The organism is Bradyrhizobium sp. UFLA05-153, from assembly GCF_054185185.1.
In genome coordinates, this window is the sequence record NZ_JBBIAM010000077.1 from 1 (window position 1) to 47113 (window position 47113).

The 47113-nt window shown below is 61.4% G+C and carries 52 protein-coding genes, 1 tRNA gene and 4 pseudogenes; 33 read left to right on the top strand and 24 right to left on the bottom strand.

Translation table 11 applies throughout. The annotated features are described in order from the left end of the window. From Q2941_RS33680 to Q2941_RS33720, 9 genes and pseudogenes are all read left to right on the top strand, one after another. Positions 1-1085 (top strand): NAD(P)-binding domain-containing protein (locus Q2941_RS33680; RefSeq protein ID WP_458195127.1); only part of this gene is annotated, 1085 nt, incomplete at its 5' end. 143 nt (positions 1086-1228) lie between these two features. Continuing rightward, the gene (locus Q2941_RS33685; protein WP_458195128.1) at positions 1229-2200 is read left to right on the top strand and encodes a peptidyl-alpha-hydroxyglycine alpha-amidating lyase family protein; all 972 of its coding nucleotides are present in this window, start codon (positions 1229-1231) and stop codon (positions 2198-2200) included. 328 nt (positions 2201-2528) lie between these two features. Further along, positions 2529-3086 (top strand): HNH endonuclease, encoded by a 558-nt coding sequence (locus Q2941_RS33690; protein WP_027522133.1) that lies wholly within the window; start codon positions 2529-2531, stop codon positions 3084-3086. A 31-nt stretch (positions 3087-3117) separates the two neighbouring features. Next, positions 3118-3672 carry a hypothetical protein gene (locus Q2941_RS33695; protein WP_458195129.1) on the top strand — a complete coding sequence of 185 codons (555 nt, stop codon included), beginning with the start codon at positions 3118-3120 and terminating at the stop codon, positions 3670-3672. Positions 3673-3727: 55 nt separating this feature from the next. Beyond that, positions 3728-3922: a hypothetical protein gene (locus tag Q2941_RS33700; protein WP_458195130.1), complete on the top strand. Its 195-nt coding sequence runs from the start codon at positions 3728-3730 to the stop codon at positions 3920-3922. Positions 3923-4011: 89 nt separating this feature from the next. Beyond that, positions 4012-5304, top strand: a complete 1293-nt coding sequence (locus Q2941_RS33705) for a glycosyltransferase family 87 protein (protein ID WP_458195131.1) — start codon at positions 4012-4014, stop codon at positions 5302-5304. A gap of 120 nt (positions 5305-5424) precedes the next feature. Continuing rightward, positions 5425-5646: a dodecin gene (locus Q2941_RS33710; RefSeq protein ID WP_027522131.1), complete on the top strand. Its 222-nt coding sequence runs from the start codon at positions 5425-5427 to the stop codon at positions 5644-5646. 98 nt (positions 5647-5744) lie between these two features. Then, positions 5745-6272 (top strand): annotated as a pseudogene (locus Q2941_RS33715) (diguanylate cyclase); the annotation flags it as partial. Beyond that, positions 6256-6456, top strand: a pseudogene (locus Q2941_RS33720) (HAD-IA family hydrolase); the annotation flags it as partial. The pseudogenes Q2941_RS33715 and Q2941_RS33720, both read left to right, overlap by 17 nt. 193 nt (positions 6457-6649) lie before the next feature. Here Q2941_RS33720 and Q2941_RS33725 read toward each other — a convergent pair. From Q2941_RS33725 to Q2941_RS33755, 7 genes are all read right to left on the bottom strand, one after another. Next, positions 6650-7555, bottom strand: coding sequence for a type VI immunity family protein (locus Q2941_RS33725; protein WP_458195132.1), 906 nt, complete (start codon positions 7553-7555; stop codon positions 6650-6652). 66 nt (positions 7556-7621) lie between these two features. Continuing rightward, the gene (locus tag Q2941_RS33730) at positions 7622-8590 is read right to left on the bottom strand and encodes an ABC transporter ATP-binding protein (protein ID WP_458195133.1); all 969 of its coding nucleotides are present in this window, start codon (positions 8588-8590) and stop codon (positions 7622-7624) included. Beyond that, the gene (locus Q2941_RS33735; RefSeq protein ID WP_027522129.1) at positions 8587-9567 is read right to left on the bottom strand and encodes an ABC transporter ATP-binding protein; all 981 of its coding nucleotides are present in this window, start codon (positions 9565-9567) and stop codon (positions 8587-8589) included. Before Q2941_RS33735 ends, Q2941_RS33730 begins: the two co-directional genes overlap by 4 nt. Further along, positions 9567-10496: an ABC transporter permease gene (locus Q2941_RS33740; RefSeq protein ID WP_458195134.1), complete on the bottom strand. Its 930-nt coding sequence runs from the start codon at positions 10494-10496 to the stop codon at positions 9567-9569. The genes Q2941_RS33735 and Q2941_RS33740 overlap by 1 nt, the downstream gene beginning before the upstream one ends. Further along, on the bottom strand, positions 10462-11421 hold the full coding sequence (locus Q2941_RS33745) for an ABC transporter permease (RefSeq protein ID WP_027522127.1): 960 nt from the start codon (positions 11419-11421) through the stop codon (positions 10462-10464). Before Q2941_RS33745 ends, Q2941_RS33740 begins: the two co-directional genes overlap by 35 nt. A 28-nt stretch (positions 11422-11449) precedes the next feature. Continuing rightward, positions 11450-13243: a peptide ABC transporter substrate-binding protein gene (locus Q2941_RS33750; RefSeq protein ID WP_458195136.1), complete on the bottom strand. Its 1794-nt coding sequence runs from the start codon at positions 13241-13243 to the stop codon at positions 11450-11452. A gap of 260 nt (positions 13244-13503) precedes the next feature. Further along, complete coding sequence (locus Q2941_RS33755) at positions 13504-14922, bottom strand: M20 family metallopeptidase (protein WP_027522125.1); 1419 nt, start codon at positions 14920-14922, stop codon at positions 13504-13506. Positions 14923-15190: 268 nt separating this feature from the next. Here Q2941_RS33755 and Q2941_RS33760 point away from each other — a divergent pair, with 268 nt between their 5' ends. The 3 genes from Q2941_RS33760 to Q2941_RS33770 all read left to right on the top strand — a co-directional run bounded on the left by Q2941_RS33760 (position 15191) and on the right by Q2941_RS33770 (position 17553). After that, positions 15191-16162, top strand: a complete 972-nt coding sequence (locus tag Q2941_RS33760; RefSeq protein ID WP_027522124.1) for a S1C family serine protease — start codon at positions 15191-15193, stop codon at positions 16160-16162. Positions 16163-16199: 37 nt separating this feature from the next. Then, a complete protein-coding gene (locus Q2941_RS33765) occupies positions 16200-17270 on the top strand; it encodes a carboxylesterase family protein (protein WP_458195137.1) in 1071 nt (356 codons plus the stop codon). An 82-nt stretch (positions 17271-17352) separates the two neighbouring features. Further along, entirely contained in the window at positions 17353-17553 is a 201-nt protein-coding gene (locus tag Q2941_RS33770) for a hypothetical protein (protein WP_254110654.1), read from the top strand. A 75-nt stretch (positions 17554-17628) separates the two neighbouring features. Here Q2941_RS33770 and Q2941_RS33775 read toward each other — a convergent pair whose 3' ends face one another. From Q2941_RS33775 to Q2941_RS33785, 3 genes are all read right to left on the bottom strand, one after another. After that, the gene (locus Q2941_RS33775) at positions 17629-18291 is read right to left on the bottom strand and encodes a DsbA family protein (RefSeq protein ID WP_254110653.1); all 663 of its coding nucleotides are present in this window, start codon (positions 18289-18291) and stop codon (positions 17629-17631) included. Between the two features lie 133 nt (positions 18292-18424). Then, positions 18425-18892 carry a PaaI family thioesterase gene (locus Q2941_RS33780; protein ID WP_254110652.1) on the bottom strand — a complete coding sequence of 156 codons (468 nt, stop codon included), beginning with the start codon at positions 18890-18892 and terminating at the stop codon, positions 18425-18427. 4 nt (positions 18893-18896) lie between these two features. Further along, the gene (locus Q2941_RS33785) at positions 18897-19322 is read right to left on the bottom strand and encodes an acyl-CoA thioesterase (protein WP_027522119.1); all 426 of its coding nucleotides are present in this window, start codon (positions 19320-19322) and stop codon (positions 18897-18899) included. A gap of 109 nt (positions 19323-19431) precedes the next feature. On the opposite strand from Q2941_RS33785, the gene Q2941_RS33790 reads away from it, so the two are divergent. Beyond that, positions 19432-19986 (top strand): TetR/AcrR family transcriptional regulator, encoded by a 555-nt coding sequence (locus Q2941_RS33790; protein ID WP_458195138.1) that lies wholly within the window; start codon positions 19432-19434, stop codon positions 19984-19986. A 42-nt stretch (positions 19987-20028) separates the two neighbouring features. On the opposite strand, the gene Q2941_RS33795 is transcribed toward Q2941_RS33790, so the two are convergent. Beyond that, a complete protein-coding gene (locus Q2941_RS33795) occupies positions 20029-20523 on the bottom strand; it encodes a hypothetical protein (protein WP_027522117.1) in 495 nt (164 codons plus the stop codon). 197 nt (positions 20524-20720) lie between these two features. Here Q2941_RS33795 and Q2941_RS33800 point away from each other — a divergent pair, with 197 nt between their 5' ends. After that, positions 20721-20990 carry a PsiF family protein gene (locus Q2941_RS33800; RefSeq protein ID WP_027522116.1) on the top strand — a complete coding sequence of 90 codons (270 nt, stop codon included), beginning with the start codon at positions 20721-20723 and terminating at the stop codon, positions 20988-20990. An 86-nt stretch (positions 20991-21076) separates the two neighbouring features. Beyond that, a complete protein-coding gene (locus Q2941_RS33805; protein ID WP_458195139.1) occupies positions 21077-22162 on the top strand; it encodes an AbrB family transcriptional regulator in 1086 nt (361 codons plus the stop codon). Between the two features lie 44 nt (positions 22163-22206). Here Q2941_RS33805 and Q2941_RS33810 read toward each other — a convergent pair whose 3' ends face one another. Then, positions 22207-22746 (bottom strand): disulfide bond formation protein B, encoded by a 540-nt coding sequence (locus Q2941_RS33810; protein WP_254110650.1) that lies wholly within the window; start codon positions 22744-22746, stop codon positions 22207-22209. Positions 22747-22900: 154 nt separating this feature from the next. On the opposite strand from Q2941_RS33810, the gene Q2941_RS33815 reads away from it, so the two are divergent. Both Q2941_RS33815 and Q2941_RS33820 read left to right on the top strand, forming a co-directional pair. Beyond that, positions 22901-22985: transfer RNA gene (locus Q2941_RS33815), tRNA-Leu, on the top strand. A gap of 222 nt (positions 22986-23207) precedes the next feature. After that, entirely contained in the window at positions 23208-24578 is a 1371-nt protein-coding gene (locus Q2941_RS33820; RefSeq protein WP_458195140.1) for a tyrosine-type recombinase/integrase, read from the top strand. A gap of 413 nt (positions 24579-24991) precedes the next feature. On the opposite strand, the pseudogene Q2941_RS33825 reads toward Q2941_RS33820, so the two are convergent. From Q2941_RS33825 to Q2941_RS33855, 7 genes and pseudogenes are all read right to left on the bottom strand, one after another. Beyond that, positions 24992-25160 (bottom strand): annotated as a pseudogene (locus Q2941_RS33825) (SDR family NAD(P)-dependent oxidoreductase); the annotation flags it as partial. A gap of 44 nt (positions 25161-25204) precedes the next feature. Continuing rightward, positions 25205-25459 carry a ComEC/Rec2 family competence protein gene (locus tag Q2941_RS33830; RefSeq protein WP_458195141.1) on the bottom strand — a complete coding sequence of 85 codons (255 nt, stop codon included), beginning with the start codon at positions 25457-25459 and terminating at the stop codon, positions 25205-25207. Between the two features lie 575 nt (positions 25460-26034). Next, the gene (locus Q2941_RS33835) at positions 26035-26316 is read right to left on the bottom strand and encodes a hypothetical protein (RefSeq protein ID WP_458195142.1); all 282 of its coding nucleotides are present in this window, start codon (positions 26314-26316) and stop codon (positions 26035-26037) included. Between the two features lie 186 nt (positions 26317-26502). Beyond that, positions 26503-26733, bottom strand: a complete 231-nt coding sequence (locus tag Q2941_RS33840; protein WP_458195143.1) for a hypothetical protein — start codon at positions 26731-26733, stop codon at positions 26503-26505. Between the two features lie 529 nt (positions 26734-27262). Beyond that, positions 27263-27445, bottom strand: a complete 183-nt coding sequence (locus tag Q2941_RS33845; protein ID WP_458195144.1) for a hypothetical protein — start codon at positions 27443-27445, stop codon at positions 27263-27265. 1416 nt (positions 27446-28861) lie between these two features. Beyond that, complete coding sequence (locus Q2941_RS33850; protein ID WP_458195145.1) at positions 28862-29035, bottom strand: hypothetical protein; 174 nt, start codon at positions 29033-29035, stop codon at positions 28862-28864. A 1257-nt stretch (positions 29036-30292) separates the two neighbouring features. After that, on the bottom strand, positions 30293-30544 hold the full coding sequence (locus tag Q2941_RS33855; RefSeq protein ID WP_458195146.1) for a hypothetical protein: 252 nt from the start codon (positions 30542-30544) through the stop codon (positions 30293-30295). 663 nt (positions 30545-31207) lie between these two features. Between Q2941_RS33855 and Q2941_RS33860 the strand changes: the two genes are divergently transcribed. Further along, positions 31208-31972 (top strand): SDR family NAD(P)-dependent oxidoreductase, encoded by a 765-nt coding sequence (locus Q2941_RS33860; RefSeq protein ID WP_458195147.1) that lies wholly within the window; start codon positions 31208-31210, stop codon positions 31970-31972. Positions 31973-32093: 121 nt separating this feature from the next. Here the strand turns inward: Q2941_RS33860 and Q2941_RS33865 are convergent, their stop codons facing one another. After that, positions 32094-32495, bottom strand: coding sequence for a hypothetical protein (locus Q2941_RS33865; RefSeq protein WP_458195148.1), 402 nt, complete (start codon positions 32493-32495; stop codon positions 32094-32096). Between the two features lie 1070 nt (positions 32496-33565). Between Q2941_RS33865 and Q2941_RS33870 the strand changes: the two genes are divergently transcribed. After that, complete coding sequence (locus Q2941_RS33870) at positions 33566-33958, top strand: response regulator (protein WP_458195149.1); 393 nt, start codon at positions 33566-33568, stop codon at positions 33956-33958. 698 nt (positions 33959-34656) lie between these two features. Here Q2941_RS33870 and Q2941_RS33875 read toward each other — a convergent pair. Beyond that, on the bottom strand, positions 34657-35619 hold the full coding sequence (locus Q2941_RS33875; protein ID WP_458195150.1) for an ABC transporter substrate-binding protein: 963 nt from the start codon (positions 35617-35619) through the stop codon (positions 34657-34659). Positions 35620-35915: 296 nt separating this feature from the next. Between Q2941_RS33875 and Q2941_RS33880 the strand changes: the two genes are divergently transcribed. The 6 genes and pseudogenes from Q2941_RS33880 to Q2941_RS33905 all read left to right on the top strand — a co-directional run bounded on the left by Q2941_RS33880 (position 35916) and on the right by Q2941_RS33905 (position 40222). Then, positions 35916-36329, top strand: coding sequence for a hypothetical protein (locus tag Q2941_RS33880; RefSeq protein WP_458195151.1), 414 nt, complete (start codon positions 35916-35918; stop codon positions 36327-36329). Between the two features lie 53 nt (positions 36330-36382). Beyond that, positions 36383-36778 carry a hypothetical protein gene (locus Q2941_RS33885; protein ID WP_458195152.1) on the top strand — a complete coding sequence of 132 codons (396 nt, stop codon included), beginning with the start codon at positions 36383-36385 and terminating at the stop codon, positions 36776-36778. 132 nt (positions 36779-36910) lie between these two features. Further along, a pseudogene (locus Q2941_RS33890) lies at positions 36911-37665 on the top strand (SOS response-associated peptidase family protein). A gap of 574 nt (positions 37666-38239) precedes the next feature. After that, positions 38240-38530: a hypothetical protein gene (locus tag Q2941_RS33895; protein WP_458195153.1), complete on the top strand. Its 291-nt coding sequence runs from the start codon at positions 38240-38242 to the stop codon at positions 38528-38530. 170 nt (positions 38531-38700) lie between these two features. After that, positions 38701-38973, top strand: a complete 273-nt coding sequence (locus Q2941_RS33900; RefSeq protein ID WP_458195154.1) for a hypothetical protein — start codon at positions 38701-38703, stop codon at positions 38971-38973. Between the two features lie 907 nt (positions 38974-39880). Continuing rightward, entirely contained in the window at positions 39881-40222 is a 342-nt protein-coding gene (locus Q2941_RS33905) for a hypothetical protein (protein ID WP_458195155.1), read from the top strand. Here the strand turns inward: Q2941_RS33905 and Q2941_RS33910 are convergent. Continuing rightward, complete coding sequence (locus tag Q2941_RS33910; protein WP_458195156.1) at positions 40193-40453, bottom strand: hypothetical protein; 261 nt, start codon at positions 40451-40453, stop codon at positions 40193-40195. The two genes, Q2941_RS33905 and Q2941_RS33910, sit on opposite strands and share 30 nt — an antisense overlap. 866 nt (positions 40454-41319) lie before the next feature. On the opposite strand from Q2941_RS33910, the gene Q2941_RS33915 reads away from it, so the two are divergent. From Q2941_RS33915 to Q2941_RS33930, 4 genes are all read left to right on the top strand, one after another. Further along, positions 41320-41556 (top strand): hypothetical protein, encoded by a 237-nt coding sequence (locus tag Q2941_RS33915; RefSeq protein ID WP_458195157.1) that lies wholly within the window; start codon positions 41320-41322, stop codon positions 41554-41556. A gap of 118 nt (positions 41557-41674) precedes the next feature. Continuing rightward, entirely contained in the window at positions 41675-41866 is a 192-nt protein-coding gene (locus Q2941_RS33920) for a hypothetical protein (protein WP_458195158.1), read from the top strand. A 518-nt stretch (positions 41867-42384) separates the two neighbouring features. Next, positions 42385-42570, top strand: a complete 186-nt coding sequence (locus Q2941_RS33925) for a hypothetical protein (RefSeq protein WP_458195159.1) — start codon at positions 42385-42387, stop codon at positions 42568-42570. Positions 42571-42829: 259 nt separating this feature from the next. Then, positions 42830-43093, top strand: a complete 264-nt coding sequence (locus Q2941_RS33930) for a hypothetical protein (protein WP_458195161.1) — start codon at positions 42830-42832, stop codon at positions 43091-43093. A 180-nt stretch (positions 43094-43273) separates the two neighbouring features. Here the strand turns inward: Q2941_RS33930 and Q2941_RS33935 are convergent, their stop codons facing one another. After that, positions 43274-43525: a hypothetical protein gene (locus tag Q2941_RS33935; RefSeq protein ID WP_458195162.1), complete on the bottom strand. Its 252-nt coding sequence runs from the start codon at positions 43523-43525 to the stop codon at positions 43274-43276. Positions 43526-43882: 357 nt separating this feature from the next. Between Q2941_RS33935 and Q2941_RS33940 the strand changes: the two genes are divergently transcribed. Next, positions 43883-44125: a hypothetical protein gene (locus tag Q2941_RS33940; RefSeq protein ID WP_458195163.1), complete on the top strand. Its 243-nt coding sequence runs from the start codon at positions 43883-43885 to the stop codon at positions 44123-44125. Positions 44126-44541: 416 nt separating this feature from the next. Beyond that, entirely contained in the window at positions 44542-44730 is a 189-nt protein-coding gene (locus Q2941_RS33945; protein WP_458195164.1) for a hypothetical protein, read from the top strand. Positions 44731-44862: 132 nt separating this feature from the next. Here the strand turns inward: Q2941_RS33945 and Q2941_RS33950 are convergent, their stop codons facing one another. Next, complete coding sequence (locus Q2941_RS33950) at positions 44863-45654, bottom strand: Crp/Fnr family transcriptional regulator (RefSeq protein ID WP_458195165.1); 792 nt, start codon at positions 45652-45654, stop codon at positions 44863-44865. Positions 45655-46037: 383 nt separating this feature from the next. On the opposite strand from Q2941_RS33950, the gene Q2941_RS33955 reads away from it, so the two are divergent. Both Q2941_RS33955 and Q2941_RS33960 read left to right on the top strand, forming a co-directional pair. Then, positions 46038-46238, top strand: coding sequence for a hypothetical protein (locus Q2941_RS33955; protein WP_254097572.1), 201 nt, complete (start codon positions 46038-46040; stop codon positions 46236-46238). A 331-nt stretch (positions 46239-46569) separates the two neighbouring features. Further along, entirely contained in the window at positions 46570-46752 is a 183-nt protein-coding gene (locus Q2941_RS33960) for a hypothetical protein (protein WP_458195166.1), read from the top strand. The last annotated feature ends 361 nt before the right edge of the window (positions 46753-47113 follow it).

Here is a 47113-nt window from a genome sequence, read left to right on the forward strand (position 1 = left end):
CCTACATGCCGTTCCCGCCGAACTGGCCGGTCTATATCCCCAAGGACAAGCTCGCGAACTGGTTCGAGGCTTACGTCGAGGCGATGGAGCTGAACTACTGGACCGGCACCGAGTTCGAGGGCGGCACCTACGACGATGCGAAGGGATGCTGGACGGTCACGCTACGCCGTGCCGACGGCACCACGCGCACCATGCATCCGCGCCATGTCGTGATGGCAACCGGCGTCAGCGGCATCCCGAGCATGCCCGATATTCCGAGCCTGAAAAATTTCAACGGCCCACTCGTGCATTCCAGCCGCTATGAGGACGGCGAGAGCTGGACCGGCAAGCGCGCGATCGTCATCGGCACCGGCAACAGCGGCCACGACATTGCGCAGGATCTCTACTCCAGCGGTGCGGAGGTGACGCTGGTGCAGCGCTCGCCGACGCTGGTCACCAATATCGAACCCTCGGCACAGCTCGCCTACGCGACCTACAACGAGGGCACGCTCGAGGACAACGACCTGATCGCGACCTCGATGCCGACGCCGCTCACGAAGAAGACCCACGTGATGCTGACGGAGCAGTCGAAAGCGCTCGACAAGGAGCTGCTCGACGGTCTCACTCGCGTCGGCTTCAAGCTCGATTTCGGCGAAGGCGGAACCGGCTGGCAGTTCAAATACCTCACTCGCGGCGGCGGCTATTATTTCAACGTCGGCTGCTCCGATCTCATCGTGAAGGGCGAGGTCGGGCTCAGGCAATTCGAGGACATCGAAAGCTTCGTCGCCGAGGGCGCGCGGACGAAGGACGGCGGGATCATCCCGGCCGACCTCATCGTGCTCTCGACCGGCTACAAGCCGCAAGCCTATCTGGTGCGAAAGCTGTTCGGCGATGCCGTTGCCGATCGCGTCGGCCCGATCTGGGGCTTTGGCGACGGTTTTGAGCTGCGTAACATGTATGCGCGCACGAAGCAGCCCGGCCTGTGGTTCATCGCCGGCAGCCTCGCGCAATGCCGCATCAATTCGAGGTTCCTGGCGCTCCAGATCAAGGCGATCGAACAAGGGATGTTGGGGCGGGACATGGCGACGCCCGCGCGCACGACCTGAGCCCCATCGTCATTGCGAGGAGCACTTGCGACGAAGCAATCCAGAATCGTTTCGCAGAGACAGACTGGATTGCTTCGCTTCGCTCGCAATGACGATATGGGTACAACGGAAGCGCTACGGCGACAAAAAGAGGGAGGACACCAATGCCGGCCATACTCGGCTCGGGCGAGCATCGTTACCGTGTCGTCGAGAACTGGGCGAAGCTGCCGGATGGCTGGCAGCTCACGGATGTCGCTTCCGTCGCGGTCGACAGCAAGGACCGCATCTACGTCTTCAACCGCGGCGCCCATCCGATGGTGGTGCTCGACCGCGAGGGCAATTTCCTGCGCAGCTGGGGCGAAGGACTGTTTGCCCGCGCGCACGGTCTGCATGTCGACGCCGACGACAATCTCTATTGCACCGATGATGGCGACCACACCGTGCGCAAATGCACGACCGACGGCAAGGTGCTGCTGACGATCGGCATCCCCGAGAAGCCTGCGCCGTTCATGAGCGGCGATCCGTTCCACCGCTGCACCCACACCGCGCTGTCGCCGAACGGCGAGATCTACGTCTCCGACGGCTACGGCAATGCGCGCGTCCACAAGTTCACGCCAGACGGCAAGCTGATGATGAGCTGGGGCGAGCCCGGCACCGATCCCGGGCAGTTCAACATCGTTCACAACATCGCCGCCGATGCCGACGGTTATGTCTACGTCGCCGACCGCGAGAACCACCGCGTGCAGGTGTTCGACGGCAACGGACGATACGAGACGCAGTGGAACAACCTGCACCGGCCTTGTGCGCTGTGCTGCTGCGGCGGCAAGCAGCCAACCTTCGTGATCGGCGAACTCGGGCCCGGTATGGCCGTCAACCGCAAGGTGCCCAATCTCGGGCCGCGGCTGTCGATCGTCGATGCCAAGGGAAAGCGCATCGCGCGGCTCGGTGGCGAGGACGGCCCGGGAATCGCGAGCGGCAAGTTCTTGGCACCGCACGGCATCGCACTGGACTCGAAAGGCGACATCTATGTCGGCGAGGTCGGCGTCACCGACTGGAAGACCAGCTTTCCCGACGATGAGATGCCGGCGGTGGTGCGCGCCACGCGGTGCCTGCAGAAGCTGGAGCGGGTGCGCTGACCACGCGTCATTGGGAACGCAGCGGCAGGTCATCGTCCCCCGGGCTGCGGTGCCGCATACCTTCCTGATCACGACTTGTTGTCCCGGAGCGGCGCGCCGGCGACTCGTCCTGGAACAGCGCCATCGGCGGCACGCCGGCGGAGAACGGCAGATCGGGCGGACGACGCGCGCGGCGGTCGCGCTTCCCCGAAAAGCGGCTTTTTTGCAGCGCGTTCCGGCGCGCGGCGGGCCTGAATAAGTCGCTCAGCGGGCTTCACAATCCCGTCACGCTGCATGTAGTATGTCAACACATGCTGCTTCGCAGCGATATGGAGGCCAGGAGCGTTACTTGAACGCACATGTCTCGCAAGGCAGTTGGCCGGTCTTGGTGCTGAATGCGGACTTCCGGCCGCTGAGCTACTACCCGCTGTCTCTCTGGTCGTGGCAGGACGCGATCAAGGCGGTGTTTCTCGATCGCGTCAACATCGTCGCGCATTACGACCAGGCGGTACGAAGTCCGACGCTGGAGATGCAGCTGCCGAGCGTCGTCTCGCTCAAATCCTTCGTCAAGCCGACCACCCATCCTGCCTTTACCCGTTTCAACGTCTTCCTTCGCGACCGCTTCAATTGCCAATATTGCGGCTCGCCCGAGGACCTCACCTTCGATCACATCATCCCGCGCAGCAAAGGCGGCCAGACCACCTGGGAGAACGTGGTCGCGGCCTGCTCGCCCTGCAATTTGCGCAAGGGCAATCTGACGCCGGCGCAGGCAAAGATGTTTCCGAGGCAGACGGCGTTCGCGCCGACCGTCCACCAGCTCCACCGCAACGGCCGCCTCTTCCCGCCGAACTATCTGCACGATAGCTGGCTCGACTATCTCTACTGGGATACGGAGTTGGATCCATAGGATCCGCGCGTCATCTGGCGGAGAACCGGCGTTGACCTCACGCAGCCTCATAAACTGGTTTGCAGTTTCCGCGATCCTGGCCATTACCGCAGCTGGCGTACAGGCGCAGGATCCGTTTCCAGCGCCGTTACCCGGGCAGACGAACGGGCCGGACGGCACGGCCACGAGCGGCACTGGAGCCGCAACCGCGCCTCTGTCCGGCATCAAGCCACCATCGATCGCTGACGAATGCAGGAAAGAATTTCTTCCCCTGCGCGAAGAGGCCGAAAGGCGAGGCAAGCTGATCAAGTCCGCCAGCGATCGGCATGCGCCGCCGGATGAAGCCTGCAAGCTGATCGGGGATTTCAGCCAGGCCGAGAGCGGTCTCATCAAATTTGTGGATTCGCATGCGACGACATGCGGGATTCCGACGGGGATTACCGACCAGCTCAAGAGCGGCCACAAGAATACCGAGACGATGCTGACAAAGGTGTGCAAGGTAGCGGAGCAGATGCGCGAGCGCGGGCCGGCCGGCCCAACCGGCGATTTCTGGCCGGAGAAGCGCGAACCTGCGGATCCGACCGGTGACTTCGGGCGCTGGCGCTAGTTTAAGCGCATGGTGGGCGATGGGAACCCGCCGGCCTGCCGTGCGTTATATTCCCATGACAGTTGATCATTCGGTACGACCGCCCCGCATTCTCACGCCTGACGAGCGCAGGGCGCGCGATGAGGCACGACGGGCTGACGCGGAGCAGGCCATGCGTGAGCATGAGGCTGCGCAGAAGGCGCTCTATTCCAACATGGAGCGGCTGAGGGCGGAACGGCTGGCGCGCGAGGCCCAATCGCAAGGCCGATAGGCCGCGCCTCGCGGTCGCAAAATCCTTTCAGGTTCGTTACTGTCCTTTAAGCCTCGCACGGCAATCTTGGGCCTGATGGGCGATGCAGGGTGCTGCACGCCGCCGCCGGGCCCGAGATCGTCATGCTTGCCGAAGCGCTGGAGCAGATTCAGTCCTCGCCGTCGCGGCGGACGATCTATGTGCGCGTTATCCTCGCAGCGCTGGCGGCGCTCGTTGCCGTCAAGATGTTCTGGTTCGCGCGGGTCGGTCCCTGGCACTTGCGCGAGCTCGCCGATTTCGACGCGTTTCACATCGTGGCGCAGCGGGTCTGGCTCGGCGATGTCGGCGAGGTCTATCGGCTCGCGACCTTCGGCAGGATGCAGGGGGAGGCGGCTGGCGGCACGACCGGGGTGATGCCCTGGACCTATCCGCCGCAATTCGACCTGCTGCTTGCGCCGCTCGCTTTGCTGCCGGTCGGCGCAGCGTATCTGTTGTTCACCGCGGTAACGCTCGCGCTCTATCTCGTCACGCTGCGCGCGATCGCTCGCGAGAATCTCGTGCAAGTCCTGATCATCTCGTTTCCCGCGCTCGCGGTCACGATCGGCTGCGGCCAGAACGGCTTTCTTACCGGTGCGCTGATCGGCCTGTTCTGCCTCACCTTGCAGAAGCGCCCGGTGCTTGCAGGCCTTGCGCTCGGCGCGATGGTGATCAAGCCGCACCTTGCGATTGCCGCCGCCGTCTATCTGCTGGCGACGCGCCGCTGGACTGCGATTACCGCTGCCGGAACAGTGGTCCTGGTGAGCTCGCTTGTTTGCACGCTCATCTTCGGACCGCAAATCTGGAGCGCGCTGATCGGCTCGGTGAAGGAATCGGCGAGCTATCTCGATCAAGGCTACTATCAGCTCTTCCGGATGATCTCGGCCTTTGCGGCGCTGCACACGGCAGGCGTTCCCGCTGCGGGTGCCTTCTGGGCACAGGTCGGCGTCGCGGCCCTCGCACTGCTCGCGGTCGTGCTCGGCGCTTATCGCGCGATCTCCCCTGCCTTCGCGCTCGGCGTCACCGCGATGGCCTCGGTGATGATCAGCCCCTACGCCTACGACTACGACCTGCCGATGCTGGGGATCGGCCTTGCGCTCGCCCTGCCCGACCTTGTCCGCATCGCGGCGCCGCGCGAACGCAGCACCCTGTTCGGGCTGATCCTGCTCGCCGGCGCCTATGGGCTCGTGCTGTCGACGCAGGCGTCGGGTCAGCAAGCCGCGCCCGCCATGGCCGGCTTTGCCTTGATGGCCGTGCTCGCGCTGCAGCTGCGATGGCTGTTGCGCGATGAGGCAGCCGTTCATGACGGCAGCGCGGGTCACCTGCCGCGCAGTGCCCTCGGCGATGCCCTCCATGTGCCCGACTAGAAACCCGCGTGCAGGCTGCGCGTTCACCCGAGTTCACCTCTGGACTTCGTTCAGGCGCAGTTTAGTCTCTACAGACGGAAATCCTGACTTGCGCCCTGCCGCCACTCATGGAGGTTCGTCATGCCCGCTCAAGACAAGGATCACGTCTACAAGATCCTGGAACTGGTCGGATCGTCGGAAAAGTCGATCGAGGACGCGATCCAGAACGCGATCAGCCGCGCTGCAAAAACCATCCGTGAGATGAAATGGTTCGAGGTCGTGCAGACGCGCGGCCATATCGAGAACGGCACCGTCCGACACTACCAGGTCACGCTGCGCGTCGGCTTCACGCTGGAAGCGTGAGCCTGGCACAAAAAGCGCGACCGCTGCGCGAGCGGCGGCACGGTTAACGTCGCCCCACGATAATCCGTCGAAACATCGGGGAATCGTCCGCTCGAGTACGTGCCTCGACGGACCGCAGCACCTTGATCGGCCGGCCGATCAGGAGCCGTTCCGGCGGCCAGTGGATCGTCACGGCATCGCGGCGCTTCAACCATCCTGACGGCAGTTTTGCCGGCGTCGCCCTGATCACGATCGACGTGGCCTATTTCGTCAAGTTCTATGAGCGATTCGACGTCGGAGCGAACGGCTCGGCGTCGCTGCTCAACAATGACGGCATCATGCTGGCGCGCAGCCACGACGAGAGCGGCGCAAGCTATGTCGGACGTGACTTGTCCAATGCACCGTTGTTCAAACAGTGGAGCAGCCGGCCCGCCGCCTCTGTCTACTATTTCAAGTCGCCGCTCGATGGCGTGCAGCGCTTGAGTTACTATCAACGAAGCGACCAACACCCCCTGATGGTGCTCGCGAGCAAGTCGCAGGATGACGTGCTAGCCCCCTGGCGCCGGGCGGCCGCCGTGCGAATGACCTACGTCGTTGGCCTCGTCCTGCTGATCGCTGTGATCGGCTTCTCCCTGGTTCGCCAGCTCCTGCACCTCCGCCCAGTTCAAGGCGGCGAAGCCGGACCCGCGATGCTACCGCCTTTGCCTGTCGGAGCTGCGGGCGAGGCCTGAGGCGGTTCTCTTCGTCGACGACCTCGCGGAGAATGTCGCCGGCGCGCGGGAAGCAGGCCTGTTCGCTCATCACCACACGTCGACAGCGGCTTTCCGGTAGGCACTTGCGGATTACGGCCTGCGCGACAAGCGGTAAGCGCGCCAATCGCGACGGCACGCAGCTCTGACACACCTCTGCGAAGGCCTTCAGGCAGGCACTTTCGGACTACGACCTTCTCTAGGCCTTCATCGGCGTTCTGCTTCGTCAAGCCAGTTGACACGCCGCCGTAAGGATTTTCAGGGCGATGTATCACCTAGTCGAAGCGATTGAACCACGCTCGGGTAGCCTCTTTGTCAAATCCGGGAAAGGCACCATGATCCTGGACACGAACCGGCTTCAGGAGACGAGACATCCGCCGGTATTGCGGAAGGCAGGCGTCCCCGATCTGAGGCATTGCACCAGCCTGAATTAGCACGCCGCCTGCATACTCATGAAGGGTGAGCTCCTCACTTAGGGCGCTCTTGAGATTGGACACCCCTCCCAATTTCGCGATCCAGCGTTCTCCAAGACAAGTTAGCCAATTGACGCCCTTGATGCCGTCTTGGAGGTAAAGCGCATGGCTAGCTGGATAATCGACCTCCACACCTGGAAATCGCTCCGCTAAACCGCGCACATGCGGTGCCATCTGCGCCTCCCTCGTTGTGTCAAGCGGGGACAAGACACAAATGCCGCCGCTACCATGCAACGGCTGAAGACGCGCGCACCAATTTTCAACGAACGTAGCTACCTTGGAAGAAGAGAAGTCTGTAAGCCAGCTGACCGGCCAGGCAGCATTGAAGTAACTCAACTTGTGTCCCGGAGCCGACAATGGATAGCCGAATGCGCAGATTCGCCAAGGCGCACAGTTGTCGTAGGTCTCGCCAGAGTGATAGCAGTACTGCCAGACGTTTCCCTGTAGCTCCAAGTGCCAGCAGCGGGGGTGATAGTCTGGTGCAAAACGCCTCCATCTGTGGCTCTTGGGATCAGTACACCAACGCCACTTGAACGCCTCTCCACCCATTTTGGAGTAATCCTCGAACAAGTCGATACAGGCTTGGCGCTTTTCTTCGAGGTGCCCGTCTTCAAAATAAAGGGTCACATAAAAGGCCGCGCACAGCGTTGGCTTTCCGTCGACGAATGGTAGAGAATCGATCGAAGTGCCTAACTCGAACGCATTCATTCGCTGAAATCCCGTGCCGGTGCACGCATTGCATTTGCGTTGGGCCGCTGTGACTCAGCGCATCCGTCAGACCAGATGACACGCCACGGCGTGACCGCCCGCCCCTTCCTTCAGCTCCGGCGAGCTCTCTGAGCAGCGTGGCTGGGCAATCGGGCAGCGGGTGTGGAAGTGACAGCCCTTTGGCGGATTCATCGGGCTCGGTACGTCGCCCTTGAGGCGGATGCGGTTGCGCTTGAGCTTGGGATCGGGCACCGGCACGGCCGAGAGCAGCGCCTTGGTATAGGGATGCTGCGGGTTGCGGTAGAGATCGCTCGCTTTCGCGAGTTCGACGATGCGGCCGAGATACATCACGGCCACGCGGTCGGAGATGTGCTCGACCACCGAGAGGTCGTGCGCGACGAAGAGATAAGTGAGGTTCAGCTCGGCCTGGAGATCCTCCAAGAGGTTGATCACCTGCGCCTGGATCGAGACGTCGAGCGCGGAGACCGGCTCGTCGCAGACGATCAGTTTCGGCTCGACCGCGAGCGCGCGTGCAATCACGATGCGCTGGCGCTGGCCGCCGGAGAATTCGTGCGGGTAGCGCCGCATGTGCTCGGCCTTCAACCCGACCTTCACCAGGAGGCCTGCTACGCGCTCCTCGCGCTCCTTGGCCGATGACGCAAGGTTATGGATGGTGAAGGCCTCGCCGAGGATCGCGCCCACGGTCATGCGCGGATTGAGCGAGGCGAACGGGTCCTGGAACACGAGCTGCATGTTCCGCCGCATCGCGCGCAGATCATTGCCGCCGAGCTTGCGCACGTCCTGGCCGTCGAACACCACCTCGCCGTCGGTCGGCTCGATCAGGCGCAGCACGCAGCGTCCCGTCGTGGACTTGCCGCAGCCGGATTCGCCGACGAGACCAAGCGTCTCGCCGCGATTGACCGAGAACGACACGCCGTCGACCGCATAGACGCTGCCGACCTGGCGCGACAACAGGCCGCCGAGCACAGGAAAATGCTTCTTGAGGCCCGAGACCCGCAGCAAGGGTTCGCTCATGACGCGTCTCCCAGATGACAGGCCATGCGGTGGCCGGGGGCGATTTCGCGCAAACGCGGCTCCTTCTCGGTGCAGATGCTCATGGCGTGGCGGCAGCGCGGTGCGAAGCGGCAACCGACCGGCGGATTGATCAGGATCGGCACCGAGCCGCCGATCGCCTCGAGGCGCGTCTTGTGCTCGCTGTCGAGATCGATGCGCGGGATCGAACGGATCAGGCCTTGCGTATAGGGGTGTCGGGGATCGCCGAACAGGTCGTCGACGAGCGCCTCCTCGACCACCTTGCCGGCATACATCACGACGACGCGCTGTGCGGTCTCGGCGACGACGCCCATGGCATGGGTGATCAGCATCACCGCCATGCCAAAACGCTCCTTCATGTCCTGGAGCAGATCGAGGATCTGCGCCTGGATGGTGACGTCAAGCGCGGTGGTGGGTTCATCGGCGATAACGAGCTTGGGCTTGCAGGCGAGCGCCATCGCGATCATCACGCGCTGGCGCATGCCGCCGGAGAACTGGTGCGGATAATTGTGCACGCGGCCTTCGGCATTCGGGATCTGCACCAGCTTCAGCATCTCGATGGTGCGCTCGAGCGCCTGCTTCCTGGTCACTGCCTCGTGGCGGCGCAGGCTCTCGGCGATCTGCTCGCCGACGGTCAGCACCGGGTTGAGCGAGGTCATCGGCTCCTGGAAGATGAAGCCGATCTCCTTGGCCCTGATGTCGTCCAGTTGGTTGCTCGTCAGCGGCACGAGATCGCGGCCCTCGAAGATGATCTGGCCGGCCGCAATGCGGCCGGGCGGCATCGCGATCAGCTTCAGGATCGACATCGCGGTCACGGTCTTGCCGCAGCCGGATTCGCCGACGACGCAGAGCGTCTCGCCCCTGTTGATGGAGATGTCGACGCCGTCGACGGCCTGCAAAATGCCGTCGTCGGTCGAAAAGTGGGTCTTGAGCCCTTTGATTTCGAGCAGCGGCGCCATCAGATCACCCGTCGCGCATCGAGCGCGTCACGCAGGCCGTCGCCGATAAAGTTGATGGCGACCACCGCGATGAAGATCGCGCTGCCCGGAAAGAGCGCCCAGTGCGGGCCGATGTCGAGAAAATCCTTGGCATCATAGAGCAGCCGTCCCCAGGTCGGGGTATCCGGCGGAAAGCCGAGGCCGAGGAAGGACAGCGTCGATTCCGCGATGATCGCGGCCGCGACGTCGATGGTGCCAGCAATGATTACCGGCCCCACGGCATTGGGCAGGATGTGGCGCACCACCTGCCGCACCGGGCTCGACCCGAGCGCGCGTGCCGCCTCGACAAATTCCTTCTCGCGGATCGACAGGAACTGCGCGCGCACGAGACGGGCGACCGGCATCCAGCGCAGGCCGCCGATCACGAGCACGATCAGGATGAAGATGCCGCCTTCGGGGCCGAACATCGCCTTCAGCCCGTCGCGGAAGAGATAGATGAGCAGGAGCAAGAGCGGCAATGGCGGCAGCGACAGGAAGAGATCGGTGAGCCACATCAGGCCATGTCCGAGCGCACCGCGCGACATGCCGGCGAGCGCGCCGATCAGCGTGCCGACGAATACCGAGACCAGCATCGCGGCAAGGCCCACCGCAAGCGAGATGCGGCCACCGTAGATCATGCGCGCCAGCAGGTCCTGGCCGAGATCGTCGGTGCCGAAGGGGTGGGCGAGCGAGGGTCCCTGGAGCCCAGCCACGATGTCGATATCGTTGATCTTGACCCGCCAGAGCAACGGGCCGACCAGCACCGCAAGGATCAGGAGCAGCAGCAGGAACGCGCTGAGCACGGCGAGCCGATGGCGGCGAAAACGCCGCCACGTCTCGCGCCAGGGCGAGTAGGCGGCCCGCTCGGTGGCCGTCTCAGCGGAGGGAGATGCGAGGGTCAAGCCAGCCATACAGGACGTCCGCGATGAGATTGAACAGCACAACGAGGCACGCGAAGACGAAGGTGACGGCCATCACCACCGGCGTGTCGTTGGCGAGGATGGAGGAAATGAGCAGCGAGCCGATGCCGGGGATGCGGAAGATCTGCTCGGTGACGATGGCGCCGCCGAACACGGCCGGCATCTGCAACGCAATGAGCGTGACGACCGGGATCATCGCGTTGCGCATCACGTGCTTGACGATCACCTTGGCCTGTCCGAGCCCCTTGGCGCGGGCGGTGGTGACGTAATCGAGCCGGATCACATCGAGCATCGCCGAGCGCACGAAGCGCGTCATGGAAGCCGCCTGGAACAGGCCGAGCACCGCCACAGGCATAATCGCCTGCCGGATCATCTCGAGCACCCAGTGGATCCCGGTCCCCTTGACATCGGTGGTGTAGACCAGGGGCAGCCAGTCCAGCGTGACCGAGAAGATCAGGATGAACAGGATGCCGGTAAAGAAGGTCGGCAGCGAGAAGCCGACGAAGGCGAGCGTGTTGGCGATCTGGTCGAACAGCGAATATGGCTTGGTCGCCGCGTAGACGCCGACGGGTATGGCGATCAGGAGCGCCAGGATCTGCGCCGAGCCGACCACGTAGAGCGTCGCCGGCAGGCGCTGGAGGATGAGCTGGTCGACGTTCATCCGGCTGACGAAGGAGAAGCCCCAGTCGCCATGCGCCATGGCCGAGATCCAGTGCAGGTAGCGAAGATAGATCGGATCATCGAGGCCGAACTTCGCCCGAAGGGAGGCTGCGACTTCGGCCGGCACGTTCGGATTGGTCGCCAGCTCCGAGAACGGATCGCCCGGAGCAAGCGCCAGCACCACGAACAACACGAGCGAGATGCCGAGCAGGCTCGGAATGGCGATCAAGACGCGACGCAGGACATACTGACTCATAGGGAAAGACCCCGTCTACGCCCCGCGCTCATACCTCCCGGTACCAGTCGAACAGGTTGTCGGTTTCGTTGGCCCAGCCGCTGACGATACACACGAGGTTATTGGCGGCGGCTTCCACCTTGAGGCGATGCTGCACCGGGATGAAGACGACCTCCTTGATCAGGAGATCATTGGCCTTGATGTAGAGCTCCGCGCGCTTGATCGGATCCATCTCGCCTTCCGCGGCTTCGATGATCGCGTCGTAGTCCTTGTTGGCCCAACGCGTGAAGTTGGGACCCTGCCACTTGTTCTCCTTGGTGGCGACGTTGCTCGAGATGTAGCGGCGCATGTGTTGGGCCGGGTCGGGCTGGCTCATCGGGATCTGGAACATCTCCATATCCGCATAGAACTTCGGATAGGTGTCGGGATTGCCGACGTCGGAGGAGAAGAACACGGAGGCGACGACCGATTTCAGCTCGACGTCGATACCGGCCTTCTGGCAGGCCTGCTTGACGATGGCCTGGGTCTTCTGGCGCGGGCCGTTGATCGAGGTCTGGTAGAGGAGCTTCAGCTTCTTGCCGTCCTTCTCGCGAATGCCGTCCGCACCGGGCTTCCAGCCGGCGTCGTCGAGGACCTTCGCCGCCTTCTCGATATTGAATTCCCAGGTGTTGTTCTTCGACACGAACTTTTCGGGACCGTTGAGGAAGTTCGCGGTGGTCCGTCCGGCGCGGCCGTAGATCGCCTTTTTGACCGCCTCGCGGTCGACCAGCATCGTCAGTGCCTTGCGCACCGCGGGATCCGAGAACAGCGGATGCTTGGTCTTCATCGAGGAGCGCTCGCCGTCCACCTCGGTGTTGGGATCGGTGGAGTTCAGCACGATGAACTCGGTATCGCCGCCGACAGCGTAGACCGCCTTGCCCTTGCCGCCCTTCTCCAGGCGAAGCAGCACGTCGTCTTCGACCTGGATGTTGTAACCGAAATCATATTCGCCGGTCTGGATGACGGCACGCGCCGCCGAGACGGCATCGCCGCCGCCCTTCATCTCGAGCGTGTCGAAATAGGGACGGTTCGGCATGTGATAGTCGGGATTGAGCTCGCCGCGCACGAGATCGCCCGGCTTGAACTCGATGAACTTGTACGGGCCGGTGCCAACCGGCGAGAGGTTGTTCGGCGCTTCACGGGATTTGGCGCCCTTGTACGCCTCAAACAAATGCTTGGGGATGATCGGTCCGACCGCAGCGCCGACGAAGGCGTCGGCCCAGAACGGGGTCGGCTTGGGAAACAGGATACGGACCGTGAGATCGTCGATCTTCTCGACCGTGATATCGCGATAGACGGCAATGCTGGTCGCTGCGGTCGCGGGGTCCTTGGCATATTCCCAGTTGAACACGACGTCGTCGGCGGTAAACGGCTTGCCGTCATGCCATTTGACACCGGGCTTGAGCTTCCAGGTCACCGACTTGCCATCGGCGGCGAGACCGCCGTTCTGGATCGAGGGGATCTCGGCGGCGAGCACCAGCTTCATGTTGCCGTCGGGATCCCAGCAGGCGAGCGGTTCATAGAACAGGCGCGAGCCGTCCTGGTCCTTGGTGCCGGTCGCGAAATGCGGGTTGAGCAGGGTCGGGCCCTGCCACCACAGCAGCTTCAGTGCGCCGCCGCCACCGCGCTTGGTGGGCTTGTAGGTCGAGGGACCCTCGGCCATGGCGACGCCGCCGAGCGCGAGGATCTGGTTGGCCAGCGGGGCGGTCAGGCCGACAGCGGCCATGCGCTGAATGAAGGCGCGGCGATCCATCCGGCCGTCCGCCACCTTGTCGATCATTGCGCGCAGTTTCTTGTCCAGCATGGTTGTCCCCCGTCTGGTTCCGAAATGGATGCAGGCGGCCGCAAGAGCGGCCGCCGGGTTTGCTGGCGGTAGATGGCACACCGAATGGGGCGTACGTCAACTGCGACCGTGTGTATGCAAACGGTCTTCTGGCTGTCTCTTGGGCAAAACTCTGTTCCGCCGCCCAACCGTTCGGCAATTCGGTAGCAAAACGCCCGCTTATCAACGTTGCACTGCGGAAAATTTGTTCGGCAGATCAGACGAAGTAACGAGACAGAATTCTACGCCACGGACATATCCAGCGGTGGCGCAACATGATCAGGCAGCGGACAGACATAAGGTGTCTTTGCCGTGCGCTTCTTCAGGTCCGCTTTCGCTTCCTTGATCAGCTCGGGCTCCGTCAGCGCCTTGATGCCGAGACCGGCCATCGCCTTGGCGGCCTGCACCATCGCCTTGTGGGCGTGCGGGCTCTTGCCCTGCGCCACCACCTGCCAGGTGTGGAACGGCGTGCCGATTGCAACCGTCGGTGCATGGACCTGCACCGTCGGCACCACCCAGCTTACGTCACCGACGTCGGTCGAGCCGACCAGCGGATTGCGCTTGGCATCGAGCGGCACCAGGAAGTCGGCGAGCGGCCGCTCCGTCGGCTCCATGCCGATCGCGTAATAGACCGACGCGATATCCTTGTCGCTCAGCGTTGCGCGAATCTGGCCGGCGAAATTCTTGTCGGCATCGTCGAAATGCGGCGGTCCGAGCTCTTCCATGACCCGGTGCAGCGCCTGCTCCAGCGGCGCATTGGGCAGGATGTTGGAGACGGCGGAAATGATCTTCATCTCCACCTTGGTCTCGGTCATCAGGGCAGCGCCCTGCGCGATCTTGCTCACGCGCTCGACGAGTTCATTCATGCCGGGCAGATCCCGGGCGCGAATGGAGTAGCGCACGCGGGCATGGGCCTGCACCACGTTCGGCGCGATGCCGCCGGTGTCGAGCAGCGCATAATGAACGCGCGCGTCGCTCGGCATGTGCTCGCGCATGTAGTTGACGCCGACGTTCATCAATTCGACCGCGTCGAGTGCGGAGCGGCCCAGATGCGGCGAAGCCGCCGCATGCGAGGTGCGGCCGGTGAAGATGAAATCGGCACGCGTGTTGGCGAGCGACGGCGTCACCGCCACTTCCCAGAAGCTGTGCGGATGCCAGGTGATCGCGATGTCGGCGTCCTCGAACGCGCCGGAGCGCACCATGAAGGCCTTGGCCGCGCCGCCTTCTTCTGCCGGGCAGCCGTAATAACGCACGCGGCCGGGCACCTTGTGCTCGGCGAGCCAGTCCTTCACCGCCGTCGCCGCTAGCAGCGCGGCAGAGCCGAGCAGATTGTGACCGCAGCCGTGACCATGGCCGCCGGTCTCGACCGGACGGTGCTCCGCGACGCCCGCCTCCTGGCTGAGACCCGGCAACGCGTCATATTCGCCCATGAAAGCGATGACCGGACCGCCCTCGCCCCACTCGCCTATCAGCGCGGTCGGAATATCCGCGACATTCTCGGTGATGCGGAAGCCCTGATGCCGCAGCTCGGCAAGATGCTCGGCGGCCGAGCGCGCCTCGGTGTAGCACACCTCCGGCGTTCCCCAGACCTTGTCGCTCAAGTCGATGAAACGCGCCTTGATCGTATCAATGCCACGCCAGATATCGCTGCGGTTGTCCATGCTTCGGTCCGTGATCCCTTGGTCAAAACGAGAAGCGGCAATGGTTAGCAGCTTCGCTTCAGCCCGCCTAGCACCGGCCGGGACACCTGCCATGCGGCCGAAGCGGCACGCGAGTTGTGACACCAATTTCATCAATTCGCGTTGGCCGTCTGTTCCGACGGTCTTTCAAGACAGCCCTTCGAGGCTTACATTGACCGTACTTCGCGCCTTGCTCGTTGCCGCAAATGCTGGAACGCCCAGGCCAAGAGACTCGCAAGGAGAGAACTCCATGCCCGCTCTGACCGAATGGAGAGTGCCGCCGGCACATCAGCCGCGTGCCGGTGACTACGGATTCGATCTCGACCGTGTGCTCTCCTCCGTCGTCGGCCTGCATTCCATCATCCCGGCGGATGCCTTCAGCGCCGAGACGCTCGGCACCGAGCGCGCCGGCAATGGCATCGTGATCGATGACGGACTGGTGCTGACCATCGGCTACCTCATTACCGAGGCGGAAGCCGTATGGCTGCATCTCGGCGACGGACGCGTGATGGAAGGCCATGTGCTGGGTTTCGACCAGGTCACCGGCTTCGGCCTGGTGCAGGCGCTCGGCAAGCTCGACCTCGCGCCAGTTCCGCTCGGCTCGTCGGCCGCGACCAGAACCGGCGACCGCGTCGTGGTCGGCGGTGCCGGCGGGCGCACGCGATCGGTCGCGAGCCAGATCGTGGCCAAACAGGAATTCGCCGGCTACTGGGAATATCTCCTGGATGAAGCGATCTTCACCTATCCTGCCCATCCGAACTGGGGTGGCACGGGGCTGTTCAACGATCGCGGCGAGCTGATCGGGATCGGCTCGCTGCAACTCGAGCGCGAACGCGATGGCAAGGCCGAGCACGTCAACATGGTCGTGCCGATCGATCTGCTCACGCCGATCCTGGACGATTTGCGTAAATTCGGCCGCGTCAACAAGCCGGCACGGCCGTGGCTCGGGTTGTTTTCGACCGAGATCGATCGCCGCGTGGTGATCATCGGCATCTCCTCGAACGGGCCAGCGGCGCGCGCCGAGCTCAAGACCGGCGACGTCATCCTGGCCGTCGATGGCGAGAAGGTGACCAGCCAGACGGGCTTCTATCGCAAACTGTGGTCGCTCGGCACGGCGGGCGTCGATGTGCCGCTGACGGTGCACCACGAAGGCGTCACCTTCGACGTGACGGTGACCTCGACCGACCGCATGAAGCTGTTGAAGGCACCGAGGCTGCACTGATTAAGGCTGCGCCAAAGCCGGACAGGAACGCGAGCCGATGAGCGAGGCCGTGGTCGATGACATCGTGGCCGTGCTGCCGCCGCTGCTCGATGCGTTGAACGCGCTCGGCTTCGTCGCGCGGCATTTGCACCCGCCAGCCTTCGACTCCGTCATGTCTGCGATCGGCACGCCGGACGAGACCTTGCAGGCCGCGCGGTCGCAGCTTTCCGAATGGCCAGACGCCTTTGCCGACATGCGAAGCTCGCTTTATCGCGCATGCGAGGAAACGCTCGGCGCATTCGTTGGCCTGCGGACGGCTCAAACCGGCAATGGTGATCTCGTCGCCGTCTTCCGCGCGCTGCGGCACGTGCCGCGTGCGCAGGAAGCGCTCTATCCGCTTGCTCAAAAATTTCCGCCGGTGAGCAGCTTCTTTCTCAACGCCGAGATGCGCGCGGACGAGAATCTCCTGGGCCGGCTGGCCGCGGCTCCCACCGGGCAGACCGGCATCTTCCATCGTAACAACGAACCCGGCAGCCGCGGCGGCTACTCGCTCTACGTGCCGGAATATTACACGCCCGAGCGGTCCTGGCCGCTGGTGATGGCGCTGCATGGCGGCAGCGGCAATGGCCGCGGCTTCCTGTGGAGCTGGCTGCGCGATGCGCGCAGCATCGGTGCGATCCTGATCGCGCCGACCGCGACGGGGCCGACCTGGGCGCTGATGGGCGACGACGCCGATACGCCGAATCTCGCGCGCATCCTCGAAACCGTCCGCAGCCTGTGGAATGTCGATCCATCGCGCCTGCTTTTGACCGGCATGAGTGACGGCGGCACGTTCTGCTATGTCAGCGGCCTCGAGGCCGCCTCGCCCTTCACGCATCTTGCGCCGGTCTCGGCGACCTTCCATCCGCTGATGGCGGAGATGGCGGACGCCGCGCGCCTGCAGGGCCTGCCGACTTTCATCACTCACGGCAAGCTCGACTGGATGTTTCCAGTCCAGGTCGCGCGGCAAACCCAGTCTGCCTTGTCAGCCGCCGGCGCAGACGTCACCTATCGCGAGATCGACGATCTCAGCCATTGCTATCCGCGCGAGATCAACGCGGAGCTGCTGCAATGGCTGAATGGCGCGTGAACAGGTCGTCCTTATCCTCGCCGCACTGACCGGGAACTCTTGTCCGGCACTGAACGTTATTGCCGGTCACCGGAGGTTCGCTATGAGAGTTTTGTTCGGAATGATCCTGGGCGCGCTGCTGCTCGGCATCGGCGTCTACATTCACGATTCGATGCAGCCGTCTGCCAACAGCGAGGTCGCTGCAACCAGTCGCACCATCGTCAACTGGGACGTCGCGAAGGCCGATTGGGACGCGCTCGTTGATCGCGCGCACAAGGACTGGGTGAGAATTTCGTCGAAGTAACGGCTTGCACTCAGCAAGCCATCGACAGGGCGCCGTCGCCATCCGCGACGGCGCCCTTGTCTTGCTGCGCGGCGCTCAGTCGCCTTTGCCCGCCTTGGCCTTGCGCGCGTCCGCGATCACCTGCTCGAACTCGGCCATGGTGAGCACGCCGGGCACACGGAATTTGCCGACGATGAAGGACGGCGTGCCGTTGAAGCCGAAGGCCACGGCCTGATCGTGGTTGCGTTTCAGGATCGCGTCGATGTCCTTGGCGCGGCCGGTGAGATCACGCTTGAGGCGATCCATGTCGACCCCGGCGCCCACCAGCAGCTCGTTGATGCGCGGCTCGGTCAGGCGAGAGTTCACGCCCATCATCGCATCATGCGCCTGGTCGTACTTGTCCTGGAATTTGGCCGCGAGCGCCAGCCGCGCCGCAGTCACCGAGACGGGTCCGAGGATCGGCCAGTCCTTCAGCACCAGCCGGACCTTGCCGTCGTCCTGGACGATTTGGCGCAGCTCCGGCTCGACGCGTCGGCAATAGGGACATTGATAGTCGGACCACTCGACGATGGTGATGTCGCCGTCGCGATTGCCGATCACGGGCACGTCGGGATCGCGCAGCACGGCGGCTTCAGTCAGGATCGTATCGTCATCGGCCGTCGCGGCGCGGCCAACCCGGAGACCGCCTGCGAGCACCGCAGCGGCTCCGATCAGCGCAAGCGCCTCGCGACGCGTCCGTTTATCTTTAAGTCCAGTCATAAACCCGTCCCAATTCGGCCCGTCGGTACTTCTACGGCCAGAGGCGCAGAAACGTTACGGACAAGCATATAGAATGCCCCGCTGGCAATGACAGCCGAAAAAACCGACTGCAGGCATCCCGCCTGCTTCTGGCTCAGGCGGGCGAGCCGGCCTGCGCGGCGTCGCCGCGGATCAGCGTCATCAGCGTGGCGGTCATGGTCGCAACCAGCCTCGTCGTACCGTCCTGCGGCGCGAAGGCCTTGGCCTCGCAGAAAGTGAGCGTGCGGCCAGGCTTGACCACCTCGGCCCTGAAGATGAAGCCCTCGCCCCGCGCCGGCGCGAGCAGGTTCGTCTTGAACTCGACGGTGAGGATGTCGGCCTCACCCGGCATCAGCGTGAAGGCGGCCACGCCGCAGGCATTGTCGAGGCCTGCGGTGATGATGCCAGCATGGACAAAGCCGTTCTGCTGGGTGAAGCCGGCTGCATAATCCATCGCCAGCGCCGCCTCGCCCGGCGCAAGGTGCGCGAGCGACATGCCGAGCGTCCGCATCGCCGGCTGTCCGTCGAACAGGCGGGCTGCGGCCGCGCGAAAATCCGGATTCTTCGGCTCGAAAGTGGCCATCGCGTCACGCCATGACCGGCTCGGCGAGATGCCGCATCGCAGTCTCGCGGATCACGGCGTCGAATGGCGTCGACTTGCGGGCCTCGCGGTCCATGTGCACGCCAGTGATCTCGCAGGTTGCTGATATCTCGCCGGTCTCGGCGTTGGTCATGTCGTGCCGGAAGCGGATCAATTTCTCGCGGACCTCGAGCAGGATGCTGCGGACCTCGATGATGTCGCCGGCGAGCAGCTCGCGCTTGTAGGTGATGTTCTGCTGCACTGCGGCCATGCCGCGGCCGGAGGTGCGCAGATAGCTCGGCGTCAACCCGAGGCGCGCGAACAGATTCCAGTTGGCCTCGTCGAACTTGCCGACATACCACATGATGTTCATGTGGCCGACATGGTCGCATTGCCACGGATAGACCGTGCCGCGATAGGTCGCCTCCTGCATCGCCGTTCCCGCCTTTTGCCCGCCTTTTGATTTTTGATACGGTAGCGTATCAGGGCCATGGCGGGTTAGCAATACGGCACCGTATCAAACCTCGGTGAGAGGCGAATTCATGAGTGATGCCAAAGGCGATGTCTGGGTCGAGGCGGCCTTCGCGGAGCTTGCCCGCACTGGGGTCGAGGGCGTGCGGGTCGAGGTGCTCGCGAAAAATCTCGGCGTCACCAAAGGCGGCTTCTATCGCCGCTTCGCCGACCGCGCCGCACTGCTTGGCGCGATGCTGGAACGCTGGCGCGAGGGGCGCACTGAAGCGATCGCGCAGCAGACGAGCCTCGACGGACAAAGCCCGCGCGAGCGGCTGAAGGCGGTGATCCAGCTTTATTCCGAACGCATGAACCCGGCCGCGATGGCGATCGAGCTTGCGATCCGGCAATGGGCGAGAGCCGACGAGACTGCGGCATCAGCGGTGGCGAGCGTCGACGCGGCGCGCCTCAAACATGTCGCGGAACTCTATCGCAAGGCGGGCCGCGGGGCCGATGAGGCCGATGCGCAGGCCTTCCTGTTCTACTGCTTCGTGTTCGGCCAGAGCATGCTCTTCGTCGAGCGTGGCCCGCGCAAGCGGGCACAGATGATTGCAAAGTCGGCCGAGAAGCTGCTGGCGAACGACTGAGCGGCCGGAGGATAGCCCCGGCCGCTCATCTTACTTCAAAGCTTAGGCTGCGCCCTTCAGGCGCTTGGTGCATTCGCTGTAATAGCCACCGCCTTTCTGGATCCACTTCAGGCCGCCATTGCCGTTGGTCGCCTTGTTGGCGTTGTACTGGTCGACGCACGTATGCATGCGGGCCTTGCCGGCGGTCTCCTTGCTGTATTTCGGATCGACCGCGTTCGGGAAGATCGCGGGGCCAGTGGCAGCCGGCGCCGCAGTTGCGGGCGGAGCGGCTTCCTTCTTCGCCTGCTTAGGTTCGGGAGTTACTGCCGGGGCCGCCGGTGCGGCGGCAGCGGGAGCTGCGGCGGGGCTTGCATCCGCACCGCACTGGGCTTTCCGGAAATCATTCCACTTCATGCTACCAAGCGTGCCGTCCTTCTTGGCCGCCTGATACTTGGCGCTGCATTCCTGCGTGGTCAGCGCCTGGGCCGGCGCGGTCGCGAGCAACGCCGCAACGCTCGATGCCGCAATTGCGCAGAACAATTTTGCCTGATTGGTCATCCTCGTCTCCTCCTTAGATCTGCCCCGGGGGAAGCAAATTGGGATCACTATCCTAGCGTGTCGGCGGCACTGGACAAGGAAGCGATGCTTTTCGCGGCCAAAATTAAGTGATCGCCGTGCGCCCTCCATTCATGTGGCGTTCAGCAATGCGGGCCGACGTTCTCCGCCTTCTCAATTTGCAACCAAGAGTGCAACACATGACCCTCGCCTCGCGCCTCGCCGTCGTCGCCCTCGCCTCCCTGTTCGCCACCGGCACCGCCTTCGCGCAGACCGCGGCGCCCGCCGCAAAGAGCGATACTGCAGCCACCACGACCGACAAGAAGGCACCGAAGCAGCACTCGGCCGAATCGCTCGAATGTTCCAAGCAGGCGGATGCGAAGGGCCTGCACGGCAAGGAGCGCAAGAAATTCCGCTCCGAGTGCATGAAGGAAGCGAAGGCCGGCACCGCCGCCCCCGCCGCGAAGTAATTCCGTCACATTCGCCCCTGGAAGCGCGCATTGCGGCATGACATGGCCGCAATTGTGCGCGTCTTTCCGATTTGCCATAAGGCGGTGTGAAACAGATCACCGCCTCCCTGCCCATTGAGCCGCCGTCCCGCGCCAAGATCAGAAGCGCGGTCGAGACGCTCGTCATCGGCGCGGTCGGCGGACTGGTCTTCCAGTTCGCGAACCTGCCGGGGGGATTGATATCCGGCGCCATGATCGCGGTCGGGATCGCCGCGATCGCCGGCCGCCCGCTCGCGGTACCGCCGATCCTGACGCAGACCGTGCTGGTGCTGCTCGGCATCTCCCTGGGGTCCGTCGTTTCACGTCATCTGATTCAGCAGGTCAGCGCCTATCCGCTGACGATCGGGCTGCTCGCGCTGGCGACCTTCTGCTCGACGTTCGGCTCGAGCTACTACCTGCAACGCATCCATGGCTGGGACCGCACCTCGGCTTTTCTCGCCGGAAGCCCAGGCGCGCTGTCGCAGATCACGATCCTGGCGGTCGAACGCGGCGCCGATCTGCCGGGGATCGCGGTGGTGCAGACCATGCGCGTGATCATCCTCACCGCGGCACTGCCGATGGTGCTGGCGATCGGCGGTGTCGCGCCCTCGGCAGCGCCGTCGCTCACGACCACGATCGCCTCGCCGTTCGAGCTCCTGATCCTCGTCGTCGCGTCGCTCGCGCTATCGCTTTTGTTGCGGCTCGCGAAATTTCCCGCGAGCTGGATGTTCGGTGCGATGATCGCCTCCAGCGTGCTGCACGGAGCGGGATGGATCGAAGGCGGCCTGCCGAACTGGGTACGCGGCGTGGCGCTGGTCGGCATCGGCGCGCTGATCGGCAGCCGTTTTGCGCGGATGAAGATCAAGACCCTTGCCGGCCACATCAACGCGGCGCTCGGCTCGTTCGCGATCGCGATCGCGGTCTCCGGTATCTTCGTCGCGATCGTGGCGCTGACGACCCACGTGAAATCTTCCGACGTCATCGTCGCATTCGCGCCGGGTGCGATGGACGCGATGCTGGCGCTGGCGCTGACCCTGCACATCGACCCGATCTTCGTCGGCGCGCATCATCTGTCACGCTTCGTGTTCGTGACCATCGCAACCCCCGGCATCGTGCATCTGTTCGGACGCACGCAGGACGACGTGGATGATTAGCTGCCAATCCTCATCCTGAGGCGCACGTCTCGAACCATGAGGGATTAGCTTTTCGCGGTTTTGACAAATCCCCACGCCGCGATCGCCGCCATCGCAAGCGAGATGAGCACGTTGTAGCCGGCCAGCGAGAGGCCAAGAAAACGCCACTGCACCTCGTCGCAGCGAATCACCTTCACCGTGTCGAGCCGTGACAGCAGATCGGAGGCCGAGCCGAGGTTGACAACGGGACCGGAGCAATCGGTCGGGCCCTTCCAAAACCCCCATTCGACGCCGGCGTGATAGGTGCCGAGGCCGGCATTGGCCAAGCTCGCCAGCGCAAGCACGGCGAGCCCGGCCAGGAGCAGCGGCCGCGGCGCGCCGCCTCTTGCGGCAAGCGCCGTGAGCGCGCCGAGCGGGATCGCCAGATAGTAGGCGTAGCGCTGCTCCAGGCACAGCGGGCAGGGCAGGATCTCCAGCACGAGCTGGAAGAACCAGGCGCCCGCGATGGTAGCGGCCGCAATCAGGGTGACGGCCGCCGAAGCCGTCAGCGCGGGACTTGCGGCAGCCGAGCTGAACGCTGGTATTGCAGCACTTTTCGTCGTCACGGCAGCCTCTGGGCGTCTAGAATCGACCTAGCCTCTAGCCTCCGTCGAAGCCCCTGTCGAGAACACGCGGGATCACTTTGGCGCGGGTTGACCCCGTCTTTTCCATGGCTATAGTCCGCCGGCTTCGCGACGCCCAGCCACGGGCCGACCGAGGGCCCCTGTGGCGGAACTGGTAGACGCGCTCGACTCAAAATCGAGTTCCGCAAGGAGTGCTGGTTCGATTCCGGCCAGGGGCACCAACTAGGCTGTTCAAACCAGTTCGAAAGCGTCCGCAACCGTCCGCGCAGTGCTCGGAAACCCTTGAAAAATAGGCACTTCCGCGTACATCGGTGTTCGACACCGTTTGTTCTCATCCGATCCCAGCCGCCCGATTTGTTGGTATTTTTGTTGGTATCGTGTTGGTATCGGGAGAACAAACGTTCACGGCGACTTTCGCTATTCCGAACGAAGGAATTGAGCAGATGGCCCGCAAGAACGGTGGCGCGTGCGCCAACCCCGAGCAGATCAGAACCGACGTCGACTGCCGCGCTGCGCGACCGAGATTCGACAATGGCGCGTGGAGTCCCGCCAAGATTTCCGACGTGACTGGCGGCGGCCTCTATCTCTTCGTCACGCCGGACCAGAGCGGGCCCGGCAACGCTGCTTCCAAGCTTTGGCGGATGGGCTATCGCTTCCACGGCCGCCAGAAAACCTACTCCATCGGCCCTTACGGCAACGGCAAGGATGGCACGCTCTCGCTCGCCGACGCGCGGCGCGAGCGCGACAAGGCCAAAGTCCTGCTCAAGGACGGCAAAGACCCAAGCACCGAGAAGCAGCTCGACAAGCACAGGCAGGCGGCCGCTCGAGCTTTCGGGCAATGGGCCGACGAGTGGCTCGCAAAGAAGAAGGTGGAGAAAGTCAAACGCGGCAGGATCGTCGCGGTGCGCGACCCCAAGACCATCGAGGTGCTTGAGCTCCGCGTCGGCTACGTCAAGGATCGCTTCGGCAAGCTAAGCAGGCAGGACATCAAGCGTCCGGACGTGCTCGCGTTCATGCGTTCATACGAAGCCGAAGGAAAGCTGGAAACCCGCGACCGCGTGCGCAGCATCGGCGAGCAAATCTGCGACTATGCCGATGTCGAGGGCGACGGCTACAATCCATTCCGTAACCTGAATGGGCAGATGATTGCCAACATCTCGACGCCGCGTCCCGGCGTCACCGAACCACGTGACGTGACGCGCGTCTTCAAGCTTATCAACGCACCGTGGACGAGAGCGAGGTTTGGTGACGTTGTTGGCCTTGCGTTGCGCTTCGATGCGCTGACCATTCCCCGTCCCGGCATGGTCAATGAAATGGAGTGGAGCGAGGTTGATTGGGATGCCGAACGCTGGACTATTCCAGCAACCAAGATGAAGACCGGCTGGGACCATGTCGTGCCTTTGTCACGGCAGGCACTCGCAATCCTGCGCAGCGTTCAGAAGCTGACCGGCCATCGCCGGTACGCGTTTTCCTGCTCGAAGGACGCGCCGCTATCAAACAACACGCTCAACAAGCGCTTGCGGCTGCTTGGCATTGACACCAAGACTGATCATTGTGCCCACGGATTTCGGACCACGTTCTCGACCCTGTCTCACCACGAAGAGATCAAGGACGCCAAGGCATGGGATGGCGATGTCGTCGAGCTGCAACTCGCGCATCTCGATAACTCTACTGTGGAAGGTCTCTACAAGAAGCACGGACCGCTCGCGCTGATCGGCTCGCGCACGAAGCTGATGCAGCATTGGGCTGATCGGATCGACCACTGGCTCGATCCCAAGAAGGTGATGCCGATCAAGGGAGGCGCGCAGGCTTGAGTCGCCTATCATCAGGTTGGTTAATGTTGCTCAATTCAACCCGTGGCAAGCTCATGTGATAGTCGTCGACGCTTGTGCATCTCGTGCCGGAAGGCGATCGATTTGTTGCGGATCTCGACGAGCGCGCTCCCGATCTCGACGATGTCGCCGGCCGCATTTGTCGTCGCGCTGCGCGTCAGGGCAGATGACCCGATCCATTTCGAAGTTCGTGCGCGCCTTGCCACCCTGACGGAGCCCGCTCGGTGGCAAAGTTAGTTGCCCAGGGGCGGAATCCCGCTTATCCTCATGACACAGAAAGGGAATTCGTGCGCGATTCTTGATAGATGCCACCCTTCGTGCCCTCGACGTAAAAAGCCCCAGAATAGGACGCCAGCGCGAGTTCCGCGCCTCGGCTCCAAGCCCATAATCCACTTAGCCTGAGGAAGGACGACACGCGTCAGTTCGCCCAGCTTGGAAATGAGCCGGTCCTGGAATTCTTGATCGGCCGCCGCACTAGGCTGGCCGCTCCTGCCGGAGATGATGCCAGTAGCGACCGCTAACCAAGGCGGCCCGCTCGTCGCTTACAGCCAGCCAGGTCTGGGTCCAGCGTTCCTGGGCCGCCCATCTTAGTCGAACGATGCCGCGCCTTACATGACGAACGATCTTTGGGTCGCGACCTCCGCGCCCGACAGCACGAGATAGGCAGCAGCCAGCGCCGCGGCCGAGGGCCATTTCTTGATTGGAAAGCTCACGACCAGACCCAGGATCAGCGCGAGCACCGCGCGCACGACAAAGTTTAGGTGCCGGACATCGACCTGCTGCTGCAGAATCTCGGTCCGCCGCAGAAGTGATTTGAACGAGATCGCCGCCTCCTCCTTCTCCCCTTGCGGGAGACGTGCCACTTGCGGGAATACAGCCCCGGCGATGCTGCGAGGGCAGCCGAGTACATTTTCGGATGCTTGGAGGTGAAGCACGCCATTACGTGGCCCCTATCGCATATCGCAAGGGCCTACCTTTTAGGCGCGAGGTTAGCGAGGAAGCGTATGCAAAGATGATCGCCAAGCTGGACCCCTACAAAATCGGCAAGACGAAGAATGGCGGTTGAAAAAAGAAGCGGGACACAGCCATTACTGAGGAGCAACCGTCATGAGCCCCTTCATCCCTAGGACGCTGCGACCATGCAGACCAAGAGTACCTACACCGAAACCTGTGTTCCGATGGCTTAAACGACTAATCTCGATGGCAAACTAAACCGCCAGGGATGATTTGCAAGGTGACTACCTCGGCGCTTTGATCGCGGCATGCCCAAGCCTGTCCGCTGCGAGAACCGCACACCGCCCGGAAGATCACCTTCGGCGAGATGCGCGAGATGGGCGTGCGCGACCTGCCCGTATTCTGCGAGGACTAAAGGTGCAGCACCATTCACGCTGCATGGCTTCCGCCCGGTGAAGCATCATCAGGCGGGTCGAAAAGGGCTTCAACATCGCTGGCCTGTGTAGTTTCTGGTGAAGAGGTTCGGATCGAACGGTTCCCCCCGCGCCTTCAGAGCAATTCCGGCGAATACCCACGCGACGATCCAGCAAATGGACCACAGCAGAAAGCCGAAACCCTTTCCGGCCAGTAAGCCGGCTAAAAGCGAAAACGCGTACGAGAGGAATGGCCATTTGCGGGGCCCTCCGGTCGAGAGCACTGCTCCAATCGAAACCAAAAAAGGGGCGAAGGAGACGGCTATGACCCCGATCAGTTCGGGCGTGTCCATGCTGTGAGTACTCCCTGATAGGAGTTTTTCCTCAGCGTAGTATTGAGCCGGACGTGAGCGAAGTTGGATCGCGAGTTAACGTTGATACCCGCAATGCGAGTTAATCTTGAACAGCGTGCGTTCCGGCCATGGACCGTCTGTCCGAGACTGGCGACGCGTGAGTTAGCGCGCGGCGTGGCAGCCTGGCTAGGCTATTTGAATTTGGCCGTAAACAGTTGCTCCGGGCTCGCCCTTTCCTTCCGGGACGGGTCGGTGCAGCACATACAACACGCTCATTTCCGCATATGCCGTGCCCCTATGCACCTCTATTCGATCACCCGGCGCGGGCAGTTGTAAGAAGCTCAGCGCACCCCAAGATTGGGTGTCACCCTCATCACGTATTTCTTCCAACTTGGCCGTAATCGGCATCTTCAGCACCTCCAAATCCAATATCGAAATTACTCGAACACCTGAACCTTAGCACCGCTCCGCTGCAAACCGGCCGTAACACACGCGCCGCTGCCAGATAAAAATCCTCTCCTCGGCCCGCGAATGCCTAGCGCTGGCTATGCTCTGGATATCGAACCGCTCGAGTCGCTCGATCGGGCAGCGGCTGAGATCTCGGCGGCTGGCATAAAAATGTTCCCCCTTTGATGTATATTTGATGCGCGATTGAAACGCGCACCGCCGCTCGTTGGTTTGGAGGTAATCGAAACTGCTCTCGGAGATCCCCATGAGCGACCACGATATGCTCGTCCTGGCCGGATTGGCCGGCTTCGCCTGGTGGACATACGTTTTTCTGCCTCTGGTCTATTTCTAAACCTGAGGTCGTTGCAGGCCTTCCCCCTCTGCTCGGGCTAACGCGCCCAACGCGCCCGGGAAAATTCCTGCACCCTCCGCCGCACCGGTCGACGCGAGCCCGGCCCGCCGCCGGGATGGTGCCCAGAGTCCGGCACCCGTTTGGCCGTCAGTGCACGGTCGGTTCCTTGGTCTCGATGCGGTAGAGCTCGATGACGCCCTCACCAAACAACTCGTCGAGTGTGAGGTCTTCAAGCTTGGCCTCTGCATTCGCCCTGGTCTCATACACCCATACCTCGGGCATATCGGGCTTAGTGCGGTCGACCTTCCGCACGACAAACACATCTCGCATATTTCTGCCTTCTCCGCGCCCGGCCCTCAGGCGGTGCCGGGCGCTGGCCTGGCCTTGACCGCGGAGCACATCCGGCCCGCCGCGCCCGGCGACCGCGAACGGGTCTCGGGGATTGAGGACGCCCGCTCGCCAGCTGGCAACGCGTGGTGGGGCTTTGGCGTTCCGCCGTGCGTCGCGCGGGGCTTGGGTGGTGTAGGTGCGAGGCTCACTGCTAACGGTTAGCAGTGAGGAACGTAGCAGTCGCAGTCAGCCTTGAGGCGGCAGCGCCCCGCCCTCCGACCCTCGAGGCGCGCCCGCCCTCCTCGGTCAGCCCGGGCGCCCTCGAGGCCGTCGACCACCGGGGCTCTCCGGTGGTCGCGTGCGGGTGCTACCTCGCTTCTCCATAACCCGATGCCGAAGGGTTGGTTGCGCGGTGCCGCACCGCCGCCGCCCCAGTGTTCGGCGATGGGAGGGCGGCGACGGGGCGCGGGGCGCCGTGAAGGGGGTACGGCGCCGTAAACACGCGCCCCCTAGCAACGCCTGCAAGGCTGGTCGGGTTTCCGGAACGCTGACAGATCAAGCGTGGTTCAATTTGGGTGTGCCCAATTCAAACCAGACAATCCTGAGCCTCCATAGGGGCGGCATGGGAGAGATAACCTGCGTTAAAGAAAACAAGAATAAGCCATGAAACTCCAGCGTGTCGTCATTTTTGATACAACTGATCAAACAGGGTGCAGGCCCGCCCATCGTGAAGATTGAATGTTAGGAACGTCCAGCTGACGGCTCCATTGGTTCAAATTCGGAAAACCATGGAGCCTAGAATGCGGAAGACAATTATTACGGTCCTACCAGCTGTGGTACTCGCAGGGGCCGCTAGCGTTGCATATGCCCAATCTAGCGGATCCGGTAGTGCAGGCGCTGGGGTCGGCACCGGCGGATCGACGGGCATGGGCGGCTCGTCGTCGAGTGCAGGAGGCGCCGGGACTACTAGTTCTGGAGCCGGGGCTGGTGGCACAACTGGCTCGGCTGGCGGATTGCAAAAGGGCGCCATTCACCCCGGCAGCCCAGACGATTCGACTCGTCGCCGGAGGCGATACTGAAAGACCGGCGGGCTGGACCTCGGTTGCGACTGTCCAGCGCTCCCGGATTCTGTCGCCGTCGATAAGTTAGCCGCCAATTCCTGTTAGGAGCCGCCACTAGGGCCCTCTTTCGGTTACTGCTTTAGGAACGAAGACTTCGGGAGCAGGTTGCCAACTCGGTGCTTGCCCCTGACAAACAGGCACCATCTCTGCGTGATGAAGGCCCCAGCTTATCCCCCGAAGCTGGGGCCTATTCTTTGCAGTCCACCCTGCCCGCAATTGAGAAACGAAATTCTGTAACAGTGAGGCTTTCAGAAACTTCTGCTGCGCGATTACAATTCCCTCGCGCACCGGGAATTTAATTTTGATGCTTCCTCCGTGCAGTCACATAGCCGTTTTCGCAATGTTCGATCTCACGCACCTTGCGAGCATATGTCAGGTATTTGTTGATTAGATCATAGTCGTTGGGACTAAACCGGATTTGCTTTTCCATTGCGGCGAGATCTTCGCGCAGCGCGGCAGGGTCCAACATCGTAGTCCCTCCTTCGCAATGTACACACGACGCCAATGGGAGCGGAGATCGGTCCGGGGCCGCCCATTTGACGGTACTATTCGCCGGAGTGCCCTAGTCGTTGCGCGGCGATATCAGCCACCCGGCAAAGTTAGTAGTTTCCTTCTGGCGGTCCTTCCCAAGCAGACTGTCTCGCTTGTGCCCTGGTGGAAAGGATTTGGCCTCATCGCTCAACTGCCGCGCTTCTAGGTCGAGCCGGGCCTTCAGCGAAGCCTTACGTATTGTTCAACACATCGGACTGCCAGTCGCCGCGAGCGCCGTTGGTGAATGCTCGGTGAATGATCCATTTAATCGCCGTTCAAGAGGAAGGACGTTTTGCCATCGCGTTAAACCGGTGAAGCGTGTGACTGCATCAGTGGTCACGGATTGAACGCAATCCCATTCGCCGGCTAGCCCGTCAGTTGAGCGGGGCTGGCTCGAGCTGCACGAGAGCGGGACCTATGTGCGGCTCCTGAAGGCTGAGGCCGCCAACTGAGGCGACCCTCACCGCGTAGAAAGGCTCGTGGCAACTGCAGCCAAACTCAGCAAGCGTTACCCGCGCCTCCGCCCGCCCGAATGGAAAGCCAAGAAGACGAAAACGCCCAACAGCGCAGCCCAGATCAAGAAGTGTTCAGCAATCATGCCCGCCCTTCCGTTGGCAAATTTGGGAAAGCATGAAACGGGCCAACCATCTGGCCAGCGGTCCTTTAACAATGCGAAGGAAGCCCGCCATTGGCGACGGGCTCAAGGCTAGGGAGAAAGCGCCATGAAGGACGCCGCAAAAGCCTACGACGAGTCGCCCCAATGCGGTGTGTCACGATCGACACTGTGGACAACAAACCACTGCTGTCATCTACCGACATACGGCACAGAGACACGCGGCCGTTCGCGTCCTTAACTTCATCACTTACGTAAATTTCGGATTCGTGTTGTCGCCAATTCCAGGAACTCTCTATCAGCCGGGCGGGATGGTCTGATGCTCGACCTGCGTACCCGCACGGTTAGGGGCCAACTGTCGAGAGATGGCGACCCCGCCGGGGCTGGAGGTTTCATCTGTGAGCGATCGAGGCTGGGGACGACCTTTCGAAGATCCGATCAAGGTAGATGGGCGCAAGCTGGTGACGCTGCGGCCATCCGCCGGCTGGTCGAGATCGGGTTGAGGGCGAAAAGCGAACCACTCAGCCGGTTTGCACTTCGCAAGCGCCTGCCCTTTCCGATTGATAATTTTGAATGCTCGTATCAGCGGTGCCGCAGACCGCCGTGCACATTCGGAGAGTGGGCCGTGATCAGGTTTTTGTGCTTCCGGGCCGCCGCTTCGGCCTCGCGAGCAAGTCGTTCAGCCTTTAACCTCTCGCGGTTTGTATGAAACGCCGCTTGGATGCGTTCGTACTCGGACATCGCTACTTTGGCATCGGTTTCCTTGAAGACCCTTTGCGCCTCACGTTGGGCGGCAGTGGGCGGCTTCCATCCGTAATTTTTATGGGCGGTCATTCCCTCCTCCTTCGGTGATAGCCGTGGGGGCTCGTTGGGTCCGACCGTGAAAGTCTCTTCCTGTTTTTCAGTTACCGCAATCGAATATTTGCCAGTCGTTGCCGCGCCGGCCATAGATCCGCCCGGCTGGCTCACGGTCACCTGCAACGGGATTACGGTCCATCACTTCGCGCAGAGCGCACAGAGGCCGATTACGAGGCTTGGCGCCAGCAACGCGACTGGACCGCCTGGAAGGATGCGCGACCCGGCGCTGCCACTGCCCACACAGCGGTCAGAGGGGATTGCGCGCTGCTTCTGCGGCGAGGTAGTCACCAACCGTACTCTCGACGCTCACGTTCGCACCGCCTACCGCCTAGCCGCCATATGAAGTCGGCCCCATTGGGTTTGGTCTATCCGAAGCCCGCCCTACTGCCGCGGGAAAGATCAGGAAAGGAAGGAAGGAAAAATGACCGTCTGTCCAATTTCAGTGAGGATCGAGCCACGCGAAAGCCTATGGTCGCAGTTACAGGGAAGCGACGCGTCTACTCAATGTCCGCTACGCCCGGTAACGACCAACTTCCGCATCGCAAGGGAATGACGCGACGGCCACCAACCAGAGGCGAGCCGCGAGCCACCTTGCTGCAGAGGCGACAGGGTGATTGAATTGCCGCTGGAGATGTCACTATGGGCAAGCTCGAGGGGAAGACGGCGATCGTCACAGGCGGCGCAACCGGCATCGGCCGCCACTACACGGAGGCTCTCGCGCGAGAGGGTGCAACCGTGGCTATTATCGACATCGGAGACTGCGATGCAGCGGCCAAGGCAGTCAATGCCTGTGTCGGTCGCATTGCCTGCCTAAGCTTTTTGACCGATGTCAGTGACGAGACGGCTGTCAAACGCGTGGTTTCGGAAATTCTAAGTAGCGCCGGTCGAATAGATATTCTGGTCAACAATGCCGCGATCTATTCGAGCCTTCCTCCGATCCCATTTTCAGACATCGAAGTTGCACAGTGGGACAAGGTCATGGCCGTGAACCTGCGCGGACCCTTCTTGATGGTAAAGCATGCTGCGCCAGCGATGATCGCCAGGAAATACGGCAAGATTATCAACATCAGTTCTGGCACGGCTTACAAGGGTGCGCCGCTGATGCTGCATTACGTCACCTCGAAAGGCGGTATCGTTGCATTTACGCGGGCATTGTCACGCGAACTCGGCCCGTACAATATTTGTGTGAACACTTTGGCACCCGGACTTATCCAGACCGAAGGTACCCATGCCAATTCAGGTCGCAGAGCGGTTGCCCGCGATCCGGCTGTCGAGAGCAGAGCACTGAAACGGGACGGCTATCCCGCTGACCTGATTGGTGCGTTGATCTTTCTAGCCGCAGAGGACAGCGATTTTATGACTGGCCAAACGATCGTCGTTGATGGGGGATCAATCAATATTTAGCAAGGGGCGAACTGGATGACAGAGACCGTCAGCACTGATCGCCCGCTCGTCGCCTCTCGGCCGCGATCCAGAAAGTCCGCGTGACTGGTGAGCACGCTGGGGCTCGAACCCGGGACCCCGTTCATGTGGCGCCCCCCAACGCGAAGCAGTAGACGGTATCGACGGGGTTCTTCGCGAAGCCCGGCGGCGGAGCGCAAAGGTGATTGCGGCCGTCGGGATTATCCCTGTTCCGCTCTATTTTCTGGGACGGAATCAGAATGTATTTCCCGTCCTCCCGGCGCTTCGCATAGATCTTGCCGTCGACAGATTTGATTTCGGTCGGGTAGCAGTCCGCATTGTTGCAACAGCTGAACGCCGGATTATCAGGCATGTGCCACGTCGAATAAAACCTCTCGTGCAGAAGCTGATCCTGAGCGGGATGGTGGCGATGAGCGGCCTGGTTCTGCTCACCCTCCTGGGCATGGACGAGCGTTGCCAGAAGGCCAAGAGCGCTCAAGAGGAGGAGCTTGCAAAGAGGGTTCAAGGCGCAGTCTCCTTGCTCACAACTGCAAAATGGTGCGCAATCTCCGGATGATCGTTGCTACAACCGTCTCAGGCCGTGGAGTGATATCGGCTTCGCGGGTCTTTTTTTAAAAGATCCTCTCCCTTCCGCTCCGTACCTTGGGGCGGCAATTGAACTGCCTTTTCCCTTGTTGCTCTAGCTTCCTTGATTAGTCGCTCGCCCAGCGTCTTTAGCCGGTGGCGTTTCACGAACGTCCTCCCGTCGCGAAGTACGCTTTGCTCTAAAAAATCTCCCGGTTGCTCTAGCGTTCAAGGGGGAACATTACACCTTGTATCCGTCAAGCGGAACATCAGTGCATCGCCCCGAGGTTCGCAGCCCCGCCTGTGAGGTTTTTCCGACCCCGGCCGTACGATTCCCAGTTGCGTGGCGCAACTGGGAAATTGGGTTTTCACAAGACGCAGTTATCGCGTGCCCGCACCGTCCTCGCCCATTCTCGCGATCTCGCCGGCGCCGCTCCCGGTGCGCGAACGATGGATGTGGACATCATGGACAGTGATGCCGCGCGCGAGGCGTGCACTATTCCGTTGCCGCGTAGTTGATTGGTGCCTGAACGGCGGCGTGGTGACTGAGCTTTATCTCCTTGACAGCCAAACCAAGCACGAGACCTGCCATCACCATAACCAGCGGTCGAAGTTCTTCTCGACAAAGCATGCGGGATCAACGTGCGCTGCGTTCATTCAGTTCCCCTGGTCTGGCGCGCTCGGCCAACTTTGCCTTAACGAAATCCGGTCTTCCCGTCGAAAAAACTGAGCGTTCCGATCGGAACTAGAGATCGCAACTGTGGGCGCTCGTGCCTCTCCGTACTCCATGTAAAGCTGACCAGCGACCAGCATCAAGCCAGCCCAGACCAGAGTAAGCATCGCAAGTATCAACTGATGGGTGTCCTTCATCAGCGCCACAAGCCCCTGCGTTACTCAAGGTGAGCGCGGTTCCGCCATCGACCGTTCCTTTGGTGACGGAACCGCGGTGCGGAACGCTATCGTGGGTCGGCCTTTGTCATAACGAGGCAGACGCATTGAAAGGTGGAACAGATGGCCCACCATAGCGAACCTTCTATGAAGGAATGTCGGATTCTGATCATCGAGGACGAGTACTTTCTCGGAGATGATCTCGCGAACGCTCTCCGGGCGCTCGGCGCTCATGTGGTCGGGCCGGTCACTGAACTCGCCGACGCGATGTCTGTCGAGCACGATTGTTTCGATGTCGCCGTGGTCGATCTCAATCTGCGCGGTTGCTCATCTCTTCCGGTCGCGGACGAACTCATGCGTGTCGGAAAGCCCTTCATTATCACGACTGGCTACGGTGCTGAGACCATCCCCGAGCGCTTCCAGCATGTGCGACGATGGGAGAAGCCTTACGATCTTGAGGAGGTCTCGGCTGACGTTGCCGATCTGTGTCGCCGCGCGCCGCGCCTCGCGGCGTAGTGACGTCCGCCCACAGTGTCCGGCTAAGTCGAAACCCGGTCGCGCCCCTTGCCCCTGTTCCGGCGCGGGTCGTCCTCAAGCCAGACGTCGGGTCCTTTGCGGCGCGCAGGAAAAGCGGGTACGCGCGACCGCCCTTACTGAAAATATCTGCTGCGAGAAAATTCGTGGTTGCAGTTGCAGGACAGCCCTACTCGGTGTCCGCTATGCCCCGCTGGGACGAAAATTCCGCATCGCCGCGAAATGACGCGAATGGGATGGACCGGCCGCGCTCCCGCCCCCAACAGCTCTCAGAATGCGTGGGGGGCTTGTCAGGAGCAGGAGCACCGCCATGCCTCGCAGGTCCACCATTCGCGCAGTCGCCACCATCGGAATTGATATGGGCAAGAACACACTTCACATGATCGGCCTGGATTCGTTGGGTGCCATCGTGTTGCGAGAGCGGGTCTCGCGCGGGCGCATTACCTCAAGGCTTGCGAACCTCCCACCCTGCTTAATTGGCATCGAAGCGGGGATGGCAGCACACTACGTTGCGCGGGACCTCGCGGCGCTTGGCCACGACGTGAAGCAAGTTCCTCCGGCATATGCGAACCCGTTTCGACAGGGACACAAGAATGACTTTCGAGATGCTCATGCTGTGACCAAGGCCGTGCAGCGACCGACGACGCGGACGCGGACTCATGCGTCGCGGCAAGCGAATCCTATTCGATCACCTCGTCGGCGCGGATGAGGAACGATTGCGGCACGGTAAAGCCCAGCGCCTTTGCCGTCTTCAGGTTGATCACGAGTTCGAATTTCGTTGGCTGCTGCACGGGCAGGTCGGCGGGCTTGGCCCCTTTCAGTATCCTATCGACGTAGACTGTGGCCTTCCGATACGCGTCGGCCTCATCGGACCCATAGCTTAGCAAGCCGCCCTGGTCGGCGAAATCCCGAATGAAGGATACCGCTGGCACCCGATATCGGAGTGCCAGTTCGGCAACCCGCCGGATCGGCAAACTGGGCTGGACGATCAGTGCGTCCGGTTGCCCCTTCTCCAATGCCGAAAAGGCAGCTTCGAGTTCCGCGCTGCTGTCGATCATGATCGGATCGATCGTAATCCCGGCAGCTGCCCCGCTGCTGTCGATCCGGCGTAAGAATGGCTTTGAGAAGGGATCGGGCACATTGGTCAGGGCCGCGATGCGATGCGCCGCCGGCATCAATTCGTGGACGACATCGACTAATTTGCCCGCCAGCTCCGCGCCGATGGCGGCCATGCCGGTGACATTGCTGCCCGGCTGGGCGAGGCTCACGACGAGCCCCGTTTCGACCGGATTGCCCACCAGTGCCATCACAATCGGGATCTGATGGGTTGCCTGCCTAGCGGCGAGGGCTGCCGGCGTGAACCAGGCCACAATGATATCCACTTTGAGCCGCACCAGCTCCTCAGCCAAAGCAGGAAGCCGGCTTGCCTCCCCCGTGTCCGATCGAAATTCGTATCGAACGCTTCTTCCTTCGATGTAGCCGAGCTCGCGCATATCCTGCTGAAAGAGCCGCCAAAAGCGGTCCGAGGCGGGAGATCCGACAACCAGAACGCCGATGGTCGGCATTTTCGGCTGCTGCGCGGAGGCGGCGAATGGCGCGAGAGCACCCGCCGCGCAGAATGCAATGAGATCGCGGCGTCTCATTTGGTCCTCCGACGGCTCGTCAGCACTGGATTATAGCAGACCGGGTCAGAAAAGCCTCACCGCTTGCCTTGGCGATCAATACGAGTTGCGCTCAGGGGCATTCGCGACCGGCTGAGCCAGCGGCAAGTCCAGGCATCGTCCGCTATGCCGCCGGAAGCGGAAGTGAGTTACCCTGCCGCGACGCAGCGAACCGAGAGCGTCTGAGATTGCGTCGCCTCCGTTGTGCTCCGTCGTGTTGTCCACCGCAATCCGTAGCGGCTTGCCGATCCCGCGCGCGCGAGCGCATCCTCTCCCGCATGGGCACCAAATCGCGCGAGACCATCTACGGCGGCTCGGTCCGGGCAGCGGCAGAGCGGGCGGCGGAAGCACGCAAGCAAGCCGACCGGCTCGCCTGCGAGGCGTGGAATAAGCGGATGCTGGCCCTCCAGGGACCGGCGCAGCCGTCGCCGACGTTGGGCGACGCCCTCAACGCGGGTTACCTCTATCTTGAAGTCCGATGCCTCGGTTGCGACACCAATCAGACCGTCGCCCTGGACATCGTGCGGCGACCGAAGACAACGTCGATCCATGAACTGGAGCGTTACATGCGGTGCAAGGATTGCTCAGAAGTGCTCGGCTATCCGTACAAGAGAAGCCACCTCGTTGCGCTGCGGAGAACCAAGATCTCGGCGAGCGATCCGCCATCGCATTGGTGGCCGGGGGAGCGGTGAATCTGATTTAGCCAAGCCGGCTGCTGGCGATGCCTAGAAGGGGATCATCTAAAATGGATTCCTTTACTGTTGCACCCGAACTGAGGGGTACGAAAGGCGATATCGTCGCTGCCAGAATCGAAGTGCCCATTCTTGTTGTAATGATTTACGGTATCGTCGGATTCATTCGATGGGGCTGGTCTCTAGATCACTACTTTTACACTTACGCACCAGTTCTAGGCGGCGTTGCTGCCTCGGTAGGTCTTTTTACCTACTTTTTTCTTGTATCAGTGGATCGCAAGCGGAGGCGGAAGACTCTCCTAGTTCAGCTCGGACTTCTTCCATATCTCTATTCGCTATACATCATCGGATTTCTTGGCCTGTACACGATATTTGAAGGCGTCGTCGGAGTGTTCTCATTTTGGTCAATGATCGGTGGGTCTTTTGGGTTTTTCTTGGATTTCATCTGAGCTATCGGTTTTATCGGATGACAGAGATCGTCAGGCAACACGATGAAAAAACGACGTAGGCTGACTCAAGGTGATGAAAGCTAGAAATAGCATTAGGTCACTCCAGTTAGCGAAAGGGACAGAATCGGTTTAATGTGCAACCTCTACAGCATCACCACCAACCAAACCGCGATCATCGCGCTATTCCGGGTCATCAACCGATATGTCGGCGACCTGCCTCCGATGCCGGGTGTATTTCCAGACTACCCGGCTCCGGTGGTGCGCAACGCCGACGGCGAGCGCGAGATGGTACTGATGCGCTGGGGCATGCCGCCGCCACCGCGCACCGGCGGGCCGCCGGTCACCAAAACGCAACACGTCGTCGCCGCACTGGCGGGTGGCTCAAGCCAGAGAACAGATGTCTGGTCCCCGCCAAGAGTTTCGCCGCTGTCCATAGCGACCGCACCAGCCGAAACTGCATAAAGTTCACGCATCGTTCACGAGCGGTTCCTGCCGATTGGCCGAAGTTGCATAGTTTTCCCGTCGCTGGCTACCTGCCGCCGCCCATCCATAAATCAGAATTTAACGGTGTCAGTGATGGGCAGGTTGCATAATTTTCCCGGTGATGGCTGTCTGCCGCCACCCACGCGGTTCAACGGCGACCGGGCCACGAAGTCCAAGCCGGTGCCGGGGCCGCATCAGGTCTACGGCTTCCTGACGACGACACCGAATGCGATCGTCGCGCTGCCCCCAAGGCAATGCCAGTGATCCTGACGACGGACGAGGAGCGCGATGTCTGGATGCGCGCGCCGTGGGATGAGGCCAAGGCATTCCGGCGAGCGTTGCCGGATGATGCGCTTAAGATCGTGATGCGCGGTGCGGATAAGGAAGATCGCTGGCCGTACTAAGAAGATGGTCACCTCACCGTCCGCTGCGCTATGCCCCGCAGCAGACCTGATGTGATCGCCCGCAGCTCCGCGAACGACGCCTTCCATGCGTCTCGGGCGCTGGAGCCGATTGCACCCAACGGCGACTGCATCTCCAGATTAGTCATTTCGCGTTGTGGTTGGATTTTTAGCCGCGGGACCGCTCTATTTGGTTGAAGAACGAAATCCTGCTGAAACAGAAGGCTGCTAAGAGCACGACAAAGCTCTAGCGGTTAAAGCTCTAGCGGTTTTGGGCTGCGTTCCAATTCGCATCGGAAGAGCACCTGATGGCTTTTTCGAGCTTCCGGTGTGTGAAGAGGTTCACATTGGGCCGCCGCCAATAGCGCTAAGTTCAATACTGAATTTGTGACCTCTGTAGTCAGAGGCGATGCACCATCATCGTAGGCACCGTTTGCGCCTTCCCTCTGCTTTTCAAAAGAACAAACAAACGAAGAAGAAATTCCCCTGTCCCCGACCCGCCCACGACGGCGAATTAGGGCTCCACTTCATCGATAGAATTGTAGTGGGTATCAGTTTCTCGAGGGGAGGATCTAGCATGACACGTCTTGCTCTGATCGCAGGCATTGCTGCCGTCGCCGCAACCGCCGGAGCATCGGCCGCAGAGCTGCCAACATTTGAAGTGATGGGGTTTCCGATCTCGCGACATCAGGTTGCCGTCATGGGGTCGGCCGATGTTGAAGAACAGTCAGCCGTTCCCGCGCTGACCCTACAGGGCATGCCTGCTTCTCCAACTCAGATCGCGATTTTGACACCGCGTTCGATAGTGCTTCAGGCAACCGCCGAGAGGCTGACACCGACCACCGTTGGCCTCACTGTTAAACCCTAACTCGCCCATGGTTGCCGCGACGCAGTACCTACCGCACCCTCTGGATCAACAAAAAACGGGTCGGTCTGGTAGCAGTTTCACATCGGTTCACGGGTGGTCGAGTCAGATTAAAGACACCACCCAACGGCTGAATATTTCGTATGCGCATCCCTTAGCGAGGAGAAATAACCATGCGCTTTACTTACATCGTAGTTGCGACAATCGCCGTGACGATCACCACTCCCGTCGTCGCCGAGCCAAGTATTACGAGCTATTACCTCGTTCAAGACAAAGAGACGAAGACGTGCAAAGTCGTGGACGTTAAGCCAACTCCTAACGGGGTTCCTACGCTTGTTTACGAAAGTCGCGCGTTGGCTGAAGCTGCTATTGCTCAAGCATCCGCGTACGACTTTTTTGACTGCAGCATCACCGGTTCATCTACTGACGTCGCTCAAAAAAATTAGAGCGTGTGTGGGCGCCCGACGCGTGTTGCACCAAGCCATCGATGGGTGGATGGGGACGTCAAGGCCTCAGTATCCCGCCAACCCGGACCTGGCCTCTTTCGTGCGCGCTCGCGGATGACAATCGCAACAACGCCGCCCGCTTGAAATGAGTGCGGGCGACGTTGCTCCAGCCCCGAGAGGGAACTAACACGATAAGTATTTAGTGTGCACGATCCATGCCAAGGTTTGTGTCTTGGGTGGGACACTACACTCGCTTTGGCAAGTTAGGGACACTGGCGAAGAAAGCCCGCCTTCGGTCACGCACAAAAGGCGGGCTAAGTAGGGGCATCAAACCTAGGAGGAATGACGCTATTATTGGTTCACGGGGCGGGGTTAAAGGTTCACCCGCGGGCTTTCCGTTCGCGACAGGGCTATTGACGACCCGGAGCGAAGCTCGACGCGCCGTGTTGACCGCCGCGGTCATGTGGATTCGGAACCGCCGCTTGCATCGTGTGTCCCGGGCTGAAGCCGGACGCGCCGTGACGCCCGCCGCGCGAGTGCGGGTTTGAAAACGCCGATTGCATCGTGTGCCCCGGAGTCGCGCCCGATACCGAAGCGCCATGCCCGGTACCGCCGTGCCCAACACCGCTCGCCCCGCCATGTCCGGCTCCAACACCGGATGCACCAACGCCAGCGCCAGCACCGGCTCCTCCGCCGCCTCCGCCAGCACCGCCGCCCCCTCCGCCGCCGCCTCCGCCAGCGAGCAGTGGGCCGGACCCTGCGATCAACAATGCCGGTATGGCGGCTACTGCAATAAGCTTTGCTATCCTCGTCACGATGATCTCCTCCGCGTCTTCAATTCCGCGTGCGAGGCAACCCGGCGCGTTCGTTCAAAATCGGGCGCACAAAGGGCAGATGTGCGACCGGATTGGAAGAGCTGTACAAGCTAGACGATGCCGTCACGTTCATCACCAACCTAGAGCACCGGCATGACGCGCCGGAATGGGAGGCGGCGATCGGGACGTTGGCGCTGATGGTTGATCTCTTTGACGGCTCAACGACGTCCCGCGCACGCCAGGCGAGCTTTGGCGTTCGGGGGCGCATCTTGCAAGCAGATTACGGTGCCGCCGACGCTGCCGGTCAGCTTAGCGTTGCTGGGACGCAGTACAAAGCCGGGTCACCAATTGAAGGCCGGCTCTCCAAGGTCGCTCTGATCAATGCAAGTACGGTGATGCCCGCCTTACCGCATTTCAAGCTCCTTGATCGCTAGAGCCGCAATTTCCGCCGGGTGCTGGACACCGCTTTGGGCGATCTGGATGATCTTGTGCGCAAGCATTTCCGTGAGCGGGTCGTCCCGATCCTTGACGCAGAGAGTATGGAGCGCTTGCGCGTAAGCTGCCGTGATGCGGCTAACTTCTTTACGCTCCAGGTCGTGGGTTTGTAATTGCAGGTAGATCGACATTTCCTCACCCCCTTCGAAGCCCATGATGAGAAAGGGCATATCCTATCACAGGAACCCGCTCACGGCCGTTAAACTACGTTTGCTTTGAGCAGCCGTCTCTGCCCCACGGATCAAGATCGGTACGTTGCGCGTTACTACGGCGGCGGCAGCGACCCGTGCACCGCAAAGAGGCTATGCACATCGAGGCCAACGGTGGCAGTCATGGCGGACACCCCTCCGACCTACGCTCATGGTGCATCCCCCGGCTTAGAGCCGGAGCATCGCCGGGCGATCTGCAACGAGATTGGCGAGCAACTTCGCAGCGCCCTCGCGGACGACGTCGCGCCGGTACCGTCGCACTGCAAGGGTTGGTAGAGCGGCTTACCGAATTGGACGGCGGCGCGCCCCCGATCGTTCCTGACCGCCAAGACGATCCTCCATCCCTGCCGCTATGGAAGCGTGTAGTGAGGTTGTGGCGGGTCCTGCGAAACGACCCTTGAGAGGTGGGGACGCGCGACCGCCCGGTTTCCGCATATTTGGCAGCGCCCTTTGGCTGCCAGCGGACCTATCCACACCCACGACACTCGGCAGCCTGGCGGGGCCGTGAGCCCAAACAGGTCGACAATTTGCCTGCGGCGTCACCCAGCGCTTTAATCGGGCCATGCCAACTCTCACCCGACGCCCGCCAGGGGGAGAGCTGGCTGATCTACCGCAGCGATGTCCACGTTGGGAGCATCGGCCTGCGCGGCTTGAAAAATCGGATCGCAGGGTGGGACCGAATAGGGGGCGCGGCGCGCGCCTGTGTCTCAATTCCCACACTACAACCAAAAGGCGCCAGTTTGTCGCCTTTCGAACAGACGGGCCAAAGCCGACCACTCAATCCTATCAGCGTTCTTTGTGCTAGATTTGAGGGATCGCTGGCGAAAATGGAACGCTCCCTGATTACTGATATGCCGCGCGATAAATATGTCGAGCGCTGCAAGCAACGAGCCTTTGCCTATCTCGACCAAGGCGATTTTAGAAAAGCAGCCGCCTTGTTTGTTACCGATATGAACACCCGTCGCGATTGCGAACTACCACACCACTTGGCGATGCTCAGCGTTTCGCTGCTGATGAGTGACGATGCGCTCGGCTGGCGGGCGCTCATCGAAGGCTTGAGGTGATCATCTTCTGCCAGAGGTCCAAGGGGCATGGATCAGGTTAGCTCAAGATGAAGAACAATCATCCGGCGATGAGCCGCGTGACGTTGATGCCCTGCAATGCAGCGGGTGGATCTGGGCGATGAACTTTTCAAACTCGAAAGATGAAGGCCTGCTGTGGCTTTGGGAAAGTGTCCGGCGTCAAATTCTGGCGGACCGCGCGAGCGATGGACGTTCCCGCTGTGTTGGTGACAACCTACGCGCATACGCTGAATTGCTTCGTTCGGAATTGAACCAGCGGGAGCTAAAGTACACGCCGATCGATTGGTTATGAATAAAGTAGACCGCAACAAGACGCGCGATCAAAATATTCGGAGGCAACAACGTGCCGACCAACTTGGCTGCCTTCTTCACGGGTCTTCGCGACCGTTGTGGGAACGCTGCGCGATTGGACCAGCCAGAACTTTGGTCTAAGCCCGTCCCCGTAGATTTCCCAAGTGTGTCGCCGTCGCAGATCGGGTAGCGCTCCTTACCATGCGAGCCCAAACCAATACCCATCGACCACCTGCCTGCGAGAAATGCGAGCGCGAAATGATGCTCCTCGGACAATTGCCTTCGATCGGAGATCGCAGAGCCGTGCGGGTCTACAGGTACCTTCCCTGCCAGCGGATAACCTCTACGCCTGCTCAGGATTAAGTTGGGCACGGCACTCACGTCTCATTGTGCGCTGCGAACATCTTCGCCGTTCTTATGCATTGTCCGTAGTCTAACGGGCGTTGCGCATCGGCGTTATTTGGCATCTACTTCAGATTGAATTTTATGACGACCTAGTTTTCAGACGAGGGCGAATCATTGAGCGTCAAAGCCATGATGGTGACGATCCTCCAGAACCAAATGGCGTTACGCGGCGTGCACTCACTGACGCCATCTGACTACGAAGAAATCGTGGACTTGCTGATAGAGCGGCTCAGCGAGCTTGAACTTCGCTTGGCCGCGCTCGACGTAGCTGACAAGCAAGAGCCGCCGGAGCCTCGTTAGCCGTCTTTACTCAACACAAACCGCGCCCACTCGCGGGCGCAAGCGCTTGCGCCGCGTGGGGCGCGGAGGTTGATGCTCGCTTTCTCTGGCCGCGAGGGCGCTGGCACTGTCGGCGCTGGCCCCGTCGGGCACTGGCACTTGGCTCTGCTCTCGTGGCGCTCGTGGTGCGAGAGACCGTCTCGATCAACCCGGTCTTGATGTAGACCCACGCAGGCAGCTGACCCCAATACACGACTGGGTGAAAGGTGTCGGGCCAGCGGTGCTCGGCCTATCGGGCATCCACCGTTGTGCTTGCGCAGACCCCGAAACCGCCGCGCGCAAGCTCATCGAGATCGCCAGCGGCATCGAGCCCGTGCAGGACGGCCGCATCCATATCAAGAAGATCATCGCGCCGTTTCTGTACGCGCTGAAGGCCAGCGGCGAGGAGTTCGGTGCGGGCATCAAGGTGGCGGTCGATCGCGGCTGGCTCGAGCTGGACGAGAGCGGGACCTATGTGCGGTTGCTCAAAGACGTCGGCTCCTAGGGAGCAGCCGGCCCCGGCGTCGCACCCGGAAACTGGCCCAGCGGTCCTTTGGGCTGAACGCACGCGGTGCCCGCGCCCTGCGGGTCGAAATTAGCCAAAGGCTCCAGCGCGGAACGTTGCGGGGCTTTGCCCAACTTGAGTTTGGAAGTATTTCCCGGGCGAGATTCGGTCAGTGGGTGGTCAGCTGATCCGATCTTCGCTGTTCAGAATCGGGAGTTGGGATGCGGGTAGTGCTTCGCCGACCCCGGCCTTTGCGGCCTTGTCGTAGTGCTCGATAGCTAGGAGGTGGAGAGCCGCAGCTTTTTGTTGACTCAAACTCAGCGAGGGCCAGGCAACGCCAACGTGAACCGGCTTGATCACTGCCTCAGCGGTATCGTGGCGGCCGGAGCTGCTCCAGCCCCTCTTCGATCGCTCGCAGATCATCATGAACATATTTTAGTGCATGGCGCGGGTCGATGCTGGCTGCGCACTGGAGGTTTTGCAGCAACTGGCGCCGAAGCTCTCTCATATCCTCCAGCGCTCGCCGGTTCTTCAAACGCACGTGGACGGAAACGAGTGTTTCAATGGTAGACGGCATTGGAGGGTGCCCCCAAACAATGCATTGACCCTGCCTTAGTTGCCGATTTTTCCCGACATCGTTTGTTCCGCCGATTTCATAGGTGAATCTCCTAGTCCTAAATTCAATCGACATCGACATCATCAAGTAGATTGGCGGCGTAGGAACATTGGGACTAGCGCCCCGGTTGGAAGAGCGCGGTTCAACGCCATAGTTCTTGCCTGGAGGTGACGGTGTCGAGATTGCTGGTTTCGAAGGACGATCTTGAGCGTATCGCGCTGCAGGAGGTCCGCAGTTTTCCCGGCACCGAAAAGGTCGTCTCCGTTGAAATCGAATTAAAGCAAGGCGACAGCCCCGGCATGAACTGGAGGCTGCATGTGGTGGCACAGGAGGGCTGCGATATCGCCCGCGTGCAGCATGCCGCAGAGACCACGCGCGACCGGCTAAAACATCGCTATGAGATCCGCTTGAACTAGCTCCTCCGCGGGCGCTGAATGATTTCGCAACTCGGCAGCCGCATTGCACCAAAAGAAAACCTGGAAGGTCCAAGTCGTCGCCGCTGGAATTCTGACCTTGAAGCGCGAATAGCGAGTTGACCGCCGCATGTCGCAACGACCAGTGCGAGAGTTGCGCACAATCTCAGCGGTTGAAGTCGGGCTAACCTGAACTGAGTTGCGGCGGCTATTCAGCCGGGGAACCTGCCTCGGGAGCCGACGGGCCCTCAGGCTCACCGGCTCATACCGCGGAGTGCGTCGCCAGCCGCTTGCAGGTCCTGTGGACGGACAACTTCGGGAGCGGCCTGCCATCCGTTAAAGGCGGTTAATGTCCTCCGTCGAGGCCGGGTTTGGAGGGCAAGACATGCCGATCTACCTACATTTGCAAAACCCACGGTATGGCACCCAAAGCGGCTGCCCGTATTACAAAGGCTTACGAGCAGGCGTTGCATACCCTCAGCGTTAAGGATCGCGACGATCCCTTAACGGAAATGATCGCGAAGGCGATCATCAAAGTTGCGCAGACCGGCATTAAGGACCCCGCAGAGATTTCAGCGCTGGCGATCAAGGAACTGGAAATCCGGTAGGCGTCGATTGCATCGGCTACTGAATACCGCGCGCATTCAATCTCCGGAAACGCTGCAAACCAGTGGCAACAACGATCTTGAGATCGGGCGGACAAGGTCCGCTATTCTCCCTCCGACGAAGCGGCTTTGAATTCAGCACCCGCCAGCTTCGTCGACGACAATGGAGCTTTCCCGGAACGGCGCAAGGGCAGGTTGCGGCGCCGACAATTCCTGGCAATACATCCGATCGATTTTGCGCTGCATTGGCGCATAACAGTCGCATGCGACGCGCTCGAGCCGCGCCCGGTCGATCTTTACAAAGCCGCGCCGGTCGGACGGGATGGCGCCCGCCGCGCGAAGCTTGCTCATCGTCAGCGTCACCGTCGTTCGCCGCACCCCGAGCAATTGGGCAAGCGCCTCCTGCGTCAGCGGAAGCACGTCGTCGGGAACGCGGTCGTGGAGCTGTAGCAGCCACCGCGCCATGCGGCGATCCACCCGATGCAGCGCATTGCAGGCGGCCACGTGCTGGAGCTGCAACAACAGCGCGCCGGCGTGGACCTGCACGACATTCCTGATGGCTTCGCTTTGCGCATAGGCAGCCCGGAATTTCGCGACGGAAATCAGCGATGCTGCTCCGGCCACGCGAGCGATCGCGGTCACGGATGAAAGCGACGGGCCGAGCACGGAGAGCGAAGCCAAAGCGCCTTCCCGTCCCATCAAAGTGGTTGCGACGGTTTGCCCGTCGGGCATATCGAGCATGAAGGCGATCGCGCCGCTATGGGGAAAATAAACCTGGTCGAGCTGATCGCCCGACCGCACTAAGACAGTGTCGGGTTGGAACGAGACTCTTTGGAAGTGCGGCGTAAGCAAGCCCATATCCGCTGGCGGCAACGCCGCCAAAAGCCGATTCCCAAGGCTGGTCGAGATATTTAAGGCAGCATCCATGAATGTTATTTCGACTTAAAGCGACGCCCGGCCATGGACCAGTCTCTCTTGAGGCGGATTTTGTTCTTCTGGCGGCATCATTAGGAGAAGCAATTGCAAAATGCGTATGGGTAATACCGTAGGCGTTGAACGAGTGAGTTCCTATTCCCGGTACGGGGCATATGCATTCTCGGGCTTCTGGCCCTAGCCGGAGAGCCGTGCCGAACCGCCGCTTATGATCGGCTTAGGTCAGGGATTTATTCGGTCATATTCCCTAACATATGACATCACGCTCAGAATTTATCGGGCGTAGGCTTGACCATCACCGCTCGGATCGTGGCTTTTATCGGTGATGAGAACGCCGGTTGCGCTCCCGCCTTCCTCTCATGGAAAGGAGCAGCGCCGTGCAAAAGCGACGCCGTATCAAACAAACCAGCACTCTTGAACAGCGATTGCTCGAGGAGGCAGAGCGTCTACGCAAGCAGGCCCAAGGCAATCCGTCAGGCTTCGAACGCGAAAGGCTGTTGCGCCGCGCGCGCCAAGCCGAGACGGCCGCCCATGTCAACGAGTGGCTGTCGTCCATGGCATTGAAGCCGCCAACCTAATGCGGGGACGGTCCAATGGGCGATTATCGAGCATTCGTTTTGGGCGAGGATAGTCACATCTGCGATGCGTGGGCGTTTGAGGCGGCCAATGATGAAGCGGCGGTGAAGGTCGCGCGGCGCCTGATCAATCGTCACGGAATCGAGTTATGGCAACTCGATCGCAAGGTCGCAATCGTTTACCCCCGATGCAGTGGTGCGCGCTGCCTCCTGACTAAGTATTCAATAGCCCGCACCTGGCCCCTAGCTCTAACGGAACGGAGCAGCGTGCCTAAGAGCCGGTGTGGACCGTGAGGCATTGGCTTCAGATCGGAAGGAGACCGATGTGTCCCACATGATACTTACTGGCGCTGGCGTTTCGCTGGATGCACGCTCGTTCGTCGTTCTGGAAATTAACGATGAAGAAAACGCTTTTGAGGTCGCGCGACGGATCGCTGAAAGCACAGGACGTGAAGTGACCGTGCGCGATGCGACGTGGGTAGAGGTGATAACCATCCGGGGGGAAAAGAAGCACTGAGAAGCGCTCGGCCTAAAAGCAAGGACGCCTCAATTGGTGGCTCCTTTCGTATCGAATGTCACCTATTGATGCTGTGGATGGCTCCTCCACGGGCATCGCCAGCCGAAGTCGGCGATCAGTTCGCATTTGCGCGAATTTTGCTGACGCGGCATTTTCGACTTTTTCAACACAATCGGCCCGTCTGAGACATGCCTGCGCACGGTAACGATGTCTGGTCGCAGGGGATTGTGTTGCTAAACTCCGGTTGAGGCGACTCGCGAACCGTGATTCCGTTGGTTTGAGGCAGTCTCGCTCAAGTGAGCAGTAACTCTGCTCCAGGAGATCGACGGTGATGTGATGCAGCAGCGCAGTGAACCGTACA

Bases quoted from the DNA above. Each gene is read 5' to 3' on its own strand.
- Q2941_RS33945 (WP_458195164.1), top strand. From the start codon at position 44,542: ATGGCACCCAAAGCGGCTGCCCGTATTACAAAGGCTTACGAGCAGGCG.
- Q2941_RS33900 (WP_458195154.1), top strand. From the start codon at position 38,701: ATGCGCTTTACTTACATCGTAGTTGCGACAATCGCCGTGACGATCACC.
- Q2941_RS33885 (WP_458195152.1), top strand. From the start codon at position 36,383: ATGGATTCCTTTACTGTTGCACCCGAACTGAGGGGTACGAAAGGCGAT.
- Q2941_RS33870 (WP_458195149.1), top strand. From the start codon at position 33,566: ATGGCCCACCATAGCGAACCTTCTATGAAGGAATGTCGGATTCTGATC.
- Q2941_RS33845 (WP_458195144.1), bottom strand. From the start codon at position 27,445: ATGCGAGATGTGTTTGTCGTGCGGAAGGTCGACCGCACTAAGCCCGAT.
- Q2941_RS33785 (WP_027522119.1), bottom strand. From the start codon at position 19,322: ATGCAGGAGGCGACCTATCGCGGCACGGTCTATCCGTGGCAATGCGAC.
- Q2941_RS33920 (WP_458195158.1), top strand. From the start codon at position 41,675: ATGAACTTTTCAAACTCGAAAGATGAAGGCCTGCTGTGGCTTTGGGAA.
- Q2941_RS33755 (WP_027522125.1), bottom strand. From the start codon at position 14,922: ATGGACAACCGCAGCGATATCTGGCGTGGCATTGATACGATCAAGGCG.
- Q2941_RS33750 (WP_458195136.1), bottom strand. From the start codon at position 13,243: ATGCTGGACAAGAAACTGCGCGCAATGATCGACAAGGTGGCGGACGGC.
- Q2941_RS33820 (WP_458195140.1), top strand. From the start codon at position 23,208: ATGGCCCGCAAGAACGGTGGCGCGTGCGCCAACCCCGAGCAGATCAGA.
- Q2941_RS33765 (WP_458195137.1), top strand. From the start codon at position 16,200: ATGAGCGAGGCCGTGGTCGATGACATCGTGGCCGTGCTGCCGCCGCTG.
- Q2941_RS33960 (WP_458195166.1), top strand. From the start codon at position 46,570: ATGATACTTACTGGCGCTGGCGTTTCGCTGGATGCACGCTCGTTCGTC.
- Q2941_RS33685 (WP_458195128.1), top strand. From the start codon at position 1,229: ATGCCGGCCATACTCGGCTCGGGCGAGCATCGTTACCGTGTCGTCGAG.
- Q2941_RS33950 (WP_458195165.1), bottom strand. From the start codon at position 45,654: ATGGATGCTGCCTTAAATATCTCGACCAGCCTTGGGAATCGGCTTTTG.
- Q2941_RS33860 (WP_458195147.1), top strand. From the start codon at position 31,208: ATGGGCAAGCTCGAGGGGAAGACGGCGATCGTCACAGGCGGCGCAACC.
- Q2941_RS33835 (WP_458195142.1), bottom strand. From the start codon at position 26,316: ATGGACACGCCCGAACTGATCGGGGTCATAGCCGTCTCCTTCGCCCCT.
- Q2941_RS33800 (WP_027522116.1), top strand. From the start codon at position 20,721: ATGACCCTCGCCTCGCGCCTCGCCGTCGTCGCCCTCGCCTCCCTGTTC.
- Q2941_RS33855 (WP_458195146.1), bottom strand. From the start codon at position 30,544: ATGACCGCCCATAAAAATTACGGATGGAAGCCGCCCACTGCCGCCCAA.
- Q2941_RS33745 (WP_027522127.1), bottom strand. From the start codon at position 11,421: ATGAGTCAGTATGTCCTGCGTCGCGTCTTGATCGCCATTCCGAGCCTG.
- Q2941_RS33895 (WP_458195153.1), top strand. From the start codon at position 38,240: ATGACACGTCTTGCTCTGATCGCAGGCATTGCTGCCGTCGCCGCAACC.
- Q2941_RS33790 (WP_458195138.1), top strand. From the start codon at position 19,432: ATGAGTGATGCCAAAGGCGATGTCTGGGTCGAGGCGGCCTTCGCGGAG.
- Q2941_RS33730 (WP_458195133.1), bottom strand. From the start codon at position 8,590: ATGAGCGAACCCTTGCTGCGGGTCTCGGGCCTCAAGAAGCATTTTCCT.
- Q2941_RS33775 (WP_254110653.1), bottom strand. From the start codon at position 18,291: ATGACTGGACTTAAAGATAAACGGACGCGTCGCGAGGCGCTTGCGCTG.
- Q2941_RS33780 (WP_254110652.1), bottom strand. From the start codon at position 18,892: ATGGCCACTTTCGAGCCGAAGAATCCGGATTTTCGCGCGGCCGCAGCC.
- Q2941_RS33725 (WP_458195132.1), bottom strand. From the start codon at position 7,555: ATGAATGCGTTCGAGTTAGGCACTTCGATCGATTCTCTACCATTCGTC.
- Q2941_RS33935 (WP_458195162.1), bottom strand. From the start codon at position 43,525: ATGTTCATGATGATCTGCGAGCGATCGAAGAGGGGCTGGAGCAGCTCC.
- Q2941_RS33735 (WP_027522129.1), bottom strand. From the start codon at position 9,567: ATGGCGCCGCTGCTCGAAATCAAAGGGCTCAAGACCCACTTTTCGACC.
- Q2941_RS33915 (WP_458195157.1), top strand. From the start codon at position 41,320: ATGGAACGCTCCCTGATTACTGATATGCCGCGCGATAAATATGTCGAG.
- Q2941_RS33880 (WP_458195151.1), top strand. From the start codon at position 35,916: ATGGGCACCAAATCGCGCGAGACCATCTACGGCGGCTCGGTCCGGGCA.
- Q2941_RS33740 (WP_458195134.1), bottom strand. From the start codon at position 10,496: ATGGCTGGCTTGACCCTCGCATCTCCCTCCGCTGAGACGGCCACCGAG.
- Q2941_RS33910 (WP_458195156.1), bottom strand. From the start codon at position 40,453: ATGCCCTTTCTCATCATGGGCTTCGAAGGGGGTGAGGAAATGTCGATC.
- Q2941_RS33770 (WP_254110654.1), top strand. From the start codon at position 17,353: ATGAGAGTTTTGTTCGGAATGATCCTGGGCGCGCTGCTGCTCGGCATC.
- Q2941_RS33875 (WP_458195150.1), bottom strand. From the start codon at position 35,619: ATGAGACGCCGCGATCTCATTGCATTCTGCGCGGCGGGTGCTCTCGCG.
- Q2941_RS33795 (WP_027522117.1), bottom strand. From the start codon at position 20,523: ATGACCAATCAGGCAAAATTGTTCTGCGCAATTGCGGCATCGAGCGTT.
- Q2941_RS33850 (WP_458195145.1), bottom strand. From the start codon at position 29,035: ATGTTGGACCCTGCCGCGCTGCGCGAAGATCTCGCCGCAATGGAAAAG.
- Q2941_RS33760 (WP_027522124.1), top strand. From the start codon at position 15,191: ATGCCCGCTCTGACCGAATGGAGAGTGCCGCCGGCACATCAGCCGCGT.
- Q2941_RS33710 (WP_027522131.1), top strand. From the start codon at position 5,425: ATGCCCGCTCAAGACAAGGATCACGTCTACAAGATCCTGGAACTGGTC.
- Q2941_RS33700 (WP_458195130.1), top strand. From the start codon at position 3,728: ATGACAGTTGATCATTCGGTACGACCGCCCCGCATTCTCACGCCTGAC.